The sequence below is a fragment of the uncultured Flavobacterium sp. genome, from assembly GCF_951805225.1.
Classification (GTDB): Bacteria; Bacteroidota; Bacteroidia; order Flavobacteriales; family Flavobacteriaceae; genus Flavobacterium.
On record NZ_OX638201.1, the window covers coordinates 2,076,172 to 2,133,842 of the forward strand.

Annotated in this window: 47 protein-coding genes (1 of these 47 running past the window's edge); 32 read left to right on the forward strand and 15 right to left on the reverse strand. The window is 32.7% G+C overall.

All coding sequences use genetic code 11. The features are described from left to right. The 8 genes from WN975_RS08545 to WN975_RS08580 form a co-directional block, all read right to left on the reverse strand. On the reverse strand, nt 1–981 hold the 5' portion of the coding sequence (locus WN975_RS08545) for an altronate dehydratase family protein (RefSeq protein ID WP_337966164.1). The gene continues 639 nt to the left of window position 1, outside the view; 981 of the gene's 1,620 nt are visible here — the first part of the coding sequence; the start codon lies at nt 979–981; the stop codon falls past the left edge of the window. A 2-nt stretch (nt 982–983) separates the two neighbouring features. Beyond that, nucleotides 984–2,450, reverse strand: a complete 1,467-nt coding sequence (locus WN975_RS08550; protein ID WP_337966165.1) for a tagaturonate reductase — start codon at nt 2,448–2,450, stop codon at nt 984–986. Between the two features lie 219 nt (nt 2,451–2,669). Further along, nucleotides 2,670–3,341, reverse strand: coding sequence for a bifunctional 4-hydroxy-2-oxoglutarate aldolase/2-dehydro-3-deoxy-phosphogluconate aldolase (locus tag WN975_RS08555; RefSeq protein WP_337966166.1), 672 nt, complete (start codon nt 3,339–3,341; stop codon nt 2,670–2,672). Nucleotides 3,342–3,351: 10 nt separating this feature from the next. Further along, on the reverse strand, nt 3,352–4,374 hold the full coding sequence (locus WN975_RS08560) for a sugar kinase (RefSeq protein WP_337966167.1): 1,023 nt from the start codon (nt 4,372–4,374) through the stop codon (nt 3,352–3,354). A 153-nt stretch (nt 4,375–4,527) separates the two neighbouring features. Further along, on the reverse strand, nt 4,528–5,934 hold the full coding sequence (gene uxaC / locus WN975_RS08565) for a glucuronate isomerase (protein ID WP_337966168.1): 1,407 nt from the start codon (nt 5,932–5,934) through the stop codon (nt 4,528–4,530). A gap of 23 nt (nt 5,935–5,957) precedes the next feature. Further along, entirely contained in the window at nt 5,958–6,749 is a 792-nt protein-coding gene (locus WN975_RS08570; protein ID WP_337966169.1) for a gluconate 5-dehydrogenase, read from the reverse strand. 5 nt (nt 6,750–6,754) lie between these two features. Then, complete coding sequence (kduI, locus tag WN975_RS08575; RefSeq protein ID WP_337966170.1) at nt 6,755–7,594, reverse strand: 5-dehydro-4-deoxy-D-glucuronate isomerase; 840 nt, start codon at nt 7,592–7,594, stop codon at nt 6,755–6,757. An 86-nt stretch (nt 7,595–7,680) separates the two neighbouring features. Beyond that, nucleotides 7,681–9,276: an MFS transporter gene (locus WN975_RS08580; RefSeq protein WP_337966171.1), complete on the reverse strand. Its 1,596-nt coding sequence runs from the start codon at nt 9,274–9,276 to the stop codon at nt 7,681–7,683. A gap of 474 nt (nt 9,277–9,750) precedes the next feature. Here WN975_RS08580 and WN975_RS08585 point away from each other — a divergent pair, with 474 nt between their 5' ends. From WN975_RS08585 to WN975_RS08620, 8 genes are all read left to right on the forward strand, one after another. Further along, nucleotides 9,751–10,644, forward strand: a complete 894-nt coding sequence (locus tag WN975_RS08585; RefSeq protein WP_337966172.1) for an alpha/beta hydrolase — start codon at nt 9,751–9,753, stop codon at nt 10,642–10,644. 840 nt (nt 10,645–11,484) lie between these two features. Then, nucleotides 11,485–11,799 carry a hypothetical protein gene (locus WN975_RS08590; protein WP_099708248.1) on the forward strand — a complete coding sequence of 105 codons (315 nt, stop codon included), beginning with the start codon at nt 11,485–11,487 and terminating at the stop codon, nt 11,797–11,799. 220 nt (nt 11,800–12,019) lie between these two features. Further along, a complete protein-coding gene (locus WN975_RS08595; protein WP_337966173.1) occupies nt 12,020–12,709 on the forward strand; it encodes an isochorismatase family protein in 690 nt (229 codons plus the stop codon). A 283-nt stretch (nt 12,710–12,992) separates the two neighbouring features. Next, nucleotides 12,993–15,254 (forward strand): CocE/NonD family hydrolase, encoded by a 2,262-nt coding sequence (locus WN975_RS08600; RefSeq protein WP_337966174.1) that lies wholly within the window; start codon nt 12,993–12,995, stop codon nt 15,252–15,254. A gap of 297 nt (nt 15,255–15,551) precedes the next feature. Beyond that, entirely contained in the window at nt 15,552–16,112 is a 561-nt protein-coding gene (locus tag WN975_RS08605; protein WP_337966175.1) for a 2'-5' RNA ligase family protein, read from the forward strand. Between the two features lie 231 nt (nt 16,113–16,343). Further along, nucleotides 16,344–17,267: a helix-turn-helix transcriptional regulator gene (locus WN975_RS08610; protein WP_337966176.1), complete on the forward strand. Its 924-nt coding sequence runs from the start codon at nt 16,344–16,346 to the stop codon at nt 17,265–17,267. A 165-nt stretch (nt 17,268–17,432) separates the two neighbouring features. Continuing rightward, nucleotides 17,433–18,161: an SDR family NAD(P)-dependent oxidoreductase gene (locus tag WN975_RS08615; protein ID WP_337966177.1), complete on the forward strand. Its 729-nt coding sequence runs from the start codon at nt 17,433–17,435 to the stop codon at nt 18,159–18,161. A gap of 204 nt (nt 18,162–18,365) precedes the next feature. Beyond that, on the forward strand, nt 18,366–19,130 hold the full coding sequence (locus tag WN975_RS08620) for an SDR family oxidoreductase (RefSeq protein ID WP_337966178.1): 765 nt from the start codon (nt 18,366–18,368) through the stop codon (nt 19,128–19,130). Nucleotides 19,131–19,212: 82 nt separating this feature from the next. On the opposite strand, the gene WN975_RS08625 is transcribed toward WN975_RS08620, so the two are convergent. From WN975_RS08625 to WN975_RS08640, 4 genes are all read right to left on the reverse strand, one after another. Further along, nucleotides 19,213–19,683, reverse strand: a complete 471-nt coding sequence (locus tag WN975_RS08625; RefSeq protein WP_337966179.1) for a hypothetical protein — start codon at nt 19,681–19,683, stop codon at nt 19,213–19,215. Nucleotides 19,684–20,021: 338 nt separating this feature from the next. Next, entirely contained in the window at nt 20,022–20,495 is a 474-nt protein-coding gene (locus tag WN975_RS08630) for a hypothetical protein (protein ID WP_337966180.1), read from the reverse strand. Nucleotides 20,496–20,574: 79 nt separating this feature from the next. Next, a complete protein-coding gene (locus WN975_RS08635) occupies nt 20,575–21,273 on the reverse strand; it encodes a response regulator transcription factor (protein ID WP_337966181.1) in 699 nt (232 codons plus the stop codon). Beyond that, nucleotides 21,270–22,310 carry a histidine kinase gene (locus WN975_RS08640; protein WP_099708259.1) on the reverse strand — a complete coding sequence of 347 codons (1,041 nt, stop codon included), beginning with the start codon at nt 22,308–22,310 and terminating at the stop codon, nt 21,270–21,272. Before WN975_RS08640 ends, WN975_RS08635 begins: the two co-directional genes overlap by 4 nt. 164 nt (nt 22,311–22,474) lie before the next feature. Between WN975_RS08640 and WN975_RS08645 the strand changes: the two genes are divergently transcribed. From WN975_RS08645 to WN975_RS08665, 5 genes are all read left to right on the forward strand, one after another. After that, nucleotides 22,475–23,860: a TolC family protein gene (locus WN975_RS08645; protein WP_337966182.1), complete on the forward strand. Its 1,386-nt coding sequence runs from the start codon at nt 22,475–22,477 to the stop codon at nt 23,858–23,860. 12 nt (nt 23,861–23,872) lie between these two features. Further along, nucleotides 23,873–27,157 (forward strand): efflux RND transporter permease subunit, encoded by a 3,285-nt coding sequence (locus WN975_RS08650; protein WP_337966183.1) that lies wholly within the window; start codon nt 23,873–23,875, stop codon nt 27,155–27,157. Then, nucleotides 27,147–28,235 carry an efflux RND transporter periplasmic adaptor subunit gene (locus WN975_RS08655; protein ID WP_337966184.1) on the forward strand — a complete coding sequence of 363 codons (1,089 nt, stop codon included), beginning with the start codon at nt 27,147–27,149 and terminating at the stop codon, nt 28,233–28,235. The genes WN975_RS08650 and WN975_RS08655 overlap by 11 nt, the downstream gene beginning before the upstream one ends. Nucleotides 28,236–28,804: 569 nt before the next feature. After that, entirely contained in the window at nt 28,805–29,977 is a 1,173-nt protein-coding gene (locus WN975_RS08660; protein WP_337966185.1) for a hypothetical protein, read from the forward strand. Further along, complete coding sequence (locus tag WN975_RS08665) at nt 29,977–32,241, forward strand: hypothetical protein (RefSeq protein WP_337966186.1); 2,265 nt, start codon at nt 29,977–29,979, stop codon at nt 32,239–32,241. Before WN975_RS08660 ends, WN975_RS08665 begins: the two co-directional genes overlap by 1 nt. Before the next feature lie 140 nt (nt 32,242–32,381). On the opposite strand, the gene WN975_RS08670 is transcribed toward WN975_RS08665, so the two are convergent. Continuing rightward, nucleotides 32,382–32,615 (reverse strand): hypothetical protein, encoded by a 234-nt coding sequence (locus WN975_RS08670; protein ID WP_337966187.1) that lies wholly within the window; start codon nt 32,613–32,615, stop codon nt 32,382–32,384. 290 nt (nt 32,616–32,905) lie between these two features. On the opposite strand from WN975_RS08670, the gene WN975_RS08675 reads away from it, so the two are divergent. The 6 genes from WN975_RS08675 (at nt 32,906) to WN975_RS08700 (ending at nt 36,679) form a co-directional block, all read left to right on the forward strand. Continuing rightward, nucleotides 32,906–33,433 carry a DUF1877 family protein gene (locus tag WN975_RS08675; RefSeq protein WP_337966188.1) on the forward strand — a complete coding sequence of 176 codons (528 nt, stop codon included), beginning with the start codon at nt 32,906–32,908 and terminating at the stop codon, nt 33,431–33,433. A 33-nt stretch (nt 33,434–33,466) separates the two neighbouring features. Further along, entirely contained in the window at nt 33,467–33,967 is a 501-nt protein-coding gene (locus WN975_RS08680; protein ID WP_337966189.1) for a hypothetical protein, read from the forward strand. A 52-nt stretch (nt 33,968–34,019) separates the two neighbouring features. Beyond that, nucleotides 34,020–34,631, forward strand: coding sequence for a hypothetical protein (locus WN975_RS08685; protein WP_337966190.1), 612 nt, complete (start codon nt 34,020–34,022; stop codon nt 34,629–34,631). Nucleotides 34,632–34,672: 41 nt separating this feature from the next. Next, nucleotides 34,673–35,479 carry a hypothetical protein gene (locus WN975_RS08690; protein ID WP_337966191.1) on the forward strand — a complete coding sequence of 269 codons (807 nt, stop codon included), beginning with the start codon at nt 34,673–34,675 and terminating at the stop codon, nt 35,477–35,479. Between the two features lie 388 nt (nt 35,480–35,867). After that, nucleotides 35,868–36,188 (forward strand): metalloregulator ArsR/SmtB family transcription factor, encoded by a 321-nt coding sequence (locus WN975_RS08695; RefSeq protein WP_099708278.1) that lies wholly within the window; start codon nt 35,868–35,870, stop codon nt 36,186–36,188. Beyond that, the gene (locus WN975_RS08700) at nt 36,185–36,679 is read left to right on the forward strand and encodes an SRPBCC domain-containing protein (protein WP_337966192.1); all 495 of its coding nucleotides are present in this window, start codon (nt 36,185–36,187) and stop codon (nt 36,677–36,679) included. The genes WN975_RS08695 and WN975_RS08700 overlap by 4 nt, the downstream gene beginning before the upstream one ends. A gap of 259 nt (nt 36,680–36,938) precedes the next feature. Here the strand turns inward: WN975_RS08700 and WN975_RS08705 are convergent, their stop codons facing one another. Next, entirely contained in the window at nt 36,939–37,952 is a 1,014-nt protein-coding gene (locus tag WN975_RS08705) for a zinc-binding alcohol dehydrogenase family protein (protein ID WP_337966193.1), read from the reverse strand. Nucleotides 37,953–38,255: 303 nt separating this feature from the next. Between WN975_RS08705 and WN975_RS08710 the strand changes: the two genes are divergently transcribed. From WN975_RS08710 to WN975_RS08740, 7 genes are all read left to right on the forward strand, one after another. Continuing rightward, nucleotides 38,256–38,933 (forward strand): response regulator transcription factor, encoded by a 678-nt coding sequence (locus tag WN975_RS08710; protein ID WP_337966194.1) that lies wholly within the window; start codon nt 38,256–38,258, stop codon nt 38,931–38,933. Continuing rightward, nucleotides 38,930–40,288 carry a HAMP domain-containing sensor histidine kinase gene (locus WN975_RS08715; protein WP_337966195.1) on the forward strand — a complete coding sequence of 453 codons (1,359 nt, stop codon included), beginning with the start codon at nt 38,930–38,932 and terminating at the stop codon, nt 40,286–40,288. Before WN975_RS08710 ends, WN975_RS08715 begins: the two co-directional genes overlap by 4 nt. A gap of 97 nt (nt 40,289–40,385) precedes the next feature. Beyond that, a complete protein-coding gene (locus WN975_RS08720) occupies nt 40,386–41,672 on the forward strand; it encodes a TolC family protein (RefSeq protein ID WP_337966196.1) in 1,287 nt (428 codons plus the stop codon). 31 nt (nt 41,673–41,703) lie between these two features. Continuing rightward, nucleotides 41,704–42,792, forward strand: a complete 1,089-nt coding sequence (locus WN975_RS08725; protein WP_337966197.1) for an efflux RND transporter periplasmic adaptor subunit — start codon at nt 41,704–41,706, stop codon at nt 42,790–42,792. 34 nt (nt 42,793–42,826) lie between these two features. Continuing rightward, nucleotides 42,827–45,937, forward strand: coding sequence for a CusA/CzcA family heavy metal efflux RND transporter (locus WN975_RS08730; protein WP_337966198.1), 3,111 nt, complete (start codon nt 42,827–42,829; stop codon nt 45,935–45,937). Nucleotides 45,938–46,010: 73 nt separating this feature from the next. Further along, nucleotides 46,011–46,574, forward strand: coding sequence for a hypothetical protein (locus tag WN975_RS08735; protein ID WP_337966199.1), 564 nt, complete (start codon nt 46,011–46,013; stop codon nt 46,572–46,574). Between the two features lie 155 nt (nt 46,575–46,729). After that, the gene (locus WN975_RS08740; protein WP_337966200.1) at nt 46,730–47,182 is read left to right on the forward strand and encodes a GNAT family N-acetyltransferase; all 453 of its coding nucleotides are present in this window, start codon (nt 46,730–46,732) and stop codon (nt 47,180–47,182) included. 172 nt (nt 47,183–47,354) lie between these two features. On the opposite strand, the gene WN975_RS08745 is transcribed toward WN975_RS08740, so the two are convergent. Beyond that, on the reverse strand, nt 47,355–48,191 hold the full coding sequence (locus WN975_RS08745; RefSeq protein WP_337966201.1) for a helix-turn-helix transcriptional regulator: 837 nt from the start codon (nt 48,189–48,191) through the stop codon (nt 47,355–47,357). A 100-nt stretch (nt 48,192–48,291) separates the two neighbouring features. Between WN975_RS08745 and WN975_RS08750 the strand changes: the two genes are divergently transcribed. The 6 genes from WN975_RS08750 to WN975_RS08775 all read left to right on the forward strand — a co-directional run bounded on the left by WN975_RS08750 (nt 48,292) and on the right by WN975_RS08775 (nt 57,496). After that, nucleotides 48,292–49,221: a 2-dehydropantoate 2-reductase gene (locus WN975_RS08750; RefSeq protein ID WP_337966202.1), complete on the forward strand. Its 930-nt coding sequence runs from the start codon at nt 48,292–48,294 to the stop codon at nt 49,219–49,221. A 550-nt stretch (nt 49,222–49,771) separates the two neighbouring features. Further along, nucleotides 49,772–50,365 carry a TetR/AcrR family transcriptional regulator gene (locus WN975_RS08755; RefSeq protein ID WP_337966203.1) on the forward strand — a complete coding sequence of 198 codons (594 nt, stop codon included), beginning with the start codon at nt 49,772–49,774 and terminating at the stop codon, nt 50,363–50,365. Nucleotides 50,366–50,606: 241 nt separating this feature from the next. Further along, nucleotides 50,607–51,830 (forward strand): efflux RND transporter periplasmic adaptor subunit, encoded by a 1,224-nt coding sequence (locus tag WN975_RS08760; protein WP_099708296.1) that lies wholly within the window; start codon nt 50,607–50,609, stop codon nt 51,828–51,830. 11 nt (nt 51,831–51,841) lie between these two features. Continuing rightward, complete coding sequence (locus WN975_RS08765) at nt 51,842–55,003, forward strand: efflux RND transporter permease subunit (RefSeq protein WP_337966204.1); 3,162 nt, start codon at nt 51,842–51,844, stop codon at nt 55,001–55,003. A gap of 130 nt (nt 55,004–55,133) precedes the next feature. Continuing rightward, on the forward strand, nt 55,134–56,552 hold the full coding sequence (locus WN975_RS08770) for a TolC family protein (protein ID WP_337966205.1): 1,419 nt from the start codon (nt 55,134–55,136) through the stop codon (nt 56,550–56,552). A 491-nt stretch (nt 56,553–57,043) separates the two neighbouring features. Continuing rightward, nucleotides 57,044–57,496 (forward strand): hypothetical protein, encoded by a 453-nt coding sequence (locus tag WN975_RS08775; protein WP_337966206.1) that lies wholly within the window; start codon nt 57,044–57,046, stop codon nt 57,494–57,496. Nucleotides 57,497–57,671 lie beyond the last annotated feature (175 nt).

The window sequence follows — 57,671 nt, forward strand, 5'->3', positions numbered from 1 at the left end:
AAAAATATCCGAAACAATTCCTAATGCCGGATTAGCGGAAATTCCTGAAAATCCGTCAGACCCTCCACATTCTAAACCAATACTTAGCTTTGAAAGAGGAGCAGGTTTGCGTTCAATTTTGTTCGCTCTTTTAATGGCTTCATAAGAATCTTTAATCACCATTTGAAACATTTGATCAGTAGTTCCAATTTGTTGTTGCTCATAGATCAAAATTTCTTTATCACTATTCGGACTCATTTCTTTCAATGCCTTTTTAAAAATATCAACTTGCAAATTTTGACAACCTAAACTTAAAACAGTTGCACCTGCAACATTGGGGTTGTTCACATATCCTGCAAGCAGTTTTGCCAACAATTCTGAATCTTGTCTAATCCCTCCACAACCACCTTGATGATTGATAAATTTTACTTCGACATTATCTAAAAGGTTTTCATTTAAATTTTTATCCGAAACTTCTTCTACGCTTTTTTCTTCAATTAAAGAGCGTAACAAATTTTTATAAGAAACTTCTTTTTTGGGCATTAATTCGTTTTCAAAAATATCTTTCAGTTTTTCGATATTTTTGTTTTCACAAAAAACCAATGGAAAAAACAACCAAACGTTTTTGGTTCCAACTTGTCCATCAGTACGATGGTATCCGTTGAAAGTTTTATCTTTCCAACGATCTACATTTGGTGGAGTCCAACCTAAATTTCCGTTTTTACCAAAAACTTTTTCACTTTGATGTTTTACATTTTCGGTGGTAATTACTTCTCCTTTTTTTATAGGTTTAGCAGCTTTTCCAACCAAAACACCATACATTATAATATCATTACCAATTGTAAAATCTTTCTCTGCGATTTTATGTTTTGCTTTAACATCAGTTATTGGTGAGACGGTAGTTCCTTCAAACATAATTTGTTCGTTTTGTACCAAATCGGTTAAAGCGACAATTACGTTATCTGCTGGGTTAACTTTTATTATTTTTTTTTGAGTTGCCATGATTAAGCGTTCTGAGTTGTACTATGTAATTGTTTTTGAAAATTAGCAAAACCATTTTCAATTCCGTTTGCATCAATTTCTTCTAGTCCTTTTGCAATAGCATCTGTTAAACCAGGAATCAATGTTAAATCTTCATCCCAGAAACTTTTATTCTGCAAAGTAAGTCTTGCTATTTTATTGTAATCATCAGATTTCCAAAGCCCATTGAAGAAAGTAACTATATCTTCGCTATCATTTACCGGTAAGTTTTCACCTTTCCAAGTTCCTTTATAAAAACGAATTAAAGCCGCAAATGCAAACGTCAAATGAACCGGAAGTTTGTGGTGAATATCAACATATCCAATTAAACTTGGCAATACACGAACTTTAAATTTAGAAATTGAATTCAAAGCAATCGAAGACAATAAATGCTTGATAAACGGATTTCTAAAACGATCCAATATTTCTTCAGCGAAACTTGTTAATTCCGCTTTATCCATGTTTAAAGTCTCATTAATCTCCTCAAAAACTGCCTTGTTTACAAATTCTCCTGTAAAAGCATTATCAACAGTTTCTTTTACGGTTTCGTTTCCGTAAAGCAATGAAAACGGAACCATTGCAGTATGCGCTCCATTTAAAATTCTAACTTTTCTCGTACGATACGGTTGCATATCGGCTACGATTTTTACATCTAAATCTGTTTTTTCAAACGGAAGTTTTGCCTTCAATTTATCATCACCTTCAATTACCCATAAAAAGAAACTTTCGGCGCTTACAATCAAATCGTCTTTATAAGTTAATTGACTGTTATATTCTTCAATTTGATCTTTTGGATATCCCGGTACAATTCTGTCTACCAAAGTATTATGAAAAGAACAATCCTTTAATAACCATGATTTAAAATCTTCCTCCAGATTCCAATCGTCACAATATTTCAAAACAATTTCCTTTAAAGTATCTGAATTATAATTAATTAACTCGCAAGGAATAATGGTTAAAGCTTTCGATTTATCTCCATTAAAATGTTTGAATCTTTCATATAAAAGTACGGTTAATTTTGCAGGAAATGAAACTGGCGGTTGCATTGTTAAGCGATCAGATTCTATATATTCGATTCCGGCTTCGGTTGTATTTGAAATAATAAACGCCAATTCTTCTTCTTTGGCTAAAGCCAAAAATTCCTGAAAAGAAACATACGGATCAATTGCTTTTACGATATTAGTTACAAGCTCTTTTTCCTGAATTTCTTCGCCTTTTTTCACACCTTTCATAAACAAAGTATACAAACCGTCCTGAGCGTTGATCATATTGACCAAACCTTTATCAATAGGCTGTACAACAGCGATTCCGGCATTAAAATCGGCTTTTTGATTTAACTTTTGAAAAGCATATTCTACAAAAGCTCTTAAGAAATTTCCCTCTCCAAATTGTACTATTTTAATCGGAAGTCTCTCTGAAAATTCCGTATTTGATCTGCTTATTTTATCCATTATAATTTCTTTAAAACTTTATAAATAATCCCAAAATGCCTTATTTGTTTTCTATGCGAAGATTTTAAACTTGTAAAAGAAACATTACACTTGTTTAAACTAAAACAGAAACTTGCTGTGAGGAATGACAAGTTTTATTTTTTCAAGCGTAATGCTCAATTACAATCTCTAAAACCAAAAAAAACTGCGTTTCAAATAAGGAATTGGCATGATTACTCCTTATTTATTTTTAATATTATTTATGATGTCAAGAACCTGACTTACTTTCGTTTTTAATCCTTCAAAATCATTATTATCCAAAATATCTTTTGATATCAATTGCGATCCTATTCCAACACAATATGCGCCGGCATTGAACCATGAAGTCAAACTTTCTACCGTTGGCAAAACTCCTCCCGTTGGCATAATATTCGTCCAAGGACACGGACCTTTTATCGCTTTTATAAATTCTGGTCCGTAAATATCTCCGGGGAATAATTTCACGACTTCACAACCTAATTCTTCGGCTCTTGCAATTTCGGTTAATGTTCCGCAACCTGGCGACCACAATACTTTACGACGATTACAGGCAATTGCAATATCTTCTCTAAAAACCGGAGTGACAATAAAATTAGCGCCCAAACTCATGTATAATGAAGCTGCTGCTGCATCTGTAATTGAACCAACTCCCAAAATCATTCCCGGTAATTCGGCCAAAGCATATTTGTTTAAAGCTCCAAAAACTTCATGAGCAAAATCGCCTCTACTCGTGAATTCCATTAATCTTGCGCCACCATCATAACAGGCTTTTAGCACCTTTTTACTAATTTCTATATCCGAATGAAAAAAGAGCGGAACCATTCCGTTTTCTTTCATCGTTAAAGCCACTTCTATTCTTGAATATTTTGCCATTTTTATCTAATTATCTTGATACTAATCCTGCCGAATTACCATCAATCATATTTTCAACTTCTTTTAAGGTTACCAAATTGTAATCTCCTGCAATAGTGTGTTTTAAACAACAAGCTGATACTGCAAAATCTAATGCTTTTTGGTTATTATTTTTATATTCTAAAAGTCCGTAAATCAATCCTCCCATAAAAGCATCACCACTTCCTACTCTATCTACAACTGGTGTAACTTCTTTAATTCCGGCATGATATATTGATTTTCCGTCGAATAAAACACCGCCAATTCTCTGATGTGAAGCACTTACAGAATAACGCAAAGTCGTCGCAACCGTTTTTAAATTTGGAATCAAATCAAACAATTTCGTATACAAAACCGGAAGTGATTTTTCGTCCTGATAATTCGGGTTTACTTTCGGAATTCCCAACATGAAATATGCAGTATCAATATCTCCCAAAATAACATTGCAATATTTCAACATTTCAGGCATCACATCACTTGGAGTTTTGCCATATTGCCACAATTTTGATCGGTAATTTAGGTCGCATGAAATCGTAATTCCCATTTTGTGCGCGACTTTAATAGCTTCTAAACAAGCTTCTGCTGCGGTTTCGGAAATTGCTGGTGTAATTCCGCTCCAATGAAACCAGTTTGCACCTTCCAGAACTTTTTCCCAATCAATATTTCCTTTCTCAATAGTTGCCATCGAACTATGTGCGCGATCGTAAACTACATTGCTTCCGCGCGTTCCTGCTCCGGTTTCCAAGAAATAAATACCTAAACGTTCACCTCCATAAATGATATTTTTAGATTCGACGTTCATTTTTCGCATTTCTTTTAATGCCGAAATTCCAATTTCGTTATCCGGTAATCGCGTTACAAATTCAGCATTTACACCATAATTGGATAACGACACGCAAACATTAAATTCTCCGCCTCCATAAGAAGCACCAAATGCTGTAGATTGTGAAAAACGCAAATGCCTTTCCGTCGAAAGACGCAACATAATTTCTCCAAATGCAACTACTTTATTCATATTGTTTTACCAGTATTAATTTTACGATTAAGATACTAAGTCAATTAAGCTTGATGTTTTATTTTACCACAAATTATTAAGATTAAAAAGGATTATAACATTAAAAAAATCTGTGTAAATCTGTTCAAATCCGCTTAATCTGCGTGCCATTACTTAAAATTTGAAATATTCTTTTGCGTTGTTGTATGAAATATCCTGAACCATTTTTCCTATCCATTCCATGTCGTTTGGAAGTTCTCCGCGTTTGATTTCATCTCCTAAAAGATTGCATAAAATACGTCTGAAATATTCGTGTCTTGGAAATGATAAAAAGCTTCTTGAATCTGTTAACATTCCTACGAAACAGCTAATTAATCCCATATTTGAAAGAGCATTTAATTGTTTGGTCATTCCGTCTTTTTGATCTAAAAACCACCATCCAGAACCAAACTGAACTTTTCCTTTGACGCTTCCGTCATTGAAATTTCCAATCATAGTTGCCATTACTTCATTGTCAGCAGGATTTAAATTATAAATGATCGTTTTTGTCAATTTATCTTTACTATCCAAAGCATTTAAAAAGTTCGATAATTTTTGTGCCTGCGGAAAATCGCTAATAGAATCCCAACCTGTATCAGGACCTAAAATTCTGTGCATACGCGCATTATTATTTCTTAAAGCGCCTAAATGAAATTGTTGAACCCAACCAAATTCATGATAAGTTTCAGATAAAAACAATAAAATTGCACTCTGAAATTTCAATGCTTCTTCTGGAGTTATGACTTGATTTTCTCTTTTCTTTTTGAAAATAGAATTGATTTCGCTTTCGGTAAAATTTTCAAAATAAATCTGATCTAAACCGTGATCGCTTAATTTACAGCCATTTTGAGTAAAAAATTCAATTCTGTTTTTTAAAGCATTACATAAATCCGAATAAGAATTAATTGCAATTCCGGACACATCCCCTAATGTGTCCAGATATGCATTATATCCATCATTAGAAATTAAGATGGCTTTATCAGGTCTGAAAGCCGTACTTACTTTAGTTCCAAAAGGATTCTTAGCCAGTTTTTGATGATGTTCTAAGCTATCAATAGGATCTTCGGTTGTACAAACTACTTCAGCATTTACTTTTTTAAGCAGGTTTTGTGTGCTGTAAGCTTCAGAATTTATTTTTTCTGAAGTTTCGATATATATTTTCTCTGCCGATTTTTCATTCAATAAATCGTAGATATCAAAATAACGTGCTAATTCTAAATGTGTCCAATGATACAAAGGATTACGCATCGTGTACGGAACAGTTTTTCCCCAGTTTAAGAACTTCTCTTTATCTGATCCATTTCCGGTTATAAATTGTTCGTTTACGCCCAACGTACGCATTGCACGCCATTTGTAATGATCTCCATTAATCCAAACCTGTGTGATATTATCAAAAATTTTATCTTCGGCAATAAACTGAGGATTCAAATGATTGTGATAATCTATTATCGGCTGATTTTTAGAATAGTTATGATATAATTCTTCGGCGAATTTATTTTCAAGTAAAAAATTATCGTTTATAAAAGTCTGATTTACACTCATGTCTTTTTAGTTATAATTGAGAATTATGCTTCGTTTGACGGTTTACCAATTGTTGCCAGAATTCCGCCGTCTACATACAAAATGTGACCGTTTACAAAATCACTAGCTTTAGAAGATAAAAATATTGCTGCTCCGGCTAAATCACTTGGATCGCCCCATTTTGCAGCAGGAGTTCTGCTTATGATAAAATCGTTAAACGGATGTCCGTCAACTCTAATAGGTTTTGTTTGTTCCGTTGCAAAATATCCGGGACCAATTCCGTTGATTTGTACGTTGTATTTTGCCCATTCCGTTGCCATGTTTTTGGTCAACATTTTAAGTCCGCCTTTTGCAGCAGCATAAGCTCCAACAGTATTTCGGCCCAATTCGCTCATCATCGAACAAATGTTGATGATTTTTCCTTGGCGTCTTTCGATCATTCCTTTGGCAACATGTTTTGAAACTATAAAAGGAGAAACCAAATCAATATCAATTACTTCTTTAAAATCGGCAACTTCCATTTCGATAAGCGGAATTCTTTTGATAATTCCCGCATTGTTAATCAAGATTGCAATTGGACCAACTTCACTTTCAATCTTCTTAATTGCAGTTATAACTTCTTGTTCATCGGTTACATTAAATTTATACCCGATTGCATTTATTCCTTCATTTATAAGTTCCTTTACAGCGTCATCAATTTTTTGTTGAGAAGAATTTCCGTTTACGATAATTGTCGCTCCGGCTTGACCTAAACCTTTTGCCATTGCCAATCCTAATCCGTGGGTACTTCCTGTAATTAAGGCAATTTTACCTTTTATATCAAATAAGTTTGTCATAATTCTTATCTTAAATCAGTGATTTTACAAACGTCCATATCTCCATAATCTAAGTTTTCACCAGCCATTCCCCAGATAAAAGTATAATTTGAAGTTCCTGAACCCGAATGAATTGACCAAGGCGGAGAAATCACAGCCTGATGATTGTTCATCCAAATATGACGTGTTTCCTGAGGTTCGCCCATAAAATGACAAACAGCCTGATTTTCCGGAATATCCAAGTAGAAATAAACTTCCATACGACGATCGTGAACGTGCGCCGGCATTGTATTCCAAACACTTCCCGGTTTTAATTCCGTCATTCCCATTTGTAATTGACAAGTGGTCACAACGCTCCCGATAATCATTTGATTTACCGTTCTGTGATTCGCTGTTTCCATTGTTCCTAATTGTAATTTATTAGCTTCAGCCAAACTTACTTTTACAGTTGGATAATTGGTATGTGCGGGAGCAGAATTGATATAGAATTTAGCTGGATTCTTGCTGTCGTCGCTTTTAAAAACCACTTCTTTATTACCGCTTCCGATATACAAAGCATCTTTAAAATCTAATTTGAAAGTTTTTCCTTCGACAACAATAGAACCTTTACCACCAACATTAATAATCCCGATTTCTCTTCTTTCCAAAAAATAAGAAGCTTTAAGCGGATCGATACTTTCTAAAGTTAAATCTCCTTTTACCGGAACTGCTGATCCTGCAATATATCTGTCATAATGCGAATAGGTTAATACAATTTGATCTTCCTGCATTAGATCTTCGATTAAGAATTCATTTCTTAATTCCTGAGTATCATATTTTTTAACAGCTTCTGGGCTTGACGCGTATCTTGAACTATATTTTGTCATAATTTTAATTTAATGTAATCGATTGCACAAATTTAGATTTTTATTTTAAAATACCTTTTAGAATCGTTCTAAAATTTTGCTAAATCTTATAAATCTGTGATTGGACGGTATTTTGGAACCAATGTTTTCATAACAACCCAGCCTGTTAAGTAGCAAACTGCACATATCGAGAAAATGATCATATATCCAGAGTTTATTCCATTTATGACATTATCACCTGATGTAGATAACAACTTTAAAAAATCACCCAGATTACCAACACCTTTTTCATCTAAAAAAACTTTTGCTGTTTCCGGATTTTGAAATTGAGGATATTTTTCCAACAAAGGCTGACCGTTTATTAAACTCCAATTCTTTTGAGTAAAATCAAACAATAAACCTGAACCTTTGTTGATTAAAGTCGAACCAAGACCTCCGGCTAATCCGCCAATTCCGGTAATAGTTGCGATTGCTTTTTTAGGAAACATATCTCCTACTGTAGTAAATATATTTGCCGACCAAGATTGATGCGCAGCACCCGAAATTCCAATGATAATTACTGGAATCCAATAACTTATATACCCCAAAGGCTGCGCTATTAAAGCCAATAATGGAAAAAATGCAAAAATCAACATTGCTCTCATTCTGCCTTCGTATGGATTCATTCCTTTCTTTTCGACAAAATAAGTCGGAAGCCAACCTCCAATAATAGAAAGCAATGTAATCATGTATAAAACGAATAATGGTAACGCGGCTTGTGTAGAATCCATTCCGTAAACCGAACTTAAATAAGCTGGTGTCCAGAACAAAAAGAACCACCAAACGCCATCAGTCATGAATTTTCCAAAAGCAAAAGCCCAGGTTTGTTTGTATTTAAAACAATCCACAAAAGAAACTTTGGTTTTAGTTTCCGGAATATATCCAACCAGTTTACTATCAGCAATATCATCCTGTTGAATATACTCTAATTCGGCAGCGCTAACTCTTGGATGTTTTTCTGGTTTATCGTACATAAAAACCCAAAATCCCATCCATACAAAACCTAGCGCACCAATGATAATAAATGACATTTCCCAACCAAAAGACGCTGCAATAAACGGAATAGAAATTGGAGCTGCCAATGCGCCAACAGTAGCGCCAGCATTGAATATACTAGTAGAAAATGCTCTGTCTTTTTTAGGAAAATATTCGGCTGTTGTTTTGATCGCCGCAGGAAAATTTCCCGCTTCACCAATCGCCAGAACAAAACGGGCAAATATGAACAATGTAACGCTTACATTAATGACCAATCCGGTATCTTTTACGAGATGAATTGCTTCTTTAGCGCCTTCAAAACCTACAAACCAGTTTCCTGTAATATATCCGGCTGTTGCAATTCCACAAAAAGCGTGTAAACAAGCTCCAAAAGACCAAATCCCGATTGCCCAAAGAAATCCTTTTTTAGTATCTAACCAATCTACAAAACGTCCCGCAAACAATAATGAAACTGCATAAAATATAGAAAACAATGCTGTAATATTTCCGTAATCATTATTAGTCCAATGAAACTCTGGTGCAATAAAATCGCTCCATGTCAACGAAAGTACTTGTCTGTCTAAATAATTAATTGTCGTAGCAAAAAATAGCAATGCGCAAATACTCCAACGATACTTTCCTGTAGATTTACTGATTTGGCTCATAATAACTGCATCTGTTTGGTTCATGGTAATGGTTTATTATAAATTTTTACTTTCTGGGTTTTCAATTTCATTATTCTTTAAAATTTTAAAGATTCAAATTTCTAAAAAATCAAATAATGTAATCGATTGCACAAATATAGTTTTAAATCTTTATATTCCAAATAATTTGCCTAAAAAATTAATTTAAGCCAATAAATAAACATATCGAATAAAAAAAATAATACATAATTACATATTAAACAATATATTTGTTAAATCGTGAATTTTAAAAAATAGGAGATTTATCAACATAAAAACACCCTAAAACAACTCTTTTTTGAGATATTTTTTTCTAATAGAAAATTCCTCTTATTTTTAATGATTTTACCTAATAAATCAACTTTTATAAAGTAAATTACATCCCGATTACGACAACCCTAAATACTTTTAAAATTGAAAAAATTAAAAACCCAATTATTCAAGAAAACACTAATAATTCCCATACTGTTTTTAGCATTTATGAATTCTTTACAACTACAAGCGCAATCACAGCCACCAATACAACTTTGGGATAAAATTCCCGGAGAAATCGAAGCTTTTGATTATAAGGAAAAAGTAGATATTTCTTTGACGGAAGGAATACAAAGTGTCAGTATGGTTACAATTCCTACTATAACAGTTTTTCGTCCTCAGCAAACAAAATCTAATGGAACCTCTGTAATAATCCTTCCAGGCGGAGGATATCAGCATTTGGCCATTAATAAAGAAGGATTTAAAGTAGCTGAATGGTTTAATAGTTTAGGTATTACGGCATTTGTCTTAAAATACCGTTTGCCGAGTGATTTAATCATGAAAAACAAAAATATTGGACCTTTACAAGATGCGCAACAAGCCGTTCGCTATGTGAGAGAAAATGCTGAAAAATGGAATATTGATCCGAAAAAAATTGGTGTTTTAGGATTTTCTGCCGGAGGACATTTAGCATCAACTTTAGCAACACATTATGACGATAAAGTATACGAAAATGCTTCAAAAGTAAGTGCAAGACCAGATTTTTCGCTTCTGATTTATCCTGTAATTTCGATGCAAAATGATATCACTCACAAAGGTTCGCAAACTAGTTTATTGGGCGAACATCCTTCGCAAGAATTAATTGATTCTTTTTCTAATGAAAAGAGGGTAACCCCACAAACTCCACCAACCTTTTTGATTCATGCTACAGATGATACTGTGGTTTTGCCCGAAAACAGTATCAACTATTATTTAGCACTTAAAAAAAATGGTGTTTCTGCTGAAATGCATATTTATGAAAAAGGCGGACATGGTTTTGGTTTAGGAGTCGAAGATACCAGTAAACACTGGACTAAAGACTGCGAAGAATGGCTAAAAGCACAAGGATTAATAAAACAATAAAGTCTAAAAATTCATCCTATAAATTCTTAAACGCGACAGGTTTTAAAACCTGTCGGGTTTACTATATAAATTAAGTTCTGTTCTTTTGAAATTCACACAGTATAAATAAAAAAAGGGTCTTTAGAATCAGTTAAAAAACCAAATCTAAAGACCCTATAAAAATTAGACAGACTTGTACTCTTGCAAATTTATACAACTCGACCCACGATCAAATGAATACGCCCAATTTTCATTGTAATAAAAAAATTGTTTCTCCAAAAACAGTTTTAACCATAGAATCAAATAAGATGTTTAAAAAGGCAAAATCATCTTATTTTCTTGATTTCTACTCCACAAAACTACATGCTACTTTTATGAATTCATTACGGGTTTCCTCATTTTACAGAAAAAAAAGCATTTTTTTAAACCTAAAAATTCTAATTTATTGTTTACGATAACGTTATAAATATTTTTTAACAAAAGTTTAGTTAAAAGATGCTGAGCCGCTGAGCTCCTAAGTTACTAAGGTTTTAATCCAATGTTATTTTTAAGTTACTATCCTGAAGCTTCGGGATTAAGTCACTAAGATTTCTTGTTCTAGATTAAGTTGAAAACTGTAATTTCTGAAATACATTTGTCATGTAAATTAGAAGTTCTTTTTACAGGTAAAAAAAACTTAGCGACTTAGCGACTTAGTGCCTTAGAAACTTAGAACCTTTACTAAAAGATTTCTTGTTCTAGATTAAGTTGAAATAATTTTATAACTAATAAATTTGTCAAGTAAATTAGAAGTTCTTTTTGCAACTAAAATAACTTAGCGACTTAGTACCTTAGAAACTCAGAACCTTAACTAAAAACAAAATGAAAATATTTGAATTCTTAATACTCGGAAAAAACGAACCAATTTTGGAGATCTTACTTAGATTGGTAAATGCATACGAAAATTGGAATGCAGTTGGATTCAGCGATGAAAATCTGGCTCAGGAATATTTTCAAAACCATAAAATCGATATTGTTCTTTTGAGTTCCGGAATCGAAGATCATATCGAAAAAGAGTTTACCCAATTTTGTTTAGAACAACAACCTGATGTCGAAGTAATTGAACATTTTGGCGGTGGAAGCGGTTTACTAAAATCTGAAATACAACACAGATTATATCTTAAAGGAAAAATTTAGATACAAGAATTTTCTCTTCAATACCTTATTAATTAACACATTGACGAAGATCGCCTGACTATTGACGATATATCGTTAAAATCACTATTGCCTTTTTTCAAAAATTCCATAGAAATCAACGCCTTACAAACAAGGCACTGCTTTTGAACGCAATAAACTGAAAATCTAAGTGAATATAAATTTTAAAAACCTTTTTATTAACAAACAAAATCACATTATCATGAAAAAATTAGTTTTAACAGCAATTTTATTATTCGCAATATTTATTGGTTTCGCACAAAAACCAAGTCCTGCATTATTAAATCCTACAAACCATACTTTGGTACTTATTGATTACGAAAGTCAAATGGCTTTTGCTGTAGGAAGCACTCCAATTGATCAACTTCGTAATAACACTGCTTTAGTAGCTGGTGCTTCGAAAATATTTAATGTTCCAACGGTTGTAACAACTGTAGCCGAAAAATCATTTAGCGGACCTGTTTTCCGTGAAATTGAAGAGTTTTATCCTCAAAAAACTTCAAACTATATCGATCGTACTTCTATGAATACCTGGGAAGATGCTCCTGCATACAAAGCAATTATTGCAAAAGGTAAAAAGAAAATCGTTTTTGGCGGTTTATGGACAAGCGTTTGTATTGTTGGACCGGTTTTATCAGCCATTAACGAAGGTTATGATGTTTATGTTATCACAGATGCAAGCGCAGACGTATCAAAAGAAGCTCACGAAATGGCCGTAACTCGTATGGTTCAGGCAGGTGCTCACCCAATGACTTCTTTACAGTATTTACTTGAATTACAGCGCGATTGGGCACGTCAGGAAACTTATGTTGCCGTTACTGATCTTGCAAAAAAATACGGTGGAGCTTATGGTGTTGGTGTTCAGTATGCACACGAAATGTTGAAACACTAAATACAATTGAACGCGGATAAAACGGATTCGCTTTGCGAAAACGATGATTTTTACAGATTTTTTAAATTAACGTTTAAATCTATAAATCCGTTTTTGTCCGCGTTTTTGCGACGCAAATCCGTATAATCAGCGGGCCATTTCCTCTTAAAAAGATTCTCATAAATTTATTTTGAAAGCATTTTTTGTTCCATATAAATTCAAAATAAGACCGATTGATTAATAAGAAATTTATAGTATTTTTGATAAAGCAATTCAAAAAAATACCACTTAAAGATTTCTGTTTATGAAAAATAGTCTACTCTTAGTAATATTTTGTTTATCGGTACAAATAAGCAATTCGCAAAAATTATACTTTCCAAAAAGTAATTACAGCGACAGTCTCAATTTCTCTAAAAACCTGACATTATTAGCCAAAAAGATAGCGCCTATTTATTCCAATTCGGACAAAGCAACGTATTTGGATAATTATGCCCGAATCAATTTTATTGCTCAGGATTACACAACGATGAAAAAGACAATGCGAACTTATGCGCAAGAAATTATGGGCGATAGTATTGCCAATAAGCCATTTGGTTTTCATTACAGAACTTATGCAAATACTATCGCTAAAAATCCAAAAACAAAAGCTGAATTCGATAAATATTACACTTCTGAATTTAAAACTTTATATGATAGCTATGATAAAGATGGAAAAAACTGGGTAGAAAATTATTACAGTATTCAACTAAGTGATATGAAGACGCAATTTGAAACTAAACGAAATGAATGTCAAGCCAATGATAGTATCAGTTTAGAAGATGCCGCTTTATTATGTAGAGTCTATTCCAGATATGTAGTTTACAGTAAAAGCCTTGCTCCTGCCAAAGAAATAATAGCAAAAATAGAAGCCGAAAAATATATTATAGACAACAATATAATTATCACTTTACCAAACGGAAGCACAATATCCGGCTCGATGGTTAGAAATCGAAATATAACAGAACCGCAACCAGTCGTAATGCAATACAATATTTATGCAGGAAGAGAAGTCTCAGACTGCAAGGAAATTGCCAATATGGGATATGTAGGTTTTGTAGCAAATACAAGAGGAAAACGACTGAGCAATGATCCTATAGAACCTTATGAACACGATGGCGACGACGCTTATTATATCTTGGACTGGATTAGTAAACAGCCTTGGTGCAATGGAAAAATTGGTATTTATGGCGGAAGTTATTTAGGCTTTAGCCAATGGAGCGCAGTAAAAAAAGTGCATCCAGCCTTAAAAACAATAGTCCCTCTAGTGTCTGTGGGCGCTGGAATTGATTTTCCAATGCAAAATGGCGTCTTTATGAGTTATGCATTAAGATGGATTCATTTTGTAGCAAATAACAAATTAACAGATCTAAATGACTTTCAAAATAATAAAAAATGGGACGACGTTTTTACACAATATTATAAAAATGGTTCCAGCTTTCGTTCCTTAGATAAAATCGAAGGAAATCCGTCTCCATTGTTTCAAAGATGGCTTGATCACCCAACTTATGACACTTATTGGCAAAATATGACGCCACAAAAAGAAGCTTTTGCTAATATTAATATTCCTATTTTAAGTACAACAGGATATTATGATGACGATCAGATTGGCGCAATGTATTATTACAATCAATATCATAAATACAACAAAAGCGATAACTATTATCTAATTATAGGACCTTATGATCACGGAGGTTCACAAGGATATCCCAAGAAAGAATTAGGCGGATATACGCTTGACGAAGTTGCTACTATTCCAATAAATTCCATCATTTTCGAATGGTTTGATTATATCTTAAAAGGCGCAAAACGTCCAGAAGTTTTAAAAGACAAAGTCAACTTTGAAATTATGGGCAAAAATGAATGGAAAAGTGTAGCGTCATTAGACAAAATGCACAATCAGGAAATCACTTTTTATCTTGATAATGCAAATTCAAAATATTCATTACAAAAAACGGCTCCTAAAAAACCAATTGCAATAAATCAAACCGTTGACTTAAAAGATCGCTCGGAAATTAATATCTATAAAGATGATTCTGTTACAGGTTTTCCCAGAGTTATAGATTCAATTTTAAGAACTGAAAAACAACAAATGATTTTTGAAAGTGAACCTTTATCAGAAGCTACGATTATAAGTGGTTCTTTAAAAGCATCTTTAAAAATCAGTATCAATAAAAAGGATTTAGATGTACAATTACAACTTTATGAAAAAACTCCCGATGGTCATTATTTTGCCTTAACAAGCAACTTGCAAAGAGCCAGTTTAGCAAAAGACAGAACGAAAAGACAACTTTTGACTCCTAATAAAATAGAAACAATTGAGTTAAATCAAAATTATATCATCTCTAAACAATTACAAAAAGGAAGTAAAATTGTAATTGCTCTTGGCGTAAATAAAAATCCAAATTGGGAAGTTAATTACGGTTCCGGTAAGAATGTAAGCGACGAAACAATGGCTGATGCTGCCGAACCTTTAACAATAAAATGGTACACAAATAGTTCTATTACAATCCCAATTTTAAAACAGTAATTAATGCTGAACGATAAAAAAATAGTTCATGTTTTCAAATTATTTTTAGGATGCCTCTTAGTGATTTTTATTTCATGGGTTTTATTTCTTTTGATCGATGAATTTGATCTTTATAGCAATACTTTTTGGAGTTTGATGTTTTATATATTCTATTTTGCAGTTTTTATATCTTTTTATTTAGCTGCTATATTATTCATTACTTTAGTTTATTTAGTACTAAGAAAATTTGTTTCAAAAAAGGCATAAAACAACGTTTTTAAGCAAAATTATTCTCTAAGTAAACAACCCAAAATTAAAATGGAAAAGAAATATTCTGTTGTTATTCATCCTTCGCAAGATGTTATTGATTCAATCAAAACGATGAAAGAACTTTTAGCAGATAAAGTTGGTTGGTTTAACAGCAAAAATTCGGTGGCTCATATTACGATTTGCGAATTTAAAATTGACGAATCTCAAATAGATAAATACAAACAGAAACTCCTTAAAATCTGTGATCCTTTTACGCCTTTTCAGGTACTTTTAGATCATTACAATTCTTATGAAAACGGCGCTTTTTTCATTTCTCCAAATGAAGATTCTAAAATGCTTCTAAAACCTATTATGAAAAAAACTCAGGATGCATTGCAGCTTTCAAACTTAATAAAAAGCAATGATCCTCATATTTCAATTGGCCGAAGATTAACGCCTGAAAGTCTTAAAATTGCCAATCATTTATTTACAACAATCGATATTGATTTTTTGTGTGACAATATTGTTTTAAGAGAATTTGATCCTATAAAAAAGCAGTTTTTTGTAATTGATTCTTTTTCCTTTAATGGAAATTCACAACCGGAATTTGTTCAGGGAAGTTTGTTTTAAGCGCAAAGCTGTTTTTGTTTAATCGCGCAAAGACGCAAAGTCGCAAAGTTTATTTTCTTTGCGACTTTGCGTCTTTGCGTCTTTGCGCGAAATAACTTTGCGAACCTTGCGTAAAACCTTGCGAACTTTGCGGTTAAATTAAGACAAAGTAAAAACGTAAAACAAAGAAAACCTGAAATAAAAAACAATCTTTTAATTTTTCGTATATTTGAATTTTACAAATTCACTCTCATGAAATCACTAGATTCATTTTACGAAGATATTACAGAAGGCTCTACAATTGAACCAAGCTCATTATTGCCAAACGACATTAAAAAAGAAATTGGGCATTTTAATGTATTTGATATAAAAGAGCTCTACGAAAGAATGAAAGAAAAGCCTGGTATGCCTTATGACAGAAGAGCTTATTACAAAATAAGTTTGATAAGAGGTAAAAACAGAGCCGAATACGCCGATAAAATAATCGAAATCGATAAACAAGGCCTTTTATTTGCCACGCCAAAAATACCTTATAACTATTTACCGCAAGACACAAATCAATCCGGACAATTTTGCGTTTTTACAAGTGAGTTTTTATCGAAAAACAAAAGTGGAATTGACTTAGACGAACTTCCTATTTTTGCTACAGACGGATATCCTGTTTTTCAACTTACAGATGATGAAGTTGCCGAAGTTGAATTGATTTTCAATAAAATACAAAAAGAAATCAACTCAGATTATATTTATAAATATGATTTAATTCGAAATTATGTTGCAGAATTAATTCACTTTGGGCAAAAATTACAGCCAATAACAGCTCTCTATTCTAAACATAATTCGGCGGCGAGAGTTTCTTCTTTATTTGCTGAATTACTGGAAAGACAATTCCCAATTGAATCACCAAATCAACGATTAGAATTAAGAACTGCGAAAGATTTTGCAGAAAGATTATCTGTTCATGTTAATCATTTGAATAAAGTTCTAAAAGAAAACACAGGAAAAACCACAACCGAATTAATCAGTACGAGATTAACGAACGAAGCCAAAATCCTTTTGAAACAAACCGATTGGAACATTTCTGAGATTGCATTTTCATTAGGTTTTGAAGAATTAGCACACTTTTCTAATTTCTTCAAAAAACAAACTTCCTTTACGCCTTTGGCTTTTAGACTTTAGATTACTGCAGAACTTTGTCAAAGTTCGAAACTTTGACAAAGTTTAAAATTAAGTTTTCAAAATTTTCTCTCTGATTTGAATTTTGCAAACATCGGTTTGATATTTACAATTCCCCAATACTACTTCGCTCCTACCTTTGTCTAATCAATTTAAAAGATCGAAAAGATGAATTTATCAAACAACAAAATTTTAATAACTGGTGGCGCAAGCGGCATTGGACTTGGCCTAACCGAAAGATTTATTAAGGAAAACAATACTGTAATTATTTGCGGAAGACGTGAATCAGTTTTGGAAGAAGTCAAAGAAAAATTTCCAACAGTAATTACAAAAGTTTGTGACTTGTCAAACGAAGCAGAACGCGTAGCGCTTTACGAATGGATTGCAGAAAACCACAGCGATTTGAATGTTTTAATTAATAATGCAGGAATTCAAAAATGGGTTTCGGTTACAGATGCAGACTTTTTTGAAAGTGCCAAAACTGAAATCGCAACAAATATAGAAGCTCCGTTACATTTAACTTCCCTTTTTATTCAGTTAAAATCTCTTACAACCGTAATGAATGTAACTTCTGGATTATCACTTTCTCCATTCGCAAAAGTTCCGGTTTACTCGGCTACAAAAGCGTTTTTCCGTTCGTTTACGATTTCACTTCGCCATATATTAAAAGGAAAAAATATTGAAGTAATCGAAATTATTCCTCCGGCATTAAATACAGATCTTGGCGGAGTTGGTTTACACGATGCACATCCAAGCGTAAGTGATTTTATCGTCTCTATTTTTGAACAATTAAAAGAAGGAAACGAAGAACTTACTTTTGGAACAAGCGCAACAAGAATAAACTCCAGCATTCCGGAATTAAAAGCATCTTTCAATGCATTACATTCTAATCTGTAAAACGCAAATATTTAAACACATAGAAATATAGATATTGTAAACGCTGAAAAAAGGCATTTCATTTGTTTAAATTCACATAGCTATGTGTTAGAAACTAGTTTCTTTTTATATTCTTATTTACATTAAAAATCTATGTTTCTATGTGTTTAATTTTTCACAATCAACAATCAACAATTAACAATTAACAACCAACAATTAAAAAAAATGGCAGTAAATACAAAAATAGCTCTTGTTACGGGCGGTAGCAGAGGTTTAGGGAAAAATATGGCAATTGCAATTGCAAAAAAAGGAATTGACGTAATCATTACTTACAACAGTAAAAAAGACGAAGCAGATTCAGTAGTAAAAGAAATCGAAAGTTTAGGACAAAAAGCAGCGGCTCTTCAACTTAATGTTGCGGATTCAAGTACATTTGATGGCTTTTTCGGAAGCATTTCTAAAACTCTAAAAACTGTTTTTAACACAGATAAATTTGACTTTTTGGTTAACAATGCCGGAATCGGAATTCATAATTCATTTATAGGAACAACAGAAGCTGAATTTGATCAATTGACAAATATTCAGTTTAAAGGACCTTTTTTCTTAACGCAAAAAGCGCTTAACGTAATGAATGACGGTGGCGGAATTGTAAATATTTCAACTGGTTTGGCAAGATTTTCATTCCCTGGTTATGCAGCTTATGCGTCTATGAAAGGTGCAATTGAAACGCTAACAAAATACCAAGCGAAAGAACTTGGAGAAAGAAAAATCAGAGCAAATGTTGTGGCTCCGGGCGCAATCGAAACTGATTTTGGCGGCGGAGTTGTTCGTGACAATGAGCAATTAAACAAAAATTTAGCAGCTTTAACCGCTTTAGGAAGAGTTGGTTTGCCAGATGATATTGGTGGAGTTGTTGCTTTTTTATGTACCGAAGATGCTCGTTGGGTAAACGCGCAAAGAATTGAAGTTTCGGGCGGAATGAATTTGTAATTTTATAACTATTCTATTCGTATAGTAAACCCGACAGGTTTTTAAAACCTGTCGGGTTTGTTATTAGAAATAAACTTGTTCATTATAAAATATCTATCTCGATTCTTTTAATAAATTCGCCTTCTTTATCAAAAACAATATTGTACAGTTTTTTATCTTTTTTTGCTTCTGAAATATACGTTTCATTGTTTTTATCATCAATCTTGGTCAAAATTTTGCCGACAGACTTGACTTTACCTTTTGCCGGATAATTTTTCTTTAGATAATCCTGAGCTTTTAAAGGTAGTTTACTAATTGAAATTTCTGTTTTCAAGGACTTAAAAGCTCCGTAACTATCATAGAGTACATATCCTTTGGTTGCAGTAGTAGGATTAAATGTTCCCTCAAAGTAAATTTCTTCTCCTTTACCATACTCAATAGACCAAATTACTTTTTTTTGCGGATATCCTTTTTCAAAAGCTGCAATCACTGGTTGTGGAGGCACAAGTATACTTGTTTGCCCTATTAAAAAACCTGTGTTTAAAAAAGCGATAAATAGTAAAATATATTTCATTTGGACATATTGTAAATTAATAATTACAAATAACGTAAAAAAAGTGTCACACTTAATTAAAAGAAAGATAAAACTTACTAAATTTAATTTTATTATAAACTATCTTATTTTAAGTCTGTTTGAAATGACAAACTAGTGCTTTTTAGCCCCGATAGAAGAGGAAATCCTTTTTCTGGCTTCTTTAGCCAGGAAAAGATTGAAACGAATAGCGGGATTAGCTCCTAAATAAAAATATAATTAACTGAAAAGCAAAATGATAAACAAATCAAAACCCGACAAGTTTAAATAAACAAGTCGGGTTTCTCATTTTCAAATATATTGAATTAGTAAGTCTTCTTTTAGTCTTTTTGGATTATGACGTCAAAACCGCCATTTTGATCAAAGACAACATCATAAAATTTTGATTCTTTTTCTATTCCTACTTCATAAGTAGTTTTATTTTTATCATCTACAACGATAGCAATTTCGCGAATGGCTTTTGCCGGATAATTTTTCTTTAAATAACTTTGAGCTTTCGCCGGAAGTTTACTTAATGGAATTTGCGTTTCAAAAGCTTTTAAAACTCCCAGATTATCATAAACCGCTAACGATTCTGTATTTTCATTGGTTCTAAACTTTCCTTCGTAACGTATTTCGTCATCATCATCGCCAACATATTTTAAAGTCCAGAATGCTATTTTTCCAGGATATTCTTTCTGAAAAGTAAACAAGACTTTTTCTGGCGGCGTAACTACACTACTTGGTGCAATTTGATTTTGCGATACTAGAAAGCAACTATACAAAAGTGTTAAAATTAAAAATGCTTTTCTCATGAGTCCGATTTTTACATTAATAATACTTGACTAAAATTACATTTTTTTTAACAAGAAAAAAGAACTTTTAATGAATACTTCATTTTTTTAATCTATCGGATAACTCTCTTTTATAAGTAATTCCTATGGGAAGCTTTTCGTTTTTAATAATAACAAAATCTTTGTCCGTTGTTTCGATTTTATCCAGCGCTACAATATAGGATTTGTGAATGCGCATGAAGTTCTTTTCGGGCAGACATTTTTCAAATTCACTTGTTGTAATCGAAGCTAAATAAGTTCTTTTTATGGTATGTAATTTCACATAGTTTCCAAAACTCTGTGCAAACAAAAGCTGATCTAATTCGATGTCCATAAAATAACCGTCGACTTTTACGCTAACGGAATTTACAACTGTTTCTTCTGTTTTTACTTTTGCGGTTTCGGCGCCAAAAAAACGATCAACGGCTTTTAAAAATCTCGGAAAATAAATAGGTTTCAAAAGATAATCAATAACTCCGTAATCATAACTTTCCAGCGCAAATTCAGAATAAGCTGTCGTTAGAATAGTTTTAGGATGCGTTGGCAGAATCTTTAGCAATTCCATTCCTGAAATCTCTGGCATATTAATATCCAAAAACATCAAATCGACTGGATTTTCGCGAAGATAATCCATTGCTTCGATACCATTATAGCCTTGAAAAACCAACTCTAATTGTGGATTTTGCTTGATGTAATTCGCTAACACATAATGCGCTGCGGGTTCATCGTCTACAATTATACATTTTTTGGATTCTCTCATTCTACAAACTTTTTCAATTGTACTTTAAAGTCTACAATGTAAGTGTTCTTATCGTCCTGAATGTCTAATTTATAGTTTTTTCCATAAATTAAATTCAAACGTTCGATTGTGTTTTTCAAACCAATTTTAGTCGAAACAACATCGGTTTTCTTGGTTGGTATTGAATTTACAACATGCAAATGCAATAATCCGTTTTCGACCGTAATAATGATTCTGACGAAACATTTTTCTATGGCGCAAGTTCCGTGTTTAAAGGCATTTTCGATAAAAGCAATTAACAACATTGGCGACACTTTATAGGCGTTTTCGTTATCGATTTTAGAATCATAAGTGATTTCGCAACGATAACCTACACGCTCTTTTTCAAGTTGCACATAACTATTTATAAACTCCAATTCATCTTCTAGAGAGACACATTTTTTGTTGTTACTTTCAAGCTGATAACGCATCAATTGCGACACTTTCATAATCAGATCCGGCGTTCTGTCCGGAAATTCTAAACTTATTCCGTAAAGCGTATTAAAGGTATTAAATAAAAAATGCGGATTCAATTGTCCTTTCAAAGAATTCAATTGCATTTCGTTAAACAACAAAGTTTCATCAGTTTGTTTTCTGTGAATTCTATAGAATTTAAACACAATTATCGGGCTCAAAATGCAAACCAAAGTTCCTAAAACACTCGCCAATTGGTAGACATAACTGCGTTGATGCGAGTTTTGATACAAACGGCAATTACTGAACATATCGAGCATTGTAATCTCATATAAAAGTACTGAGAATACAAAAACTCCAAAAAGCGTTAGAAATATATAGGTTAAAGGACGTTGTGTTTTGAATAATATTGGCAAAAGAAAAAAACGATTGAATTGGGCATGCATGTATAAAATAAAGTAGAAAAATATGCCCATTAATATGGAAGTAAAAGAACTAAATAACATCCAGTCATTCTTTAATGTATAGATTGTAAATGAAAAGGCAACAACGGCAATTTCCTGCCACCATTTGTTGTCCAATATGTTATCAAATTTTTTATTCATTTTTAAAACTTAAATAGTTTACAAATTAACCACAATTTTTTAATTATTATTTCCATTAAATGACAAATTCAATTGGTCATTTATGATTGTATTACATCATTTAAGAAGGGTTAAATCCGCTAAAGACGAATAATTTTGGTAGATAATTTCATATCACTAATTTTATGTACTTCAGAAAAATTACTTTGTTAGTTTTCTTGATTTTTGCTTGTGGTAGTTATTCGCAAAACCTGACTTTAAAAGAAGCCATAAAAACAGGTTTAGAAAACTACGGTTCCATCAAGGCAAAAAGCAATTACACGAATGCCTCACGCGAGAGTCTCAAACAATCTAAGCGTGATTATTTGCCAAATCTAAATTTATCGGCACAACAAGATTACGGAACTATCAACGGGCAAAATGGTGCGTTGTATGGTTTTAATGGTTTAGGAACAGCTTCTTCCGGACCTGCATTGCCGGACCAAAACTGGAATTCAGCTTTTGGTGCGTTGTATTTAGTCAATATGAACTGGGATTTTTTCACTTTTGGAAAAATACAGGAAAAAATTAATTTGGCTAAAGTTGATGTTCAGGCAAAAGAAAAAGACTTGAAACAAGAGCAATTCCAACAGGAAATTAAAATTTCTGCTGCTTATTTGAATCTTCTTGCAAGCCAAAGATTATTGATTTCGCAACAAAAGAATTTAAGCCGTGCCGAAGTTTTTAAGAAAACTGCCGTTGCACGAGTTAAAAACGGATTATTGGCGGGAGTCGATTCTACATTGGCTACAGCCGAAGTTTCAAAAGCTAAAATTGCACTGAATCTGGCTAGGAATTTTGTCAAGGAACAAAACAGCAAATTAGTCGATTTAATGGGCGTTGCGCCTCAGGATTTTGTTACAGACACTTTATTTGTAAATGAAATTCCGAAAGAAGTCTTAAGAGGAACCGCATCTTCAGATAGTTTGCATCCTTTATTGCAATTCTACAAAACGAAGATCGATTACAGCAATCAGCAAACTAAATTATACAAACGTTTTTATTATCCAACGATGAGCGCTTTTGGTGTTTTACAAACACGTGCTTCCGGATTTAATAGCGATTATGTGACGAATCAAAATTCTTTCAGCAGAAATTATTGGGATGGCGTAAATCCGGATCGCACTAATTATTTAGTTGGAATTGGAATTAGCTGGAATTTGACGACTCCGTTTAGAGCAAGTAAACAAGTAAGCGCTCAAAAATACATTTCGCAAGGTCTTCAAGAAGAATACAATCAGGCGGACAGAGAATTGAAATCGCAATTAAAACTTGCCGACGATAAAATACAAATCACGCTTGAAAACTTTGCCGAAGCGCCAATTCAGGTTGATGCAGCAAAAAAAGCATATTTGCAAAAATCGACTTTATACAAAAACGGATTGACTGATTTAACAGATATTACTCAGACTTTATATACGTTAAACCGTGCCGAAATTGATCGCGATATCGTGAACAATAATGTATGGCAATCGTTTTTGCTTAAAGTAGCTGCGACAGGCAATTTTGACTTATTTATAAATGAATTTTAATTATAGATCCTAATGAATTTAATACGTTTTGCACTCCGCAAACCCATCTCCATATTAGTATTGGTTGCGGGTCTATTTTTCTTCGGAATTGGTGCCATCCAGGACATTAAGGTAGATATTCTGCCAAAAATGAACTTGCCGGTTATCTACATTGCGCATCCTTTTGGAGGTTATACGCCAGACCAGATGGAAGCTTATTTTGCTAAGACTTATGTCAATATTTTACCGTTTGCCAATGGTGTAAAATCGGTAGAAACCAAAAATATTCAGGGGTTAATGATCATGAAATTAACCTATTATGAAAACACAAATATGGCTCAGGCTGCAGCCGAATTAAGTTCACTTTCGAACAGGATTCAGGCGGCATTTCCTCCCGGAACTCAACCTCCGTTTATCATTCGTTTTGATGCTTCTTCGCTTCCAATTGGTCAATTGGTTTTGAGCAGTAAAATACGTTCAAACAATGAATTGCAGGATTTAGCCAACGTTTATGTTCGTGCTTCGTTTACTTCGATTCCCGGTTTATTATCGCCGGCTCCCTTTGGCGGAAGCCCAAGAACTATTGAGGTTAACGTAGATCCTGATTTATTGCGTTCGCATAATATGACGCCAGATCAGGTTGTAGAAGCGATTCGTATCAACAATCAAACGGCTCCATCAGGAAACGTGAGAATGGGCGATGTAAACTACATTACGCCAACAAATAATACGATTAAAGAAGTTAAAGATTTTGAGAATATTCCGTTGTTTAAAGGAAGCGTTCAAAACTTAAAATTAGGCGATGTTGCAACCGTAAAAGATGGTGCAGATATCACGCAAGGTTATGCTTTGGTAAACGGAAAACGTTCGGTTTATATTAGTATTGCAAAAGCCGGAGATGCTTCTACTTGGGATGTGGTTCAGAAATTAAAGGCTGAATTGCCTAAAATTCAAAGTACATTACCGGAAGACGTAAAATTATCTTATGAATTTGACCAGTCAGTTTATGTAATTAACTCTGTAAAAAGTTTGATTACAGAAGGTATTATTGGAGCAGTTTTAACTGGATTAATGGTTTTACTTTTCCTTGGAGACAGACGTGCGGCTTTGATCGTAATTTTAACGATTCCAATCTCGATTATCTCAGGAGTTTTATTCTTGAAATTATTCGGACAAACGATCAACTTAATGTCTTTAAGCGGATTGGCTCTTGCAATTGGTATTTTGGTGGATGAAAGTACGGTAACAATCGAAAATATTCACCAGCATCTTGATATGGGAAAACCCAAGGCACTCGCCATTTGGGATGCGTGTCAGGAAATTGCATTGCCTAAATTATTGATCTTACTTTGTATTTTGGCGGTTTTTGCACCGGCATTTACAATGGTCGGAATTCCGGGAGCTTTGTTCTTGCCATTGGCTTTAGCGATTGGATTCTCAATGGTAATTTCATTTTTACTTTCTCAGACTTTTGTGCCTGTAATGGCAAACTGGTTGATGAAAGGTCATGAAAAACATGCGCATGGTCCGGAAATTACTGATGATGAAGCTGAATTTAATGATTGCGGATTAACTCCGGAATCTGAGAAAGATTTGATTACTCAGAAAAAAGGATATGTTGAAAAAGTAGACACTAATAATAACGGAAAAATTGGTGCTTTCGAGCGTTTCAGAATCCGTTTTATGAGAACTCTGGATCGATTATTCCCTTATAAAAAAATAACTGCTTTAGTTTACCTTATCGGAATTACAGTTCTTGCTGTTGTCTTTATTAATTTCATTGGAAAAGATGTATTCCCAAAAGTAAATTCAAGTCAGTTTCAGCTGAGAATGCGTGCTCCGGACGGAACTCGTTTAGAACGTACCGAAGAAAAAGCAATCATTGTTTTGAAAGAATTGCAAAAAATGGTTGGGAAAGAACATATCGGAATTTCTTCTGTTTATGTTGGACAACACCCATCGTTATTCTCGATTAACCCAATTTATTTGTTCATGGCAGGTTCGCATGAAGCAGTATTTCAGGTGAGTTTAAAAGAATATCATACGGATATGGACGACTTCAAAGACGACTTTAGAGCCCGAATCAAAAAAGTGCTTCCGGATGTAAAACTTTCTTTTGAGCCAATCGAATTAACTGATAAAGTTTTGAGCCAGGGATCTCCTACTCCAATCGAAGTTCGTATTGCCGGAAAAGACAAGAAACGAAATGAATTATATGCGACTCAAATCGTAGAAAAATTAAAGAAAATCTCTTATTTCAGAGACGTACAAATTGGTCAGCCAATTCATTATCCTGCGATGAATATTGATATCGACAGAACTCGTGCAGCTGAACTTGGCGTTGACATGAACGATATATCACGATCATTAGTTGCGTCGACTTCATCATCAAGATATACCGAGAAAAACACTTGGGTTGACGAAAGAGCCGGATTATCATACAACGTTCAGGTACAAGTGCCTTTGAACAAAATGAAAAGCAAAACTGATATTGGAGAAATTCCGGTATTAAAAAACTCGCTTCGTCCTGTTTTAAGTGACGTTGCAAAAATTACACCCGGATTTGTAAGTGGTGAAAATGACAATTTAGGGGCTATGCCATACATAACCGTTACAGCCAACATTAGCCAGACCGATCTAGGAACGGCAGTAAAAGATGTGGATGCAACAATCAATTCATTGGGTGAATTACCTAGGGGGTTATTCATCACTCCAATTGGAATGAGTAAAGTATTGGTAGAAACATTAAGTAGTTTGCAAGTTGGATTATTGGTTGCCATATTTGTAATCTTCTTAATGTTAGCCGCTAATTTCCAATCGTTCAAAGTTTCGTTAGTAATTTTAACAACGGTTCCGGCGGTAGTTTTAGGAGCTTTATTAATGCTTACAATTACTGGTTCAACGCTTAACTTACAATCGTATATGGGAATCATCATGTCGGTTGGGGTTTCGATTGCAAATGCCGTTTTATTGGTTACGAATGCAGAACAGCTCAGAAAACGAAACGGAAATGCACTAGAATCTGCACGTGAAGCTGCGGCGTTGCGTCTTCGTCCAATTATCATGACATCTGTTGCGATGATTGCGGGAATGTTGCCAATGGCAATTGGTCATGGCGAAGGTGGCGATCAGGTTTCTCCGTTAGGAAGAGCCGTAATTGGTGGATTATTATTTTCGACTTTTGCCGTATTGCTAATCCTGCCACTTATCTTTGCATGGGCACAAGAAAAAACAACAACACAATCTGTTTCTTTAGATCCTGAAGACGAAGAAAGCATCCATTATATATCATCATTAAATCCGAAAAATGAAAAATAACATTATACAATCGACCGCATTATTTTTTGTAGCCGTATTTTTTCTAACTAGCTGTAATTCTAAGAAAGAAGAAGCTCCGACTGCAGAATTGGAACCAAAAACTGAAACGTTTCTTTTAACGAAAGAAAAACTAACTACAGAATTGCGTTTACCAGCCGAATTAACTGGTTTTCAACAAGTAGATTTGTATGCTAAAGTAAGCAGTTTTGTAAAATTGCTAAAAGTAGATATTGGTACCAAAGTAAAAAAAGGACAACTTTTGATCGTCCTTGAAGCTCCGGAAATCAGCTCGCAATTGGCTGCAGCCGAATCAAGATTGAAATCAATGGAAGCTATTTATGCTACAAGCAAAAGCACTTACAACCGTTTGTACGAAACAAGCAAAGTTGAAGGAACGATTTCTAAAAATGATTTAGAAATGGCAAACGGAAAGAAAAACTCGGATTATGCACAATATCAAGCCGCAGTTGCAGCCCACAAAGAAGTGTCGATTATGAGAGGCTATCTTGAAATTCGCGCTCCTTTTGACGGAGTTGTAGCGGCAAGAAACGTGAATTTAGGAACATTTGTTGGTCCGGCAGGAAAAGGTTCAGATTTGCCTTTATTGACGATTCAGCAGCAAGATAAATTGCGTTTGGCAGTTTCTGTTCCTGAATTGTACACAGGATATTTGCATGAAGGTGATGAAATGAATTTTAATGTAAAATCATTGCCTGAAAATTTTAAAGCTAAAATTACCAGAATGTCTGGAGCATTAGATTTAAAGTTACGTTCTGAGCGTGTAGAAATGGACGTTATTAATACCAAAAAAGATCTTTTACCAGGAATGGTTGCCGAAGTTTTGTTACCGCTTAACGCGAAAGACAGCACATTTGTAATTCCGAAATCTGGATTGGTAAGTTCTGCCGAAGGTTTATACGTAATCAAAGTTGTAAACCACAAAGCAACTCGCGTAGATGTGAAAAAAGGAAGAGAAATCGAAGATAAAATCGAAATATTCGGAGATTTAAACCCGAAAGATAAACTGGTAAAAATTGCCAGCGAAGAAACTAAAGAAGGCGATATCATAAACGAATAACCTGCGTTTAGCTTTCGATAGTAGTTTACCAAAAACTGTACGCTTAATGCGACATTCAAAAAATCAGAGATGATTCAAGAATGTAAATCAAATTTCCCTTAGGACGATACCTGATAAGTATCGTCCTTTTTTGTTTTTATTATATTTCTCGAGTAAATATTAAGCCTATTATTGTCATTTCGAGGAACGAGAAATCTCCACAAGTAACTCGACAAAGATTAGATTCTCGATGCGGAGTTTCTCACGAAGATTTCTCGTCCCTCGAAATGACAAACTTTGTGGTTATATTCTTTTAAACTTTTACTTAAATGAAAACTCTTAGAATTTTTAGGAGCTATTTTCTGCTATCATTATCAATAAAAATTACTTTTTAAACTATATATTTAAAACACCTTACATATTAAAACCACATTTTTTTTGTAAAAAAAATAATATATTTGATGAAAGATAATCAGAAGACATCTTCTTTTAAAAGTTTAATTTAGGCACATTTATAAAATGTGTTTTAGATATATACAAGTTAAGTGATGTAATGAAGACAAAAATAATCATTAAAATTTATAACTAAAATGTTATCAATCACTAAAGACATAACTATAGAAAAATTAGAGGGTCTATATTATCAATTAAATTCTTATCAAGATGAGAAAATAGATATTACATTACCTAATAAAATAGAAACATACGAATTTAGCTTATTATTTAGTCTGGTGCAATTTTTTGCAACATGGGTTAGAAAAACTAATTCTGGAAATTTATATTTACCTATTACAGAAGATGAAATCTCTAATTATTTAAATAATAATGAATTTGCTTATCCTTTAATCGTTCTTAGTTGGGAAAAATCAATTTTTAATAATAGAGGAGTTGATATAAAAAAAAACATTAAAGAGCCAAGTAAAGAATATTTTAAGCAGATGGATTTTTTTAATTTAAAATTATATAATGTCCCTATTTACTGCTTTGATTTTGATAAATCAAATAGAGGTGTTGCAAAAAGTTTATATATAGATAAATATACTGTCTTTCCTGAAGATGGATTAGGTTTTAATCTTTTTCCCGCTTATCAAAAAGTAGGTTCATTTAATAGCTCTATATTTAGACAGAATATTACTAAAGATTTAGATTCAATAACAGCAATTATTCATGAATTATTTTTTAACACACATGAACATGCAAAAACTGATGAAATTGGAAATTACTTATACCCAAACATTAGAGCAATTCATTTAAAATTTCATAAGAAAAAAATTAAAAATTTTAAAGATATATACGAAAATTTTAAAGGACTTGAAAGCTATTTTGAATCAGAATTTAATTTAAATCCTCAAAACGAATTATATTTATTAGAAATTTCAATAGTAGATAGTGGTCCTGGGCTTGTAAAAAGATATGCTGGAATTTCTGATTTAAATCAATTAAATACATCGCAAGAAGTAAATTATATCAAAGAATGCCTCTACCGTCATAATACTTCCTCTGACATATCTGTAAGTGATACAAAAGGAATAGGTCTTGACAGAGTTCTCCAAACTTTAGATAAAAAAGGATTTATAAGAATTAAAACAGGGCGTGTTGATATTGTTAGAGATGTGAAAACATTAAATTACGAACATCATAACAATGCCTCTGACATTAGTTTGTTTGATTGGAAAACTAATAGTGATAATAACTTCAGTTCTTATCCAGAAAGCACTGGTACTTTAATCTCAATTTTTTATCCTTTAACTTTTAATTCATAATGAAGAATTACTTTATATTTAAATATGAGGACGTAGTTTATACAAACGAAAAAAAGAAAGTGACCGTTATTTTTGTTCATCAGGAAACTATAGGTTCTCAAAATACTTTATCGCAGGAAATTAATAAATTCTTTCAAAAAAACAGTATAACAGATAAATTAGTTGTTATATACCCTAAGTATTTAGATGAAAAATCTAAAACGTTTTTTACTGATGAAAGAGAATCAACATTTATCAGAATTCCAGGAAAATCAAAAGAATATTTTGATGAAAACTTGATCATTTATAGTTATGATGCGAAAGGAAAACTTTCACGAAAAGTTGGGGCAAAACCTGAAAATGAAAATATTTTTATAGACAACATATTTAGAAATGGTAATACGATCATTTTTAAACAAAATGGAGGAATAGTAGAATCAACCTCCGACCATCATTTTGTTTTCCCTTCAAACAAACATTGCTCTAAATTTTTAAGAACTGGAAATGTTTTAATAAATCAAACTGAAGTCTTTTTTCTTTCAATCCAATTATTAAATTTCTTTGAAAATATTAGATTTGTATATTGCGATACTTCATCAATTAATACACTTCCTTACGCCGTACTAGAATTGAAAAGAAGGTTTAAAATTAAATTCATTGCACCAACTATTTTTAGTTTTAAATCATATGAATTATTTGAATCTCGTAAAGAAAAATTTCCCCATGATTCGTTGATTTTAATCTCATCCTCGACTTCAGGAAATATAATCGATAGACTATTAAAAGAACAAAGGGCTGAAAAAACACAGATTAAAGTATTATTCTTTTTAGGAAAGGAAAAAAATTATCTTGACAAAAAAGAAAATATCATTTGTAATTTAACAAAAGATGATAATACTTTCCCTCAAGGTGAGGAAATATTTGATACATCTGATAGTTCAACTGGATGCAAACTTTGTGAAATAAATTCTAGACCTATAAATATTCGTGGGGACGTATTTTTAACAATCCAACCAAAAGTTTACAAACATTTATTAACTGTAAAATCAGAATGTATCCCAACAAATATTAACTCGTTTGTTCATCATTTTAGAGACAAAAGTAAATCAATTAACATAATTAAAACTTTCTACAAGGATAATGATGCGAACGCGAATTATGAAATCTATTTTGATTTTATCAATCTAATTAAGAATGTCGAAAAATTTCCTTCATTTAAAAATTCTTTAGATAGAATGATAGATAAATATGTGCCTGCAAATACTAAATATATTATTCATCTACCAGATGAAGGTTCATTAGAATTATCAAAATATATTAATAATCAAATCAATGAAGCTATAAATCCTACTATCATAGAGCTTAACAAAAGTTTTATTACGAAATTCAACGATGAAGACCGAGGAGCAGTATTGGTTGTTGCTTCTTGCATTACAACAGGAAAAAAACTTTTACAAGTTAGTCGATTAATGAGAAAATTTGAAAATCTAAATCTTATTTATTTTACAGGAATTTTCAGACCTTCAAATGAGTCATTTGCAAATGATTTAATTAATGATTTGAAAAGAGGAAAAGACAAATCAGATGAGAAACCATTTATAGCTGTTGAAACTTTAAACACATCAATAATTCAAAAAAAAACTGATTGGGCTATTGAAACCACCTTCATAGAAACTTTATTAGGTAATATTGATGAAGATTCAGAACTCTACGGATTTTTTAATACTAGAATTGACATTTTAAGAAAGAATAAAGAATCGAGAGGTTTGTCAAATAATTTGTTTTTAAATAAATATGATGATAATCCTTTATATTTAAGAAAAAGTTTTGCTTTTTGGAAGTTTAACTATGAAGAAAGCGAAGTTAACCAGTCAGAAGTATATTTTACAATCTCTTCAATTATAAATAATTTAGAAAATAGAGAAATTAATTTACATCCATCTTTAAGACAAACTAACTACGTAAGAAATCTACTCAGTCCTAGGAATTTTCATAGATTTAATGATGGAATTATTCAATCCTGTTTATTACGATGTTCTAAGCCAGATTATCTATCTTATGATTTAGATGACGAAGCTAATCTACAAATGAAAGTATTTCTTTTATCTATAATTAGTAAATATGATTCAGAGGATGGAGAAGCTCTTTTAGAGTTTTTACTTTCAATAGGGCTAAAAAAACTAAAATTAAAAAAGGAAGATCTAGAAGAAGTCTTATTACGAGCGAAGGAATGTGATAGTAAAATTATTTCTCAATTTGCTGAATATATAAGTAAATTCACTTAAAAACAAGATCTCCCATTATCCGAAGTGTCCACAGCTAGGGTAAGTGTAACGTTTGTAAATACAAAAGATTGACAACATTTAAAAAAAAAAGAACCTCGATCTTAAAAAGTCGAGGTTTTCATTTTTATTTCTGAAAAACCTTATTCCACATCCAAATAAGGATTCAAAACCTCAGCTAATTCATTTAGCCAATAAAAGCTGTTTTCTATGTTGTCGATTTCGTTTTGAAGAGTTTGATTTTTTCGCATGACTTCTAAAGCGAGTAGATAATTTAATTGCCTTATTGTTTTAGCCATAGTTTCTGGCTCGATTGTATTGTTGAAAAAATTCATAAGCCTTGTTTCGGCTTCTTTCGAAAGGGAGTTTGTACTCATAACTTACATTTTAATGAATATAAAACCCGTGATAATTAAGATGCATTAGTATTTTTCTAATAATGCAACCATATTACAAGGGCAAATTTTATTTCGTCTTAATGTGAAGATTTAAGAGTTGCGAATATAAAGAAAATTCTTTCAATTGATAAGCATTCATTATCAATAAAAAATAAGTTCTTTTGAATTTAAAAAATACTTATTTTCGTTTTACTTTATCAATCATTTCCAATTGCTAAGAAACATTAAAGTTATATTACGCAAGCTAAAATAAAGAAACCAAATCTAAGATGAGTCAAAGTCTAAATTTATATCAAATCAGTAAAGTCAATTTTGAAGAGTTTTCAAAGAATCATGAATCTTTCAATTTCGATTTTAGCGATGATAATTCTTCTGTATTTGATCAAAATTTCGAAGGATTAATTTTCCTTTTTTCATCTTACTATTTGGATCAATTGCCAAAATCTTTGGAAGAGCTTTTTTATCCGCAGAATTTTATTGGTGAGAATGTAGATTTCAGCGAAATTGATTTTGATACTATTGAAGATTTTCCGGAATCAACTTCTGTCTATTTTTTAAATCCAATAACTATAAAAGAAATTAATTCAGTTTTGGAGAACATTCAAAATGATAAAATTTTAGATTTTTACAGCGCTGATCTTTTTAATACGCACGATATTTATCCCGCGGTTTGGCATGATGACGAAAGCGAAGACAAAGCATTTAATAAAAGACATTTAGAAGAAGGTTTGGTATTACTAAAACACACCATTTCTCAGGCAAATATTAATGGAAACTATATTTTGTTTTTCGGTTGATTTAAAACAAAACTTTCTCATAAAACTAATTAATTGGAAAAAACCGCTGTAGATATAAAAAAGCAATTGGAGTTTTGGCTTCTAAAATATTATTATAAAGAAAAAAAGGAGTTAAACGGAAAAGAAATATTTACAATATTTGATTTAATTAGTCAAAAACAAAAAACTGAAATAATTAATTTATTAAAATTAAGAGAGAACGAATTACCTGTACTTTACCTTAAAATTTCTGAGGAAAAATCAATAATTAATACTACTGAAAGGTTTATTAAATTGACAGATCAAGGAACAGAAGAAATCGAATACACGAATTTTAAAGAACATAAAGGATTTGATCGCTTTATAATCAAAAAGCGATTAATTGGACGAAATATAAATGTAAAAACGAATGGTTACTTAAATCCTTTCGCTATAAAATTAAAAAATGGTGAAATTATAGAATGGGAAATACCAACCGGAACTGCTGGTTTTGGATTTTGGAGTGTAACAAAAAAATGCGAACTTATTGGGCGAAAATATGAAGTAATAAAATGAAAACGTATTACAACAACGGCGATTATTTACATACAACAGAATCTGAATTGAAATGAGAAATATTATTATTTTATTAGTTTGCTTAGTTTTTTCGAAAGTAGCATTTGGTCAAACTTGCCTGCATAAAAATCTATCTAAAGAATTTAATTTTAAAACAAATTTTCGAAAAATAAAAAAACCTAACAATGAGATTGATAGTAATTCTGTAAAAATCATAGTCTCCAACAAAATCTCAAATAAAAAGCAAGAATTTAGTTTTGGATCGGGTTACCTTTTTGAAAAAACTTTTATTGATTGTAAAGCGGTAAGATCTTATTCAACTGGCATTAATAAAAACAGTAAAGCTATTGATAATGACTTTGGAGATTTAATAATTGCCGATTTTAATTTTGATAATAAAGACGATTTTGCCGTTAAAAATGATTCTGGAGGAAATGGAGGTCCAACGTATAATTTTTATATTCAGGACAAAAATAAAAACTTTGCATTAGATGAATTTTTAACCACTCAAATGGAATTTTTCCCTTCAAAATTTATCATAAAAAGTAAAAGACTAATAACTTACGTTCATGCAAATGCCTACCAATTATCTGAAAATATATTTGAATACAATGAGCAATTAAAAAAATGGAAATATAAAAGTTCAAAATTAGTAACTCCGTAGTAAGCTGAATAGAAAACTAATAATTTGAAACAAATCCAATTATGATAAGACTATTATTTATACTTTTTATTTGCTCTACGAATGCAATTGGACAAACTTCTTCAGGAAAAGAGTATATTATAAATTATTCTGTTGGTCATTACAACTTTGGAAAAACGGGCGAATATGAAAAAAAAGAAGTTTTTAAATTTACTATAAATGATAAAGATTTCATTCTCACAGAATTTCAATCTATTTCGAATAAATATGTATATAATCCTGAAACGTTAAAAAACGACCGAAAAGTTTCTGATACAATCTTGAAATTTCCAAATAATAAAATCGCAAAGGAAGAGTTTGAAAACCTCCTTAAACAGTTAAACCAAAATCAAGATAATTTTAATACTGATTTCTTAAATTCAAATTTTTCGAAAAAAATAAAACAAAAAGAGATTCTTAAAATCGCTAAAAAACGCGGCCAAACCTATTGGTTTATTGATATTGATAAGGAAACGGAAAAAATAGATGATTTTGGAAAACAAAAAATTAAAGAAATTCAGAATTTTAAAAATTTTGAAAAATACATTGAAGATATAAAACCAAAAACAGACACCTTTATGGTAGTTTCTGATGCTTGGAATTTTGCAAGATTGGGTTATGCAAATTCTACTTTGACTGACAGAATGGATTTCAATTCAATTTTGGGTCAACCAATTCTAAAAAGTGATAATACAACCCAAATAATAAACTTAAATGTGAATCTTATTTTATTGAAAATATTACCAAAGGAATCTTTATTAAGTAAAAAAGTAAATTTTGAAAATATAAAAGATGGCTATATCAATTGGTTTATTAGAAATATTAATTAACAAACAAGATTCATCGAGGATTACCTCTAATCTTTCTTAATAACCAAATCTTCTCATAAACCCAATTGCCCTAGCCCTGATGGGAGGGAAAATCCTTTTACTTTTTTCTTTAAAAAGTAAAAGATTTGGAAGGACAGCAGGAAATAGCTTCAAATTAAAATTCAAAACAATAAATTCCAAATTCCAATCTTTTAACTTGTTTATTGCTATTATAATTTCAGTTCTATAAGCCTTCGACTTCGCTCAGGATGACAAATTGTATTATATAAAACCCTGTTATTTAATACCTTAATAAATTATTTTAAAAATACTTGTGAAAAAAATTGCGAAACCGAATAGTTGCACGTATATTTGCAACCGATTGGCTTCGTAATTAAAACCAAATATTATGAGACGAGACATTTTTCAGGCAATTGCCGATCCAACAAGGCGATCCATTATTGCCTTAATTGCAATGCAAGCAATGACTCCAAATGCCATTGCGGAGAACTTTAACACGACCCGACAGTCTGTTTCTAAACACCTGCGGATACTTGTAGAATGCGACTTGATAAAACAGGAACAACAAGGCAGAGAAATTTATTATTCACTTGAAATTGAAAAAATGAAAGAGATCGACAAATGGATTAACCAATTTAGAGCGATTTGGGAAACCAAATTTAATCAGCTTGACGAAATACTATTAACACTTAAAGAACAGAAAAAATGAAAAAAGATTTGCAATTTGATTTTACCGTTGACAAAGCCATAAAAACGGTATTTATTACGAGAGAATTTGCTGCAGAACTTCCGTTAGTTTGGGACGCTTTTACTAAACCGGAACTTCTGGATCAATGGGTTGCGCCAAAACCGTGGTCGTCTAAAACAAAATATATGAATTTTGAAGTTGGCGGACGAAGATTCTACGCAATGGTAAGTCCAGAAGGATTGGAGCGTTGGGCGATTCAGGAATATACTTCGATTACGCCAAAAACAAATTTTAAAATGTTCAACACTTTTGCTGATAAAGACGAGAATCGCGAATTGCCAGGTTCTAATTGGGATCATACTTTTAGCGAAGAAAATGGCATCACAAAAGTAAATATTGCTATTTTTAATGAATCGCTTGAACGTATGGAAAAAATGATTGAAATGGGCTTTTCAGAAGGCTTTAAAATGAGTATTGATAACTTAGATAAGTTATTGGAAACGTTGTCTTAGAAGTGATGAAATAATCTCGCAGAGACGCAAAGTTTTTATTCTCGTTTTTCATGAATAGCCTCCTGCTTTAGCTGGAGTAATTATGTAAATGTTTTGTAAATGGCTTTAGCCGAATAAACATATTTGGCTAAAATCATTTTATCATTCAAACAAAACCTCCAGCTAAAGCTAAAGGCTAATCAAAACTTTGTGACTTCGTGTCTTTGCGAGATTATATTAAAACAACCTATAAAAGCTTCCTTTTTCTTTTATTAATCACTTAAAACTTAATCGCAATTTTACCAATTGTTTTTCCGGATTCTAACAATTGATGTGCTTCTTTGAAGTTTGCAACCGTCAAACCATTCAACGTTGTTTTTAGTGTAGACTGAATAGTTCCGTTATCTAATAAATTGGCTAGTTTATTTAAAATATGATGTTGTTCGATCATATCTTCTGTTTGAAACATGGAACGCGTAAACATTAACTCCCAATGAAAACTGGCGCTTTTACCTTTTAATTGACGAAGATTTACAGACTCTACAGGATCACTAATAGAACCAATATGTCCTTGAGGTTTTATCAACTCCACAAATGCATCCCAATATTGATTTACATCGACAAAGTCTAAAATAAAATCTACATTTTGGAAACCTGCATTACGAACTTCTTCTACCAAATTTCTGTGATTTACGACAAAATCGGCACCTTGTTCTTTACACCAATCAATAGATTCAGAACGAGAAGCTGTTGCAATTACGGTTAATCCGGCAATCTTTTTTGCCAACTGAATTGCGATCGATCCTACTCCGCCTGCTCCACCAATTATTAAAATAGTTTTACCTTTATCTTTTTCCGGATTAATACGAATTCTGTCAAATAGAATTTCCCAAGCTGTTAATCCGGTTAATGGAATTGCAGCGGCTTCTTCTATCGAAATTGATTTTGGTTTATGACCAACAATGCGTTCATCAATAATTTGATATTCGGCATTACATCCTTGTTTATTAAGATCTCCGGCATAATAAACTTCGTCGCCAACTTTAAACAAACTTACTTTATCACCAATCGCTTCCACAATTCCAACGGCATCCCAACCAATAATTTTTGGCGTTTCGAGAACGGTATCTTTTGCACTATTTTGGCGTATCTTAAAATCTACCGGATTTACAGAAACTGCTTCAATTTTTACTAATAAATCGTGTGATCCCGGAACTGGTTTTGAAGTTTCAAATTCAATAAAACTATCTTCCTTTTCTATTGATAATGAGGTTTTAAATCCTATTGCTTTCATATTATTTATCTTTTTATTTAAACTTACACTACAAAGTTACATACAAAGAAGCCTTTTGAAATTGTACAAATGCACTATGATTCTGTACATCTTTATCGTTAATTAGCTTTGCTAAATTTCAATAAAATAATGAAGTTCAAGAATCTTCTTTTCTTAGAAATTCAATTTTAACAACGATTGCCATAATTAAATCCTATTTTTGATATTCCTTTCAGGCAATTTGTCAAGCAACTTCATCTTTTTTATTAATGAATTAAACGCCTAATTGCCATATAAAACTATTGTAACCTTATATTTTTAAGTATGAATGTTCTACTCATTGAAGATGATAAACGCATTAGCGAATTTATTGTAAAGGGTTTAGAAGAAAACAATTTTACGGTACATCTGGCAGAAACCGGCGAAATTGCCCGAGAACTTGTCCAAAATGATACGTGGGATATTATTCTAATGGATATTATGCTTCCGGGAATTGATGGCATTCAGCTAACTAAATTAATGCGTTTCAAGAAAATTCATACGCCAATATTAATGCTCAGCGCACTTAGTGATACTGATGATAAGGTAAATGCGCTCGATTCTGGTGCCGATGATTATTTGGTTAAACCTTTCCATTTTAAAGAATTAATTTCGAGAGTAAACGCTTTGACACGAAGAACCAAATTTAATTACGACAAGGAAGAAACTTTATACACGTTAGGAAGTTTAACCATAAATCCCGAAGAACACAAGGTTGCCGAAAATGACGAATTGATCGATTTATCTCCAAGAGAATATAAATTGCTGTTGTTTTTATTAGAAAACAGAAACAAAGTAATGTCCAGAACGCAAATCTTAAACGCTGTTTGGGGCATTAATTATGACAATAATACCAATGTTGTGGATGTATATATTTCTTATTTGAGAAACAAAATTGAGCAAAACCATAAATTTATCCATACCATAAAAGGAACCGGATATATGCTTAAAGAACAATCATGAAAATACGTAATCGGTTTACATTAATATCCTCTTTCACTTTTAGCATTGTATTTGTCATTGCTTCAATCATCACGTATTTTTCATTCTATAGTTATTCTGAGAAAATTGTTTATAATGAACTTCAAAAAACGTGTTTGTTAACTGGGATTTTTTACCTTGAAAAAGACGAATTACCGCAAAATCAACATTTGATAATTGGTCAGCAATTCCGCGAAAATTCACTCGAAATTATTACGCGTGTTTACAACAAAAAAAATCAGATTGTATTCGGTGATAAAGAAGAAGATCAAAACATAAATGCAGAAAAACTGGATTACATTCGAAAGAATAGAAAACTAAGTTTTAAATCTAATCATCATTTTTATTTTGGAAGTTTTTATCATGATAATCAAGGTGATTTTGTTGTTTTTGTAAAGAAGAATGATGTCGAATTTAAAACCATTACAAACAGATTATTAATCATTATGATTCTGGTTTTAATTTCTGGATTAATCACGATTTATATTGTAAGTCGCTTGCTTTCGAATCTTGCTTATAGTCCAATCAAAAACATTATCAATCAAGTAAATGACATCGAAGCTTCGTCTCTTGATCGACATATTGTTTCGCCAAATACCAAAGATGATATTCAGGAATTAATAGAAACGTATAACAATTTATTTAAGCGACTTTCGGACACATTTATCATTCAGAAGAATTTTATAAACTATGTTTCGCACGAATTCAAAACACCTTTAACTGCAATATCCGGAAATCTCGAAGTATTTGCTCAAAAAGACAGAACGAGCGCAGAATACAAAGAAATGTCTGAAAAAGTATTAGAAAATGTGTATCAAATCGAAGATACAATGAACACGCTTATGTTACTTTCGGGATTAAAAGGCAACACAGAATTGAACGAAATTTTCAGGGTCGATGAACTAGTTTGGGATATAAACGATCAATTACCCGAAGTTCATAAACTGAAAGATGCTCAGATACAAATTGCTATTGAAATTGTAAACGATAAACTTCTTTCTATAAAAGGAAAGAGCAACGAAATCAAAATTGCTTTGTATAATATTATAGAAAATGCCGTGAAATATTCGAACGGAAATCCTATAAAAATAAGTTTATTACAAGAGAATAATCAGCTTAAAATTGTAATCGAAGACCACGGAACCGGTATTAGCGAAGACGACTTAAAATTCATCAAACAAACTTTTTACAGAGGTAAAAATGTTAATGATATAAAAGGAAGCGGCGTTGGACTTTCTTTGGCAAACATTATCTTCAAACAAAACAATATCGCTTTTACAATTACTTCAAAAAAAGACATCGGAACTACTATAACACTACTATTTCCGCCACTCTAATCGTTTTCTAATGTAGTTCCAACTCCTTTCTAACTGACATCAAATTAAGGTTTAATATGCCGCAGATAGCTTTGCAACATATTAAAAACAACTTAATTTGAAACGTATACTTTTAACCCTGCTCGTTATTGTATCGCACAAAAGTGTGGCGCAAATTGCTACAATAAACGATACAATTGTTCTTTCCCGAACTCAAGCTGAGGCTTTGTTTTTGGAAAAGAACATTTCTCTTATTTCCGAAAAACTAAACATCGACATTGCTGATGCGCAAGTTATTCAGGCAAAATTATGGCCCAACCCTACTCTAACTGTTGGAGAAATCAACCTTTGGCACAATGCTACCGCTTCACGAGTTCCGGCTTTGTGGGGAAATTTTGGTACTACTTCTCAAGTCAATGCAGAGCTTGAACAACTTGTTCAAACCGCAGGCAAAAGAAAAAAACTGATTGCCATGGAAAAAGTTGGTGTTGATATTGCCAAAGAATATTTTAAAACTTTCTTACGCAATCTAAAAATCGAGTTTAGAGGTAATCTTACTGAACTCCAATATACGCAAGAACAGGAAGCTATTTATAAAAAGCAGCTTTCGTCAATGCAAACTTTATTGAAAGCTTACGCTAATCAAGTAAAACAAGGAAATGTTGGCAAAGGCGAATACATTAGACTAAAAGCTACTGAACTACAATTCGTAAAAGAAATTGCTGATCTTAAAAAAGAAAACAATTCATTGCAAAAAGAACTTAAAGTCTTAATGAATCTTCCGGCTACAAGCTTTATCAAACTTACAGATGAAGGTTTTGTTCCTGATAATAAAAATATCGATAACATCAATCTGGGGAATCTTATGGCTTCGGCTGTAGAAAATCGTCCTGATATGAAGGTTATTAAACTTGGAAATGATTACAACGATAATAAATATAAATATGAAAAGGCAATGCGAACGCCAGACGTTACACTTGGTGTAAGTTACGATCGTGGTGCAAGTACAATGAATGATTTTGTGGGACTTGGTTTTTCGCTTGATCTTCCGTTTTTTAATAGAAATCAAGGAAATATTAAAGCGGCTAAAATTGCAATCGACCAAGGTAAATTACTTGCAGAAGAAAAAACTATAAGCGTTCAAGCAGAAGTTTTACAATCTTATGAAGATTTAATTGTAACCAAAAAATTATACGAAAGTGTCGATGCTAATTATGAAGCAGATTTAGACAAACTTCTGGAAAGCTATCACAAAAACTTCATGCAAAGAAACACAAGCATGTTGGAATATCTTGATTTTGTTGATGCGTATTTAGACAACAAATCGATTCTCTTAAACTCTAAAAAAGATCTTAATAAAAATCTTGAAGAACTGCGTTATATCGCCGGTCAGGAAATCAATTAAATCTAATTCTCTAAAAATAATAACAAACATAATGAAGAAACTTATTTTACTCCCGATACTTGGGTTAATGCTCGTTTACGGATGTGGCAAAAAAGAAGAAATCAAAGATACAAAAGAAGAAAAATTTTGTATTGACAAAGACTTAAAAGAAAAAATCACGATCGAACCTGTACAAAAACGTGCGGTTACTGAAGCTATAAACCTTACGGGAAATATAACTTACAACGGAGATCACGTAGTTCAGTTTAATAGTCTTGTTGAAGGTATTATAACCAAAACTACTTTTTCATTGGGTGATTATGTGAGAAAAGGACAAGTTCTGGCTGAAATAAAAAGTACAGAATTGAATAATATGCAATCTGAGAGTAAATCGTTTCAATCTCAAATAGCAGTCGCACAACGTAATTTGCAAGCAACCAAATCAATGTTTGATGATGGAATTGCTTCTCAAAAAGACCTTATGCAAGCGCAAAGCGAACTAGATGTTTTAAGATCTTCTCTTGAAAACGTAAAAGCAAATCTTGCCATGTTTAGTGCAAGAAGCGAAAGAGCCGTTTTTCAGATAAAAGCACCAACTGAAGGATATATCGTAGCAAAAAATATTAGTCCCGGAATGCAAATTACAGATTCAAGCGAACCTCTTTTTACCATTTCTGACCTTAAAGAAATCTGGGTTTTGGTAAATGTATATACCAGTAATCTGAAAAACGTAAGCGAAAATATGTTGGTCGATGTTACAACTCCTGCTTATCCCGGAGAAGTTTTTAAAGGAAAAATAAAAATGATGTCCAAAGTTTTTGACGCTGATGAACATGTTTTAAAAGCACGAATTGTAATGGAAAATCAAAACTTAAAATTAAAACCAGGAATGACCGCTGATATTAAAATTGACAAAAGCAAAGGAGGCGAAATGTTAGCTTCGGTTCCTGCAAAAGCTGTCATTTTTGATAATAATCGTGATCATATTTTGATTTATAAAGATGATTGTACGATTGAAGCGAGAGAAATTAATCCGGTTATAAAAAACAATGATTGGGTTTATTTTGATAAAGGAGTTAATGAAGGTGAAATGGTGATTACTAAAAATCAACTGTTAATTCACGAACGATTAAAAAACTAATTATCCCAAAAAACGGATAAATACCATACAAGACATGAAAAAATTTGTACAAGGTCTGGTTGCTTTCTCGCTAAAAAACTCCCTTATAGTTTTTTTCCTGACAGCCATACTACTAGTCGCCGGAATAGTTAGCTATATCCACACGCCCATCGAAGCATTTCCCGATGTAACGAATACAAGAGCAAGAATCATTACACAATGGCCGGGAAGAAGTGCCGAAGAAGTAGAGAAATTTATCACGCTTCCGATTTCGAAACAAATGAATACAATTCCTAAAAAAGCGCAAGTACGTTCTATTTCGCTTTTTGGATTATCAGTTGTAACTGTATTATTTGATGATGATGTCGAGGATTTTTACGCACAACAATATGCTTCAAATCGCCTTAACGGATTAGATTTACCTGAAGGTGCAGATGTTGATATTGAACCTCCATCCGGAGCAACGGGTGAAATCTTTAGATATGTAATCAAAAGTGATTTGCCAATTAAAGAAATCAAAGCCATTCAGGATTGGGTAATCGAAAGAGAACTAATCGCTGTTCCGGGAGTTGCTGATGTTGTAAGTTTTGGTGGAGAAGAAAAAATCTTCGAAATTAAAATTAATCCAACGCAACTTGAAAATTATAATCTATCTGCGCTTGATGTTTACGAAGCTGTTTCTAAAAGTAATGTAAACGTTGGTGGAGATGTTATTCAGCGTGGAGATCAGGCTTATGTAGTAAGAGGAGTTGGATTAATTAATAAAGTCGAAGATATTGGTAATATTTTAATCGAAACCAAAGGATCTTCACCAATATTAGTAAAACACGTTGCCGAAGTTTCAATTTCTGCTAAACCAAGATTAGGACAAGTTGGTTTAGATGGCGATGATGATGTTGTAGAAGGTATTGTAGTGATGTTACGTGGCGAAAATCCGGGTGAAGTAATCAAGAGACTTAAAGATCGTTTGACCGAACTTAACGAAAGAGTTTTACCGGATAATGTAAAAATAGTTCCGTTTATTGATCGTACTAAATTGGTAGATACAACGGTAAAAACAGTTACTAAAAACCTTGTCGAAGGTATATTATTGGTATCGTTAATCGTATTTATTTTCCTTTATAACTGGAGAACGTCATTGATTGTAGCTTCTGTAATTCCGCTTTCGTTTTTGTTTGCAATTGTAATGTTGCGAATTCAGGGATTACCGGCGAACTTAATTTCTATGGGAGCGCTGGATTTTGGATTGCTCCTCGAAGGAACATTGGTTATCGTCGAACAAGTCTTTGTATCGCTCGAGAAAAAAGCGCATAAAGTAGGAATGGAACGCTTTAATAGTATGAGCAAAATGGGACTTATCAAGAAAAGTGTTGGTAGCGTAGCGACTTATATTTTCTTTGCCTTGATCATTTTGATTGTGGCTTTAATGCCTATTTTCTCTTTCACTAAAGTGGAAGGAAAAATGTTCTCCCCCCTAGCCTTTACGTTAAGTTATGCATTATTAGGATCGTTGATTTTATCACTTACATATGTTCCCGCAATGTGTAAAGTCATGCTGACGAAAAACATTGTCGAGAAAGAAAATATGATTTCGCGTTTCTTTAGAGAAAACCTTTTTAAACTTTTTAAATGGAGCACGAGACATCGCAAAACAACATTATATGCATTTTTAGGTTTATTGGCAATATGTTGCGCTAAGTTCGCTTTTTATGGTTCAGAATTTATTCCGAAATTGAATGAAGGAGCTATTTATGTACGAGCCACTTTGCCTAATAGTATCAATCTTGATGAAGCCGTAAGACTTACAAAAGAAATGAAAGGTAAAATCAGGAAATTTGAAGAAGTAAAATTCGTCCTGACACAAACCGGACGACCAAATGACGGAACAGATCCAACCGGATTTTTTAATATTGAATTACACATCGAATTAAAACATCAGGACGAATGGAAACGTGACATTAGTAAAGAAGAACTGATTGCCGAAATCAAGAAAGAATTTGATGTATATCCCGGAATTGGTTTTGGATTTAGTCAGCCAATTCAGGATAATGTTGAAGAATATGTTGCGGGAGTAAAAAGTCCGTTGGTGATTAAAATTTTCGGAAATGATCTTTTTCAATTGGAAGAAATGGCAGCAAAAGTGGCTAAATCTATCAAAGATGTAAAAGGAATTGAAGATATTAATGTCTATAAAAATATCGGTTTACCCGAATTAAGAATTCAGCTTGACGATGAAAAAATGGCGCGTTATGCCATTACAACTGCCGATGCGCAAGCCGTAATCCGAATGACAATTGGAGGTCAAGCCGCGACAAAATTCTATGATGACGAAAAGATCTTTGATATCACTTTGCGTTTTGAAAAAGAATATCGTGACTCAAAAGAAAAAATTGAAGACATTTTGATTCCGACTATGAATGGTAAAAAAGTTCCGTTAAAAGAAATTGCTACTGTAGAATACAAAACGGGACCAACTTTTATTTATCGTGAAGGAAACAGTAGATATATTGCCGTAGGTTTTAGTATTGAAGGACGAGATTTAGGAAGCACAATCGACGAAGCTCAGAAAAAAGTAGCTGCCGAAGTAAAACTTCCAAAAGAAAATACAATGAAATGGGCAGGAGAATTTGAAAGTAAAGAAAGAGCATCAAAACAATTGGCAATGATTGTTCCTGTAGTTTTAGTATTGATTTTATGCTTGTTATATTTCAACTTTGGGAATTTCAAAGATACATTAGTTGCCATTAGCGCAATGCCTTATGCTTTTATTGGAGGATTCTTATCGCTTTGGGTAACCGGAACTGTATTTGGAATCTCAGCCGGAATTGGTTTTATTATTCTGTTTGGAGTCAGTGCGATTGATAGTATTGTCCTCATAGGAATGATTAGAGAAAATATGCGAGCCGGAATGCATTTAAAAGACGCAATCTCAAACGGAATTTACAGCAGAATTCGTCCTATTGTAATGATCGCACTTATGGGATCTTTAGGATTATTACCAGCCGCATTATCAACCGGAATGGGTTCTGAAGTTCAAAAACCATTAGCGATCATGATTGTTGGTGGATTAATAACCTGTATGTTTTTATCATTGACGGTATTACCTCAAGTATTTTACTTGGTATATCGCAAAAAAGACGCTGGTTATATTGATCCAAAATCTTAATCAAATCTCAAATACACCTTTGGACAATATGTTTAAAGGTGTATTTTTTTATTATAGCCAATAACTACTTATCATGAAATACAGCTATTATTTTGCGATAATTTCCTTCTTATTAATTTCGTGCGAGTCTAAATGTCCTATTGAAATTAAACAAATTGAATCTAAAGAAATGGTACAAATTATTCCAAGTTCAGTAAAAGACAGTGTTATTATATCGATCCCAACAGAATTTGAAATAAGAATAAATTCTTCGGTCAAATATATTACCTGGCATTATGTTGGTGATGGAAAAACCCAATGGAATGATGCTTTTGATTATCAGATTTATGAAGCATCGCCCTTAGATCAATTGGATATTTATGAAATATTCGCGCAAAAAAAGATTCGGATTATTAAAAAAGAAAGAAAACATCTTATCACTCTAAAAGAAGCTTTATCGTTATTAAAGAAATACAATGCTCAATCTTTGGATAATTTAAAGTTTGGAGAAACCATAAAACTAAACCCTTATAATAAATTCAAAAAAGAAAATAAAAGGATGATTGATGATTTTAGAAAAATTAATGATTCGATTAAATTTAGAGTTATGAAAGGAGATGGAAGCTTTTTTTATTTGCGTAAAAAAATCGATTGGTAATTTTTTCAAATATTTATAGCGACAATCTATATAAATAAATCTTAAAATTTAAATTTCGTTTTGAATATATGTAGTTAACTACGTAAATTTGTCTAAAATTATTCTCACGTCTAGATATAACTTAACTCGACAGTGATTTAAATACAAAAAAACGAATGAAAAATAATATTCCTCAAAGCTCTTCAGAAAATACAATTAACATTGAAAAAGTTGAAAATCAGAATCAAATTGAAACAGCATTTGCCATTAGAAGACAAGTTTTTGTAGAAGAACAAAACGTGTCACCAGAACGCGAATCGATGGATGATGATGAATCAATTCACTATTTAGCAACAGTAAACGGGGAACCAGCCGGAGCCGCACGATATCGAAAAATGGAAAAAGGCGCTAAAATTGAAAGAATTGCGGTTCTAAATACTTTTCGTGGAAAACGAATTGGCGAAGCAATTTTATTAAAAATTCTAGACGATTTAAAAAACGAACAGAAAGTATATTTATACGCTCAGGTAAATGCAAGTCAGTTTTATATTAAAAACGGATTCAGACAAACCGATAATTATTTTCTAGATGCCGGAATTGAACACGTTGAAATGGATTTTATAAAATAAACAATTCTTTCTAATAAACTGGATTAAAATCCAGCTCTACAATATTTATCATTCCTTCGGAATTTTATATTCTATATGGTTATGCTTCTAAATAATTTCAAGATGAAAAAGAGCCAAAGGCTCGGCCTATATTGTAGGGCTGGACTTTAGTCCAGTTTAATAAGAATTCCGATTATGAAATGGTCAAAGATTTTTTAAATTGTGATGGTGATGTTCCCGTGCTTCGCATAATGAATTTATTAAAATGACTGCTATCAATAAATCCCAAATCATTGCTGATTTCTGAAAAAGTCAGATTGCTTTTGCTTAGTTTTTCCGTTACAACTTTAAGTTTTGTTTGTTCGATATAATCTCTTAAAGTAATGTTTAAGTGAGTTTTAAAATATTCGCCAATGTAGTTGATCGAAACATTAAAATGATTGGCCATTTCTTTTTTCTTCAGCAAATGCGGGTTCGCAATATTCGATCTGATATAACTTAAAATAGTATCGATCTTTAAAACTTCGGTGGTTTGAAATTCTAAATTGCTTTCGTTTATGGTTGCATTTCTTCGGATTATTTGAATTAATGACATCATCAAGCTTTTGATTATAATTTCGTTTTGACCTTTTGGTTTGGCCACTTCATCGAGTATTTTTAGAATAACAATTTCACAAAACATTTTATCTTCTTCCAGGAAAATTAGATTTCCATTGGTTTGATTGTGGTAATAAAACAACTTCTCGATTTCTTCAATTTCTTTTTTATTCGAAAAAAAGTTAGGCAAAAACCGCAGACAATGAAACTTTGTTGGTTCCAGTGTTTTGAAAGAATGATAATCCTTTGGCGTAAGCAAATAAATATCATGCTTTTGATAATTATGAGGAATCGAATTTAATATATGATTTCCGGTTCCGTATTCTATATATAGTAATTCGAAAAAATTATGTCGGTGTACTTCCTTTTTCCAAGTAAGTTCTTCGACCGAATAAATTTCGAAATCTTTGTATATAAAAAACGTGTCTTTCATAATCCTTAATTTTTACAAATATAACCTATATTTTTACATCAATTAATGATCATGAACCTATTTACTTTGCATGAGGAATTAAAACTCAAAATACTACAATATGAACTCAGATACAATAAAAATAGGAATTCTTGGAATTGGTGGAATCGGCGGATTTGTTGGTGCACCTTTAGCCAAAAAATATAAAAATACTTCGACAAACATTATATTTATATGTCGCGGCGAAACTAAAAAAGCAATTCAAAACGACGGTTTATTATTTGAATCGAAAGGCACAACTGAAACTATATTTCCGGATTTAGTATCAGATAATCCAACGGAAATTGGTATTCTGAATGTATTGATTCTTACCTGTAAATCTTATTCTATAAACAATATATTAGAAACTTATAAAGATTGCATAAACGACGAAACAATCATAATCACTTTACAAAATGTGGTTAATGCCAAAGAAATAATTCAGAAAACTTTACCAAAAGTTAGTCAGATTATGGAAGGTTGTATTTATGTAGCTTCGAATGTAAAGAAACCAGGAAATGTTCAACATCTTGGCGGACCTGGAAAAATTTTCGTTGGAGGAAAAGAAAACAAAAACTTAATCGATTTATTAGTTGCCGGAGGTTTAGACATTACTTATGTTGCCAATATCAACGAAATATTATGGAAGAAATATTTGTTTGTTGCGCCAGTTGCTGCAATAACATCGGCGTATAAAGTTACGTTTGGTCAACTTCTGGAAGATCAAAATCTAATGCACATTCTGGAAAATATGATGATTGAAATTCAATCACTCGCTGCAAAAAACAATATCATTTTGACGAATGAGGATATTCAAACTTCTAAAGATTTATTGACCAAATTTCCATTTGAATCTAAATCATCTCTTCAGTTGGATTTCGAAAATCATAATCAAACGGAGAAACAATTTTTAGTGGATTATGTTATTGAAAATGCTAATGAATACGGAATTGAAACTCCTTATTATAATGGTGTTAACGAAAAAACAAATACTCTTTATGGGGTTTCTTAATGAAACTTCATTGTAAACTGGACTAAAGTCCAGCCCTACAATATTTACCATTCCTTCGGAATTTTAAAATCTTTGTGGTTATACTCTAAATTAATCTCAAGATGAAAAAAGAGCCGCAGGTTCGAATTATATTGTAGGGCTGGATTTTAATCCAGCATAATTTTACGCAACCAATATATTCCATTTTAACTGGATTAAAATCCGGCCCTACAATATGGAAACATTCCTTTGAAATTTTATCGCTTTATTAAACTAAAAATCTCATAAAAAAGATATTTTCTCGCTTAGCCCTGATCGAAACGGCATCCTTTTGTGCTGGTTTCACCATAAAAGATATAGTGTAGAGCAGGAAAAATGGTCTTGAAATACCAAAAATGTTCTGCTCCTAAAAAAAAATAAAACTAAAAATTCCTTATAAATAAAGGCTTTTAGAAGTTTTCAATACTTGTCTATACAACAATAAGAAAATATTATGACAAAATTATTTCATTATTAGAAAAACCGTCATACATTTGCTTAACAGTGTTAAACAATTTAATACTCATTAAAAATGGCAAGTAAAGATCGAATTTTAAGACAAAAAGAAGAAACAAGAACTAACATTCTTGAAGCTGCTTATGCTATCGTTAAAGAAGAAGGATGGCAAGGTCTGAGCATGAGAAAAATTGCTGACAAAATTGAATATACGGCTCCTATTATTTATGAATACTTTTCGAATAAGGATGCCATATTAAATGAACTAACCGGAAAAGGTTTTCTTAAGCTGGCGAAAGAACTTCAGAAAGCAAGAGATAAATTTGAAAAACCCGAAGATCAATTAGAAGCCATGTGGATGGCTTATTGGGATTTTGCTTTTACTGATACCGAAATGTATCAGGTAATGTTTGGTGTTCAAATGAGTTGTTGTTCTCAAAGATGTTCCGCTGCCGAAGCACCATATAAATTGTTTACTGCAGTTATTGGTGAAATAATGAAAAACAGTAATCCAAGCGAAGATATAATCAAACAAAAGTACTTTACTTTCTTCTCTGTTATTCATGGTTTAATTGCAATCAATATCATTAACAAAAGTGATATTATGGCAACTATAAATGCTCAAATCTTAAAAGATGCTATTAGTGGTATCATAAAATCAATACAATAAAAAAAATTTCATTTTTACTTAACAGTGATAAATGATTTAATTAAGTAATATAAAGTACTTTTGCACATACTACTTAACAACGTTAGATAATTTAATAGAGTAATATCGAGAGTTTTTTTCTCATTTACTTAACAGTGATAAATAATTTAATACCAATTACAAAATAGAATTGGAAGGCATCATAGTATGAATTTCTGTACCAATTCACTTAACACCGTTAGAAAATTTAATATACTTAAATATGAATGCCGAAAATGTCAGAATACCACAAAATTTAAATAATAAGAATGTCCAACAAATTAAAACCAATATGAAAATGAAAAATGTAATTATAACCAGTTTTATTCTGGCACTTGTGTTAAGCAGTTGTGCAGATAAGTCGCAAGCTCCAGCAGCTCCAGCGCCACCATTATTACCTGTTTTAGCAATATCAAGCGAGAACACTACTACAGATGCTGAATATCCTGCTTCGATACAAGGAACTGTTGACGTAGAAATTCGCCCACAAGTAAGCGGAAACCTCGAAAGAGTTTTTGTAGACGAAGGTGCTTATGTAAATAAAGGTCAAACTTTATTCAAAATAAACGAACGTCCTTTCCGTGAGCAATTAAACAATGCTTTAGCAAATCTTCACGCTGCCGAAGCTGCTTTAATTAACGCAAACTTAGAGGTTGATAAATTGACTCCACTTGTACAAAACAAAGTAGTTTCTGATTATCAATTAAAAACAGCTAAAGCTTCTCAAAAAATTGCTGCTGCAAATATCGAACAAGCAAAAGCAATGGTAGGATCTGCCAAAATTAATTTAGGATATACAAATGTAACAGCCCCTGTTAGTGGTTACATTGGTAGATTACCTAAAAAACAAGGAAGTTTAGTTTCTGCAACAGATGTTGAACCTCTAACAAACTTATCAGATGTTCATGAAGTATTTGCTTACTTCTCATTAGGAGAAACAGATTTCATCAACTTTAAAGCACAATATGCAGGAAGCAGCCTTGGTGATAAAATCAAAAAATTACCTCCTGTTACTTTAATATTAGCAGATAACAACGCTTATCCTCAAACCGGAAAAATTGATATGGTTGACGGTCAATTTGACAAAACTACCGGAGCAATTACAATTAGAGCAACTTTCCCTAATGCTGGCGGAACTTTACGTTCAGGAAACACAGGAAGAATTCGGTTAGGTCTTCAACATGACGATGCAATTTTAGTTCCACAATCGGCTACGGTAGAAATGCAGGATAAAGTATTTGTTTTCACAGTAGGAAAAGAAAATAAAGTAAACAAAATGCCTATTACAGTTATTGGTAAAAGCGGTACAAACTACCTTATCAAAGACGGTGTAAAATCTGGTGATCAAATTGTTTTAAGCGGTATCGATAAACTTCAGGAAGGACAAGTAATTCAGCCTGAAAAAGCATCTACTGCAAAAGTTGCCCAAATAATTAATAAAAAATAATTTTTACGAAAATGTTCAAAATATTTATACAAAGACCTGTACTGGCAACCGTAATCTCCATTTTGTTGGTGATCCTGGGTGTACTTGGACTTACGAAATTGCCCTTACAACAGTTTCCTGATATTGCGCCGCCATCGGTTTTGGTAACAGCGGTTTATCCGGGAGCTAACGCAGAAACGGTTCTACGTTCTGTGGCACCATCTCTGGAAGAATCTATAAATGGTGTTGAGAACATGACTTATATGAGCTCTACAGCCAGTAATGATGGATCTCTTGCTATTACAGTTTTCTTTAAATTAGGAACTAACGCAGATCAGGCAGCGGTAAACGTACAAAACAGAGTTGCTCAGGCAACAAGTCAATTGCCTGCAGAGGTTGTACAACAAGGTGTAACGACTGCAAAACAACAAAACAGTTTCATCATGGCGATTGGTATGTATACCGATGATGAATCAAAATACGATCAGACTTTTGTTGCCAATTATGCTCAAATCAATATTATTCCGGAGATCAAACGTATTCCTGGAGTTGGTTCAGCAAGTATTTTTGGAGGTGTAAAAGATTACTCTATGCGTGTTTGGTTAAATCCAACACAAATGTCAACTTACAAAGTGACACCAAACGAAATCATGAGCGCTATTCAGGATAAAAGTTTGGAAGCTGCTCCGGGTAAATTTGGAGAAAGAAGTAAAGAAGTTTTTGAATACGTTATTAAATACAAAGGAAAATTAACCAAACCAGAAGAATATGAAAATATTGCTATACGTTCTAATGCAGATGGTTCAGTACTTCGCTTAAAAGATGTTGCGAGAGTAGAACTTGGCGCTTATTCATACAACAGTTTAACCCGTTTAAATGGAAAAAAAGGAGTTGTAATTGGTATCATTCAGTTAGCAGGTTCTAACTCAAATGATATTCAGGTTGCGATTAACAAATTGATGGTGAAAGCCTCAAAAGATTTCCCTAAAGGAATTAAACACAACATTTTCTATAGTACAAAAGTATCTCTGGATCAATCTATAGAACAAGTTGAACATACCTTAATCGAAGCATTTATATTAGTATTCATTGTAGTATTTATATTCCTGCAAGATTTTAGATCAACATTAATCCCGGCTATTGCTGTACCTGTAGCAATTTTAGGAACGTTCTTCTTCATGCAGTTATTCGGATTTTCGATCAACCTTCTTACGCTTTTTGCTTTAATTCTGGCGATTGGTATTGTGGTAGATGATGCGATTGTGGTCGTCGAAGCCGTGCATGCTAAAATGGAGCACAAACATTTGTCTCCAAAAGTAGCAACTCATGAAGCAATGCACGAAATAACGGGTGCTATTATCTCGATTACGTTGGTAATGGCTGCTGTATTCCTGCCGGTTGGTTTTATGGAAGGCTCAACAGGAGTTTTCTATCGTCAGTTTGCCTTTACGATGGCGATTGCAATTGTAATCTCAGCAGTAAACGCTTTAACTTTAAGTCCTGCACTTGCTGCCTTATTCTTAAAAGATAATCACGGAACAAATGGTGATGGATCTCATGAGAAAAAAGGATTTAAAGAGAAATTCTTTAACGGATTCAACAAAAGTTTTGATTCCCTAACCAACCGTTATGTTGGAGGTTTGAAATTCTTAATTCGTAACAAATGGGTTAGTTTAGGAGGTTTGGCTTTAATCACATTTGCAACTATTGTAATGGTTAAAACAACTCCTGCAGGATTTATTCCAACAGAAGATCAAGGTTTTATTGCAATTGCAGTAAACACACCTTCAGGAACATCTCTTGACGGAACTCAAAAAGTAATGACTCAGGCAGAAAACACTTTAAGAGGTTTAGACGCATCACGATTTGTAACAGCAATTTCAGGTTTCAACTTATTGACGAACTCTACAAGTCCATCTTCAGCAGTAGTTTTTGTATTGCTTAAGCCAAATGAAGAGCGTGGAGAAATCAAAGACATCAACAAAATTATGGCTGATGTTCAAGGAAAATTAGGAGCAATTACAGGAGGAAGTTTCTTCGTATTTAGTTTCCCAACCGTTCCTGGATTTAGTAACGTAGAAGCATTAGATTTAGTTCTGCAAGATAAAACCGGAGGAAAACTGGATAAATTTAGTGGAATTTCTCAAACCTTCATCGGAGAATTGATGAAACGTCCGGAAATTGCAGTAGCATTTACCTCTTTCAAAGCCGATTATCCTCAATTGCAATTGGATATCAATGACGAAAAAGCAAACCAATTAGGTGTGAACGTAAAAGACATTTTACAAACCATGCAAACCTATTTTGGTAGCGCGCAAGCCTCTGACTTTAACCGATTTGGTAAATATTACAGAGTTGTTGTTCAGGCAGATATTGCTGACAGAGCAGATCCGTCATCAATTGACAGAGTTTTTGTGAAAAACAAAACTGGCGAAATGGTTCCAATAAATACTTTAGTAAAACTAAGCCGTATTTATGGTTCAGAAACCGCTTCGAGATACAACTTGTTTAATTCGATTTCGATTAATGCAATCCCGAAACCAGGATTTAGTTCCGGAGACGCCATTAAAGCAATTGAAGAAGTTGCAGCACAACAATTACCTGCAGGTTATAGCTATGAATTCTCAGGACAAACCCGAGAAGAAATTGCATCAGGAGGTCAATCAGCAACAATTTTCTTACTGTGTTTGATATTCGTCTATTTCCTACTTGCTGCACAGTATGAAAGTTACATATTGCCATTGGCTGTAATCTTATCAATTCCTGCAGGTATTTTTGGAGTATTTGTTGCCATCGGATTAACAGGAATCGAAAACAACATTTATGTACAAGTTGCATTAGTAATGCTTATTGGATTGCTCGCCAAGAATGCGATTCTGATCGTTGAGTTTGCCGTCCAAAAGCGAAAATCAGGTCAGGCATTAGTAAAAGCTTCAATAGATGCAGCCAAACTACGTTTGCGACCAATTATCATGACGTCACTAGCTTTTGTTGTGGGATTAATCCCGATGATGAGCGCCACAGGACCGTCAGCACAAGGTAACCACTCTATTAGTATTGGTGCCGCCGGAGGTATGGTTTCCGGAGTAATCCTTGGGTTGTTAATCATCCCGGTTTTATTCATCGTGTTCCAATATCTACAAGAAAAGGTTTCTGGAAAACCAGTAGCCGTAATTCATAACGAAGAAAAATAAAAATGGAAAACTATATAACGACAATCCTAATAGCCATAATTGCCGGCATTGGATACATATCCTATAAAATCTCAAAAGATCTTGATAATAGAAAAGATACTTGTACAGAAATTTAATGACAAAACATAAAATGAAAAATTATATAACCAAAATCGTGATGATCGCCATTTTGATCACGACTATAATATCCTGTAAAGTTTCGAAGGATATTGAAACTCCAAAAGATGCATTTCCTGAAAATTTCAGGAATGCATCGGTTTCAAAAGATACAACAAGTATTGGAGATGTGGAGTGGAAAAACTTCTATACCGAAAAAGATATTATTCAATTGATTGATAGCGCCGTTGCAAGAAACAATGACTTGCAGATTGCTGTTAAAAACATCGAAATTGCACAATACAGATTCACACAATCAAAATGGGGAAATGTTCCTCAGGTTAATTTAAATGTAAGTGCAAGCACAAGCAATCCGTCAGACAATAGTTTTACAGGAAAAAATTTAGGTCAGGCTCTAGGCCAAAACCATATTGACGATTATTCTGCCGGAGCAACACTTTCGTGGGAAGCTGATATTTGGGGGAAAATCAAAAATCAGAAAAAAGGAGCTTACGCAGGTTACCTTCAATCAGAAGAAGTAAAAAAAGCATTGCAAACTACAATCGTAGCAAATGTTTCTAAAGGATATTACAATCTTTTGATGTTGGACGCACAATTAGAAATCGCCAAACAAAACTTTAAATTAAATGATAGTACAACAAATATCATTAAATTAAAATACGATGCAGGTCAGGTAACTACATTAGCGATTCAACAATCTGAAGCACAAAAATTAGTTTCAGCACAATTGATTCCGCAATTAGAACAAAACATTACGATTCAGGAAAATGCATTAAGCGTTTTGACAGGAGCTTTTCCAAATTCAAAAACAAGAAGCATTCGTTTAGCAACTCTAGAAGTTAAAAACAATAATGCAATCGGAATTCCGTCTTCATTAGTAAGCAGAAGACCAGATGTAAAAAGCGCCGAATTAGCTTTGAAAGCAGCAAATGCAAATGTTGGAATCACAAAAGCCGACTTATATCCCTCGCTTAAAATTACCGCTCAAGGCGGAGTAAACTCGTTCGAAACCAGTAATTGGTTCAACATTCCGGCTTCATTATTCGGAACCGTTGCAGGAGGTTTAACACAACCTTTGTTGAACAATAAAAAAGTAAGAACACAATATAATATCGCTGTTGCCGAAAGAGAAAAAGCAGTTTTAAGTTTCAGACAATCTGTTTTGGTTGCTGTTAGCGAAGTTTCTGATGCTTTAGTAAAAGTAGAGAAATTACAACAACAAGAATCCTTTCTAAAAGAGCGTGTAAAAACTTTACAACAAGCAATTAAAAATGCCAATTTGTTATTCAAAAACGGTATGGCCGAATATCTGGAAGTTCTTTCTGCGCAAGCAAACTTATTGCAAAGCGAGCTGGAACTGGCAAACATAAAAAGAGAGCAACTATCTGCCAATACAGATTTGTATCGCGCATTAGGCGGTGGTTGGAAATAATACCCGTTAATTATTTATTTTTTGAGATGAAAACGCTGTGAGACTTTTAAGTTTCATGGCGTTTTTTTATGTTGTTGAGATATGGCACGCGGACGACACGGATTCGCTATTGCGAAGACGCGGATTTAAAACGGATTTTTTTTCTTGCGTGTCCTTGCGAGGAACGAAGCAATCTCACGTGCTAAATCTATCCTCATTTTATTATACTCAATCTTGTCATCCTGACGAAGGAAGGATCACACAAGAAACTCTACAATCATAATCACATATGTCATCCTGAGCGAAGTCGAAGGAACACAAAATATATCGACAATCATTATCACATTAATAAAAATAAAAATCCGCCTAAATCCGCGTCTTCGCAATAGCGAATCCGTGTCATCCGCGTGCCATTATTTCGCTTTATTTATATTTAAGTAAAAATGAATTTCAAATTATAAAAAAAAGGAATACTTTTAAAATAAAATTCCTACTATCAATACATTCAAACTATGAAAAAAATTGCATGCATCGCTCTCTTAGCTTTACTATTTACAAACTGTAAAAAAAGCACTTCGGATGAAGAATTAAAATCAGAAAAAAAACCAGTAACAACCAATATTACAGCAAAAGAAGTAAAAGAGGAAAAAGAAGATTGCAAAGATATTGAAGTAGAAATGGGATCCGGAAAAGAGTGTATCATAACAAATACAGATCTTGAGAAAACGTATCAAAATATTATCAAAAAGAAAGAAGTCGAAGAAACAGAATATTTTTTAAGTGCAATTCCAAGCAAAAATGAATCTGTTGATGTAAATAAAAAAGGATTAATCTCAATTGATTATGAAATCACTTCTGGTAAAAAAGTAGCTATTACGATGAATTATGAAGGCGGTGTAACCGAAGTTACTCTCGAAAAAATAAATGATACGATTAAAAAAAGCATCTATCATTACGCTGATTAAAGTCCATAAAGTAAATCTCAAATCTTTTTCGAGCTACAAACAGAGATCTTTCCTCTGTTTGTAGCTCGAAAAATAGTGCGAGTACAAGATTGCGAAAAAAAAATCCGTTTTAAATCCGCGTCTTCGCGATAGCGAATCTGCGTCATCCGCGTACCATAATTCCGCATTATTTCTT

Excerpts from the sequence above, each read along its gene's own strand:
- WN975_RS08550 (WP_337966165.1), bottom strand. The coding sequence starts at position 2,450 with ATGGATAAAATAAGCAGATCAAATACGGAATTTTCAGAGAGACTTCCG.
- WN975_RS08555 (WP_337966166.1), bottom strand. The coding sequence starts at position 3,341 with ATGGCAAAATATTCAAGAATAGAAGTGGCTTTAACGATGAAAGAAAAC.
- WN975_RS08560 (WP_337966167.1), bottom strand. The coding sequence starts at position 4,374 with ATGAATAAAGTAGTTGCATTTGGAGAAATTATGTTGCGTCTTTCGACG.
- uxaC (WP_337966168.1), bottom strand. The coding sequence starts at position 5,934 with ATGAGTGTAAATCAGACTTTTATAAACGATAATTTTTTACTTGAAAAT.
- WN975_RS08570 (WP_337966169.1), bottom strand. The coding sequence starts at position 6,749 with ATGACAAACTTATTTGATATAAAAGGTAAAATTGCCTTAATTACAGGA.
- kduI (WP_337966170.1), bottom strand. The coding sequence starts at position 7,594 with ATGACAAAATATAGTTCAAGATACGCGTCAAGCCCAGAAGCTGTTAAA.
- WN975_RS08580 (WP_337966171.1), bottom strand. The coding sequence starts at position 9,276 with ATGAACCAAACAGATGCAGTTATTATGAGCCAAATCAGTAAATCTACA.
- WN975_RS08585 (WP_337966172.1), top strand. The coding sequence starts at position 9,751 with ATGAATTCTTTACAACTACAAGCGCAATCACAGCCACCAATACAACTT.
- WN975_RS08590 (WP_099708248.1), top strand. The coding sequence starts at position 11,485 with ATGAAAATATTTGAATTCTTAATACTCGGAAAAAACGAACCAATTTTG.
- WN975_RS08595 (WP_337966173.1), top strand. The coding sequence starts at position 12,020 with ATGAAAAAATTAGTTTTAACAGCAATTTTATTATTCGCAATATTTATT.
- WN975_RS08600 (WP_337966174.1), top strand. The coding sequence starts at position 12,993 with ATGAAAAATAGTCTACTCTTAGTAATATTTTGTTTATCGGTACAAATA.
- WN975_RS08605 (WP_337966175.1), top strand. The coding sequence starts at position 15,552 with ATGGAAAAGAAATATTCTGTTGTTATTCATCCTTCGCAAGATGTTATT.
- WN975_RS08610 (WP_337966176.1), top strand. The coding sequence starts at position 16,344 with ATGAAATCACTAGATTCATTTTACGAAGATATTACAGAAGGCTCTACA.
- WN975_RS08615 (WP_337966177.1), top strand. The coding sequence starts at position 17,433 with ATGAATTTATCAAACAACAAAATTTTAATAACTGGTGGCGCAAGCGGC.
- WN975_RS08620 (WP_337966178.1), top strand. The coding sequence starts at position 18,366 with ATGGCAGTAAATACAAAAATAGCTCTTGTTACGGGCGGTAGCAGAGGT.
- WN975_RS08625 (WP_337966179.1), bottom strand. The coding sequence starts at position 19,683 with ATGAAATATATTTTACTATTTATCGCTTTTTTAAACACAGGTTTTTTA.
- WN975_RS08630 (WP_337966180.1), bottom strand. The coding sequence starts at position 20,495 with ATGAGAAAAGCATTTTTAATTTTAACACTTTTGTATAGTTGCTTTCTA.
- WN975_RS08635 (WP_337966181.1), bottom strand. The coding sequence starts at position 21,273 with ATGAGAGAATCCAAAAAATGTATAATTGTAGACGATGAACCCGCAGCG.
- WN975_RS08640 (WP_099708259.1), bottom strand. The coding sequence starts at position 22,310 with ATGAATAAAAAATTTGATAACATATTGGACAACAAATGGTGGCAGGAA.
- WN975_RS08645 (WP_337966182.1), top strand. The coding sequence starts at position 22,475 with ATGTACTTCAGAAAAATTACTTTGTTAGTTTTCTTGATTTTTGCTTGT.
- WN975_RS08650 (WP_337966183.1), top strand. The coding sequence starts at position 23,873 with ATGAATTTAATACGTTTTGCACTCCGCAAACCCATCTCCATATTAGTA.
- WN975_RS08655 (WP_337966184.1), top strand. The coding sequence starts at position 27,147 with ATGAAAAATAACATTATACAATCGACCGCATTATTTTTTGTAGCCGTA.
- WN975_RS08660 (WP_337966185.1), top strand. The coding sequence starts at position 28,805 with ATGTTATCAATCACTAAAGACATAACTATAGAAAAATTAGAGGGTCTA.
- WN975_RS08665 (WP_337966186.1), top strand. The coding sequence starts at position 29,977 with ATGAAGAATTACTTTATATTTAAATATGAGGACGTAGTTTATACAAAC.
- WN975_RS08670 (WP_337966187.1), bottom strand. The coding sequence starts at position 32,615 with ATGAGTACAAACTCCCTTTCGAAAGAAGCCGAAACAAGGCTTATGAAT.
- WN975_RS08675 (WP_337966188.1), top strand. The coding sequence starts at position 32,906 with ATGAGTCAAAGTCTAAATTTATATCAAATCAGTAAAGTCAATTTTGAA.
- WN975_RS08685 (WP_337966190.1), top strand. The coding sequence starts at position 34,020 with ATGAGAAATATTATTATTTTATTAGTTTGCTTAGTTTTTTCGAAAGTA.
- WN975_RS08690 (WP_337966191.1), top strand. The coding sequence starts at position 34,673 with ATGATAAGACTATTATTTATACTTTTTATTTGCTCTACGAATGCAATT.
- WN975_RS08695 (WP_099708278.1), top strand. The coding sequence starts at position 35,868 with ATGAGACGAGACATTTTTCAGGCAATTGCCGATCCAACAAGGCGATCC.
- WN975_RS08700 (WP_337966192.1), top strand. The coding sequence starts at position 36,185 with ATGAAAAAAGATTTGCAATTTGATTTTACCGTTGACAAAGCCATAAAA.
- WN975_RS08705 (WP_337966193.1), bottom strand. The coding sequence starts at position 37,952 with ATGAAAGCAATAGGATTTAAAACCTCATTATCAATAGAAAAGGAAGAT.
- WN975_RS08710 (WP_337966194.1), top strand. The coding sequence starts at position 38,256 with ATGAATGTTCTACTCATTGAAGATGATAAACGCATTAGCGAATTTATT.
- WN975_RS08715 (WP_337966195.1), top strand. The coding sequence starts at position 38,930 with ATGAAAATACGTAATCGGTTTACATTAATATCCTCTTTCACTTTTAGC.
- WN975_RS08725 (WP_337966197.1), top strand. The coding sequence starts at position 41,704 with ATGAAGAAACTTATTTTACTCCCGATACTTGGGTTAATGCTCGTTTAC.
- WN975_RS08730 (WP_337966198.1), top strand. The coding sequence starts at position 42,827 with ATGAAAAAATTTGTACAAGGTCTGGTTGCTTTCTCGCTAAAAAACTCC.
- WN975_RS08735 (WP_337966199.1), top strand. The coding sequence starts at position 46,011 with ATGAAATACAGCTATTATTTTGCGATAATTTCCTTCTTATTAATTTCG.
- WN975_RS08740 (WP_337966200.1), top strand. The coding sequence starts at position 46,730 with ATGAAAAATAATATTCCTCAAAGCTCTTCAGAAAATACAATTAACATT.
- WN975_RS08745 (WP_337966201.1), bottom strand. The coding sequence starts at position 48,191 with ATGAAAGACACGTTTTTTATATACAAAGATTTCGAAATTTATTCGGTC.
- WN975_RS08750 (WP_337966202.1), top strand. The coding sequence starts at position 48,292 with ATGAACTCAGATACAATAAAAATAGGAATTCTTGGAATTGGTGGAATC.
- WN975_RS08755 (WP_337966203.1), top strand. The coding sequence starts at position 49,772 with ATGGCAAGTAAAGATCGAATTTTAAGACAAAAAGAAGAAACAAGAACT.
- WN975_RS08760 (WP_099708296.1), top strand. The coding sequence starts at position 50,607 with ATGAATGCCGAAAATGTCAGAATACCACAAAATTTAAATAATAAGAAT.
- WN975_RS08765 (WP_337966204.1), top strand. The coding sequence starts at position 51,842 with ATGTTCAAAATATTTATACAAAGACCTGTACTGGCAACCGTAATCTCC.
- WN975_RS08770 (WP_337966205.1), top strand. The coding sequence starts at position 55,134 with ATGAAAAATTATATAACCAAAATCGTGATGATCGCCATTTTGATCACG.
- WN975_RS08775 (WP_337966206.1), top strand. The coding sequence starts at position 57,044 with ATGAAAAAAATTGCATGCATCGCTCTCTTAGCTTTACTATTTACAAAC.